At 47.2% G+C, this 47,483-nt stretch carries 42 protein-coding genes and 2 pseudogenes (1 of these 44 cut by a window edge); 38 read left to right on the top strand and 6 right to left on the bottom strand.

From position 1 onward, the window contains the following. Positions 1 to 330: 330 nt before the first annotated feature. From DWX32_RS20210 to DWX32_RS20200, 5 genes are all read left to right on the top strand, one after another. The gene (locus tag DWX32_RS20210) at positions 331 to 549 is read left to right on the top strand and encodes a hypothetical protein (RefSeq protein WP_243037599.1); all 219 of its coding nucleotides are present in this window, start codon (positions 331 to 333) and stop codon (positions 547 to 549) included. After that, positions 539 to 907 carry an IS66 family insertion sequence element accessory protein TnpB gene (gene tnpB / locus DWX32_RS13980; RefSeq protein WP_009243734.1) on the top strand — a complete coding sequence of 123 codons (369 nt, stop codon included), beginning with the start codon at positions 539 to 541 and terminating at the stop codon, positions 905 to 907. The genes DWX32_RS20210 and tnpB overlap by 11 nt, the downstream gene beginning before the upstream one ends. Before the next feature lie 279 nt (positions 908 to 1,186). After that, on the top strand, positions 1,187 to 2,830 hold the full coding sequence (gene tnpC, locus DWX32_RS13975; protein ID WP_118601343.1) for an IS66 family transposase: 1,644 nt from the start codon (positions 1,187 to 1,189) through the stop codon (positions 2,828 to 2,830). 142 nt (positions 2,831 to 2,972) lie between these two features. After that, the gene (locus DWX32_RS20205) at positions 2,973 to 3,536 is read left to right on the top strand and encodes a hypothetical protein (protein ID WP_243030617.1); all 564 of its coding nucleotides are present in this window, start codon (positions 2,973 to 2,975) and stop codon (positions 3,534 to 3,536) included. 72 nt (positions 3,537 to 3,608) lie between these two features. Further along, complete coding sequence (locus tag DWX32_RS20200; RefSeq protein ID WP_243030619.1) at positions 3,609 to 4,121, top strand: glutathione S-transferase C-terminal domain-containing protein; 513 nt, start codon at positions 3,609 to 3,611, stop codon at positions 4,119 to 4,121. A gap of 123 nt (positions 4,122 to 4,244) precedes the next feature. On the opposite strand, the gene DWX32_RS13965 is transcribed toward DWX32_RS20200, so the two are convergent. Beyond that, the gene (locus tag DWX32_RS13965; RefSeq protein WP_022461058.1) at positions 4,245 to 4,499 is read right to left on the bottom strand and encodes a heavy-metal-associated domain-containing protein; all 255 of its coding nucleotides are present in this window, start codon (positions 4,497 to 4,499) and stop codon (positions 4,245 to 4,247) included. A gap of 289 nt (positions 4,500 to 4,788) precedes the next feature. Between DWX32_RS13965 and DWX32_RS13960 the strand changes: the two genes are divergently transcribed. After that, a complete protein-coding gene (locus tag DWX32_RS13960; protein ID WP_055228413.1) occupies positions 4,789 to 5,691 on the top strand; it encodes an AraC family transcriptional regulator in 903 nt (300 codons plus the stop codon). Between the two features lie 10 nt (positions 5,692 to 5,701). Here the strand turns inward: DWX32_RS13960 and DWX32_RS13955 are convergent, their stop codons facing one another. Then, entirely contained in the window at positions 5,702 to 7,036 is a 1,335-nt protein-coding gene (locus DWX32_RS13955; RefSeq protein WP_118660331.1) for an MATE family efflux transporter, read from the bottom strand. A 314-nt stretch (positions 7,037 to 7,350) separates the two neighbouring features. Between DWX32_RS13955 and pckA the strand changes: the two genes are divergently transcribed. Next, positions 7,351 to 8,955, top strand: a complete 1,605-nt coding sequence (pckA, locus tag DWX32_RS13950) for a phosphoenolpyruvate carboxykinase (ATP) (RefSeq protein ID WP_117510336.1) — start codon at positions 7,351 to 7,353, stop codon at positions 8,953 to 8,955. 240 nt (positions 8,956 to 9,195) lie between these two features. Here the strand turns inward: pckA and DWX32_RS13940 are convergent, their stop codons facing one another. Next, positions 9,196 to 10,686, bottom strand: coding sequence for an AAA family ATPase (locus tag DWX32_RS13940; protein WP_118660327.1), 1,491 nt, complete (start codon positions 10,684 to 10,686; stop codon positions 9,196 to 9,198). A gap of 303 nt (positions 10,687 to 10,989) precedes the next feature. Beyond that, complete coding sequence (locus DWX32_RS13935; RefSeq protein ID WP_118660325.1) at positions 10,990 to 11,916, bottom strand: DMT family transporter; 927 nt, start codon at positions 11,914 to 11,916, stop codon at positions 10,990 to 10,992. Between the two features lie 315 nt (positions 11,917 to 12,231). On the opposite strand from DWX32_RS13935, the gene DWX32_RS13930 reads away from it, so the two are divergent. The 25 genes from DWX32_RS13930 (at position 12,232) to DWX32_RS20905 (ending at position 40,261) form a co-directional block, all read left to right on the top strand. After that, on the top strand, positions 12,232 to 14,160 hold the full coding sequence (locus DWX32_RS13930; RefSeq protein WP_158579594.1) for an ABC transporter substrate-binding protein: 1,929 nt from the start codon (positions 12,232 to 12,234) through the stop codon (positions 14,158 to 14,160). Positions 14,161 to 14,258: 98 nt separating this feature from the next. After that, entirely contained in the window at positions 14,259 to 15,263 is a 1,005-nt protein-coding gene (locus DWX32_RS13925) for an ABC transporter permease (RefSeq protein WP_117510332.1), read from the top strand. A 15-nt stretch (positions 15,264 to 15,278) separates the two neighbouring features. Continuing rightward, a complete protein-coding gene (locus tag DWX32_RS13920) occupies positions 15,279 to 16,532 on the top strand; it encodes an ABC transporter permease (protein WP_117805092.1) in 1,254 nt (417 codons plus the stop codon). 10 nt (positions 16,533 to 16,542) lie between these two features. Continuing rightward, positions 16,543 to 17,550 carry an ABC transporter ATP-binding protein gene (locus DWX32_RS13915; RefSeq protein ID WP_199596442.1) on the top strand — a complete coding sequence of 336 codons (1,008 nt, stop codon included), beginning with the start codon at positions 16,543 to 16,545 and terminating at the stop codon, positions 17,548 to 17,550. Continuing rightward, the gene (locus DWX32_RS13910; protein WP_117510330.1) at positions 17,543 to 18,361 is read left to right on the top strand and encodes an ABC transporter ATP-binding protein; all 819 of its coding nucleotides are present in this window, start codon (positions 17,543 to 17,545) and stop codon (positions 18,359 to 18,361) included. The genes DWX32_RS13915 and DWX32_RS13910 overlap by 8 nt, the downstream gene beginning before the upstream one ends. Positions 18,362 to 18,559: 198 nt before the next feature. Then, positions 18,560 to 20,425 carry a sensor histidine kinase gene (locus DWX32_RS13905; protein ID WP_118660321.1) on the top strand — a complete coding sequence of 622 codons (1,866 nt, stop codon included), beginning with the start codon at positions 18,560 to 18,562 and terminating at the stop codon, positions 20,423 to 20,425. Further along, positions 20,397 to 21,845 carry a response regulator gene (locus DWX32_RS13900; protein WP_055218831.1) on the top strand — a complete coding sequence of 483 codons (1,449 nt, stop codon included), beginning with the start codon at positions 20,397 to 20,399 and terminating at the stop codon, positions 21,843 to 21,845. The genes DWX32_RS13905 and DWX32_RS13900 overlap by 29 nt, the downstream gene beginning before the upstream one ends. Continuing rightward, positions 21,838 to 23,595, top strand: a complete 1,758-nt coding sequence (locus tag DWX32_RS13895) for an ABC transporter ATP-binding protein (RefSeq protein ID WP_022462704.1) — start codon at positions 21,838 to 21,840, stop codon at positions 23,593 to 23,595. The genes DWX32_RS13900 and DWX32_RS13895 overlap by 8 nt, the downstream gene beginning before the upstream one ends. A gap of 115 nt (positions 23,596 to 23,710) precedes the next feature. Continuing rightward, complete coding sequence (locus tag DWX32_RS13890; RefSeq protein WP_243037598.1) at positions 23,711 to 23,980, top strand: spore coat associated protein CotJA; 270 nt, start codon at positions 23,711 to 23,713, stop codon at positions 23,978 to 23,980. Further along, on the top strand, positions 23,977 to 24,258 hold the full coding sequence (locus DWX32_RS13885) for a spore coat protein CotJB (RefSeq protein WP_022462706.1): 282 nt from the start codon (positions 23,977 to 23,979) through the stop codon (positions 24,256 to 24,258). Before DWX32_RS13890 ends, DWX32_RS13885 begins: the two co-directional genes overlap by 4 nt. A gap of 3 nt (positions 24,259 to 24,261) precedes the next feature. Further along, the gene (locus DWX32_RS13880; protein WP_055218834.1) at positions 24,262 to 24,915 is read left to right on the top strand and encodes a manganese catalase family protein; all 654 of its coding nucleotides are present in this window, start codon (positions 24,262 to 24,264) and stop codon (positions 24,913 to 24,915) included. A 165-nt stretch (positions 24,916 to 25,080) separates the two neighbouring features. Then, the gene (locus DWX32_RS19700; protein ID WP_156327612.1) at positions 25,081 to 25,251 is read left to right on the top strand and encodes a hypothetical protein; all 171 of its coding nucleotides are present in this window, start codon (positions 25,081 to 25,083) and stop codon (positions 25,249 to 25,251) included. 187 nt (positions 25,252 to 25,438) lie between these two features. Then, on the top strand, positions 25,439 to 27,286 hold the full coding sequence (locus tag DWX32_RS13875; RefSeq protein WP_118660319.1) for a glycerophosphodiester phosphodiesterase: 1,848 nt from the start codon (positions 25,439 to 25,441) through the stop codon (positions 27,284 to 27,286). Between the two features lie 30 nt (positions 27,287 to 27,316). Then, the gene (locus tag DWX32_RS13870; RefSeq protein ID WP_022462711.1) at positions 27,317 to 28,549 is read left to right on the top strand and encodes an FtsW/RodA/SpoVE family cell cycle protein; all 1,233 of its coding nucleotides are present in this window, start codon (positions 27,317 to 27,319) and stop codon (positions 28,547 to 28,549) included. A gap of 95 nt (positions 28,550 to 28,644) precedes the next feature. Continuing rightward, on the top strand, positions 28,645 to 28,878 hold the full coding sequence (gene acpP, locus DWX32_RS13865; RefSeq protein ID WP_022462712.1) for an acyl carrier protein: 234 nt from the start codon (positions 28,645 to 28,647) through the stop codon (positions 28,876 to 28,878). 142 nt (positions 28,879 to 29,020) lie between these two features. Then, complete coding sequence (gene gltX, locus DWX32_RS13860) at positions 29,021 to 30,472, top strand: glutamate--tRNA ligase (RefSeq protein WP_117813956.1); 1,452 nt, start codon at positions 29,021 to 29,023, stop codon at positions 30,470 to 30,472. Further along, positions 30,469 to 32,289: an ATP-dependent helicase gene (locus DWX32_RS13855; RefSeq protein ID WP_118660317.1), complete on the top strand. Its 1,821-nt coding sequence runs from the start codon at positions 30,469 to 30,471 to the stop codon at positions 32,287 to 32,289. The genes gltX and DWX32_RS13855 overlap by 4 nt, the downstream gene beginning before the upstream one ends. A 150-nt stretch (positions 32,290 to 32,439) precedes the next feature. After that, positions 32,440 to 33,432 carry a 2-hydroxyacid dehydrogenase gene (locus tag DWX32_RS13850; RefSeq protein ID WP_022462715.1) on the top strand — a complete coding sequence of 331 codons (993 nt, stop codon included), beginning with the start codon at positions 32,440 to 32,442 and terminating at the stop codon, positions 33,430 to 33,432. Between the two features lie 163 nt (positions 33,433 to 33,595). Beyond that, positions 33,596 to 33,955, top strand: a complete 360-nt coding sequence (locus tag DWX32_RS13845; protein WP_022462716.1) for a zf-HC2 domain-containing protein — start codon at positions 33,596 to 33,598, stop codon at positions 33,953 to 33,955. Continuing rightward, positions 33,952 to 36,627 (top strand): DNA polymerase I, encoded by a 2,676-nt coding sequence (polA, locus tag DWX32_RS13840; protein WP_118660315.1) that lies wholly within the window; start codon positions 33,952 to 33,954, stop codon positions 36,625 to 36,627. The genes DWX32_RS13845 and polA overlap by 4 nt, the downstream gene beginning before the upstream one ends. A 34-nt stretch (positions 36,628 to 36,661) precedes the next feature. Further along, entirely contained in the window at positions 36,662 to 37,261 is a 600-nt protein-coding gene (gene coaE / locus DWX32_RS13835) for a dephospho-CoA kinase (protein ID WP_117510320.1), read from the top strand. Further along, positions 37,248 to 38,045, top strand: coding sequence for an MBL fold metallo-hydrolase (locus tag DWX32_RS13830; protein WP_055218850.1), 798 nt, complete (start codon positions 37,248 to 37,250; stop codon positions 38,043 to 38,045). Before coaE ends, DWX32_RS13830 begins: the two co-directional genes overlap by 14 nt. 99 nt (positions 38,046 to 38,144) lie before the next feature. After that, positions 38,145 to 38,417, top strand: coding sequence for an ACT domain-containing protein (locus DWX32_RS13825; RefSeq protein ID WP_118601355.1), 273 nt, complete (start codon positions 38,145 to 38,147; stop codon positions 38,415 to 38,417). 19 nt (positions 38,418 to 38,436) lie between these two features. Further along, positions 38,437 to 39,801 (top strand): PFL family protein, encoded by a 1,365-nt coding sequence (locus DWX32_RS13820; protein WP_055267333.1) that lies wholly within the window; start codon positions 38,437 to 38,439, stop codon positions 39,799 to 39,801. A 220-nt stretch (positions 39,802 to 40,021) separates the two neighbouring features. Further along, positions 40,022 to 40,261, top strand: coding sequence for a hypothetical protein (locus DWX32_RS20905; protein ID WP_438267032.1), 240 nt, complete (start codon positions 40,022 to 40,024; stop codon positions 40,259 to 40,261). On the opposite strand, the pseudogene DWX32_RS13810 reads toward DWX32_RS20905, so the two are convergent. Further along, positions 40,182 to 40,364: pseudogene (locus DWX32_RS13810) on the bottom strand (IS66 family transposase); the annotation flags it as partial. The gene DWX32_RS20905 and the pseudogene DWX32_RS13810 sit on opposite strands and share 80 nt — an antisense overlap. Before the next feature lie 480 nt (positions 40,365 to 40,844). On the opposite strand from DWX32_RS13810, the gene DWX32_RS13800 reads away from it, so the two are divergent. The 4 genes and pseudogenes from DWX32_RS13800 (at position 40,845) to DWX32_RS13785 (ending at position 44,763) form a co-directional block, all read left to right on the top strand. Beyond that, complete coding sequence (locus DWX32_RS13800; RefSeq protein ID WP_118660313.1) at positions 40,845 to 43,046, top strand: hybrid sensor histidine kinase/response regulator; 2,202 nt, start codon at positions 40,845 to 40,847, stop codon at positions 43,044 to 43,046. Continuing rightward, positions 43,043 to 43,767 (top strand): annotated as a pseudogene (locus tag DWX32_RS20900) (substrate-binding periplasmic protein). Before DWX32_RS13800 ends, DWX32_RS20900 begins: the two are co-directional and overlap by 4 nt. 257 nt (positions 43,768 to 44,024) lie before the next feature. Beyond that, complete coding sequence (locus DWX32_RS13790; RefSeq protein WP_416388356.1) at positions 44,025 to 44,330, top strand: response regulator; 306 nt, start codon at positions 44,025 to 44,027, stop codon at positions 44,328 to 44,330. Positions 44,331 to 44,451: 121 nt separating this feature from the next. Further along, on the top strand, positions 44,452 to 44,763 hold the full coding sequence (locus DWX32_RS13785; RefSeq protein ID WP_147342484.1) for a hypothetical protein: 312 nt from the start codon (positions 44,452 to 44,454) through the stop codon (positions 44,761 to 44,763). Here the strand turns inward: DWX32_RS13785 and DWX32_RS13780 are convergent. Beyond that, positions 44,706 to 45,956 carry a tRNA(Met) cytidine acetate ligase gene (locus DWX32_RS13780; RefSeq protein ID WP_117805083.1) on the bottom strand — a complete coding sequence of 417 codons (1,251 nt, stop codon included), beginning with the start codon at positions 45,954 to 45,956 and terminating at the stop codon, positions 44,706 to 44,708. The two genes, DWX32_RS13785 and DWX32_RS13780, sit on opposite strands and share 58 nt — an antisense overlap. 215 nt (positions 45,957 to 46,171) lie before the next feature. Here DWX32_RS13780 and pta point away from each other — a divergent pair, with 215 nt between their 5' ends. Beyond that, on the top strand, positions 46,172 to 47,167 hold the full coding sequence (gene pta / locus DWX32_RS13775; RefSeq protein ID WP_022462726.1) for a phosphate acetyltransferase: 996 nt from the start codon (positions 46,172 to 46,174) through the stop codon (positions 47,165 to 47,167). Positions 47,168 to 47,266: 99 nt separating this feature from the next. Next, positions 47,267 to 47,483, top strand: the start of a protein-coding gene (locus DWX32_RS13770; protein WP_022462727.1) for an acetate kinase. It continues 980 nt past the right edge of the window; only the first 217 of its 1,197 coding nucleotides appear in the window; it begins with the start codon at positions 47,267 to 47,269; its stop codon lies off the right edge, out of view.

The raw sequence follows: 47,483 nt of genomic DNA, 5'->3' as shown, positions 1-47,483 counted from the left end.
ATCCGGAAAGACTGATCAGCTCTTAGCGGAATGCGTGGTCAGATGAGCCGGAATTTGCATGCCATAATCATACTCAACAAAATAACATAGTCAAAAAAGTTTAGTACTTAACTTTTTTAACTGACTATGATTCAGAGGAGGAATATTATTGCTACGCAAACCAGCCTTGTAGCTCAGCAGGTCAGAATCCGACAATGGGCAGAACAGATCCGGAATTGTCAGAACCGTCCCAAAGGGATGGATGTTGAAACCTGGTGTACCCAAAATAATCTTACAAAAGCCAACTATTATTACCGTCTCCGGCGTGTCAGGCAGATATGCCTGGATCAGATGCAGGACACAGAAACCACTGCTTTTGTGGAACTGCCCGCACCTGCACCAGATCCAAAGAAAACAGATACTCCAAAAGAATCCGGTACATGCATTTCGGCAGGAACTCTGCCAATGATCCGTATTAAAAATACCAGGGGACTGTCAGCTGAGATATTTTCCGGTACTTCACCGGAAATGCTCTGCCATCTCATAAAGGCTTTTACCCATGCTGAATGATGCAGATGCTTCCGGATTTAAAAAGGTGTATCTGGCGATGGGATTTACGGATCTCCGTCGTGGGATCGATGGGCTGGCAACGATCGTACGCTTTCAGTTTAAGCTTGATCCTTACGACAAAAATACACTGTTTCTTTTCTGTGGAAGAAGATGTGACCGGATCAAAGCACTGCTCTGGGAAGGCGATGGTTTTCTCCTTATGTACAAGAGACTCGATAATGGTGCATTCCGGTGGCCCCGTTCGGCAGATGAGGCAATGGCGATCACAGACGACCAGTACCGTATGCTGATGCAGGGGCTGGAGATCGTTGCACGCCATCCGATCTCTGAGCTGAAAGAGACACCCCGCATTATGTAGCCTGTGCAAAATGCCGAAAATAAAAAAGTACCAAAACTGTAAAAATGATGTGTATCAACCGGATGAAAAAGGTTATCCACAAACAGTCTTTTCTCATTCCATTTGTTATCGTGTGAATAGAAAAACTGTTGTGGATAATACATCTGAAAAGCTGTAAAACAACGGCTTTCCAGATGTATTATCCACCGTCATTATGACGAAAGCCCATATCTGAAGGATTGGCGGAAATACAAAAATTCTGTTATAATCGGAATCAGTATAAAGACAGGAGTTCTGGTTATGACGATCAAGTACACAAAAGAACAACTGAATAAGTTTGATAAGGATCTGCTGATAGAGCTTTTTCTTGGGATGCAGGGACAGATGGAAGAATTGTCCAGGCAAACGCAGGCCTTAAATGACAGGATGCAGCTGATGATGGAACAGATGGTCCTTTTCCAGAAGAACCGTTTTGGCAGATCCAGCGAAAAAATGGCGGATTCTGAACAGATACGTTTCATGGAAGTAGACGGGACTATCGTATTCTTTAATGAAGCAGAGGCAGTCTGCGACCTGGATGCACCGGAACCTGAGGACCTGGAATTGAAAGCACCCAAAAAGAAAAAACAGCCAGGGAAAAAAGCGGCTGACATAGCAGGGCTGACAGTAAAACGTATTGATCACTATCTGAAAGAGGAAGAACTGACGGCTGAGTTTGGTGAAAACGGATGGAAACAGCTTCCGGATGCCATTTCCCGATGTTATCAGTTCATTCCGGCCAGTGTCGTGATAGAGGAACATCATATCGGCGTTTATTCCAGTAAACTGGATGAACACATGATAAAGGCACCCCATCCCAGAAATCTGCTTCATGGAAGCCTTGTATCCCCGTCCCTTGCTGCGGCAGTCATAAATGGTAAGTATGTAAATGCGGTACCTCTCTACCGTCTTGAAAAAGAATTCGAAAGGTACGGGCTTGCCATTACCAGACAGAACATGGCGAACTGGATGATCCGTCTTGGGGAAGAATATCTGGGAACCATGTATGATTATCTGCATAAACTTCTGTATGATTATCATGTGATACAGGCAGATGAGACTCCTGTACTTGTAAATAAGGACGGGCGTCCTGCCGGCAGCCAGAGTTACATGTGGGTGTACCGGTCCGGCTTTATGTACCGGGATCGTCAGATCATCCTTTATGAATACCAGAAAACGCGTAATGCATCCCATCCCCGGGAATTCCTGAGGGATTACACCGGGATCTGTGTTACGGATGGGTACCAGGTATATCATACATTGGAAAAGGAGCGTGAAGATCTGAAGATCGCAGGCTGCTGGGTTCACTGCAGGCGCAGGTTTAACGATGCACTGGAAGTGATACCAAAAGCACACCGAAAGGAATCGATCCTGCATCTGATCATGAAACAGATACAGGCCATTTACCGGGAAGAGGGAAAACTGTCTGATTTTTCTACGGAAGACAGGCTCATGCAGCGTCAGCTTGTGGTAAAACCACTGGTGGATGCTTTCTTTGCGTACCTGAAACAGAATGAACCTAAAATTCCAAAGAACGGTAAAATACGGGAAGCATTTACATATGCACTGAACCAGGAAAGCTACCTGAAAGTCTTTCTGGAAGATGGGGATGTTCCAATAGACAACAATGCCAGCGAACGTGCGATCCGTGGATTCTGTATAGGGAAGAAAAACTGGGAGATGATCGATACGGTCAATGGAGCCAATAGTTCAGTGATCATCTACAGTATCGCAGAAACTGCAAAGGCGAATAACCTGAAACCTTTCGATTATTTCGAATATCTGCTTACGGAGATTCCCAAACGTGTAGATGACAAAAACACAGATTTTCTTGCAGAACTTCTGCCATGGTCAGATATGTTGCCCGAAAACATTAGAAAGCCGCAAAAAGCCAGCGGAAAATAAACAGACCGCAAAAGCGGTCTGCTATTTGTCAAGGTACTCGTATTCTACCGTTTACGAAAACATAGCGAAATAATAGGAAAATAAAAGCTTTCTTATTTGAAAATTCATTCGATAGAACATGCGAAAGAGAGGCAGAAAATCAATGGCGAATTATGATTATGAGATTGTAAATGGAAGAAAAATCCGCGTAAGACCAAAAGAAACCGTATCGGAGATCGACAAAAACGGCTATTTCCGCAGACAGCCGAATCACTTCACGACTCCGTTCGGCGACGGTGAAAACGATCTGAAGGCAGAAGGTAATAAGAGATACCGTCTCGTCTGGGCAAAGCTGTGCCACTGGTCCAACCGCGCGGCGATCGTAAGAGAGCTGGAGGGCCTGGAAGATCAGATTTCCGTCAATATGGTAGAACATGCCCCGCATGAGAAAAACCTTGGCTGGGAATACGTTTACAATGAAAACAACATCGACCCGGTGCTCGGTGATCAGTTCCTCTCTGAGGCGTATTACCGTGCTGATGATGATTACCAGGGAAGAACGACCGTTCCGGCGCTGATCGACACAACGACGGGAAAGGTAGTCAACAACGATTACAACTGGCTGACCACTTATTTCGAGGTCAACTTCCGCCCATGGCACAAAAAAGGCGCGCCGGAGCTGTATCCGGTGGAGCTGCGGGAAGAGATTGACAAGATGAATCTCTGACTCTTCGATAATATCAACAACGCGGTATACCGCAGTTCCTTCTCCAGAAGCAACGAAGGCCATTTCGACGGTGTGAACACCTTCTACGCTGCGATGGACCGCCTGGAAAAACGGCTGGAAACCAATCGTTTTCTCTTCGGTGATTACGTAACCGATTCCGATATCCGCCTGTACGTGACACTTGCCCGTCTGGACATCCGCTATACCGCACAGCTCGGCGAGACGAAGCGTCCGCTCTACACTTACAAAAACCTGTGGGGCTACGCAAAAGAGCTGTGGGAGATTCCGGCATTTGCACATCACACAGATTTTGCAGCCATCATCCGCCAGGGAAGAATTGAGGGAGAGGAAGACGGCTTCCGCGCCAGCACACACTACGATCTGGCACTTCCGAAGATTGACTGGGATGCACAGTGGAAGGTTTCGACCGAGCGCGCCTACCTGTCCTCAGACCCGACCCATCCGATCTATCTTGGAAACAACCGCAGATTCGACATCGACCCGACCTGGTACGATCTGGGCGCAGAATCTCCGAAAAAAGAGGAGAAAGAAACGCCGCCGTCCTGCGGATGCTGCTGCGGCTGATCAAATCATAGATAAAAAATAGAAAACACCGTTTCAGAGGCAGATTTCCAAAAGGAAATAAACTTCTGAAAAGGTGCTTTTTTTCCGACGCACAAACTGCAAAAGGAAAGGCATGAAATCCGCTTATCGTCCGAAATGGAAAAATCCCTTTTTCTCATACGGCTCGCTCGTATACGAAACCAGCTCATATCCGATGTCCTTGATCTGCTGTTTCAGATACGGAATATCGAGCGGCGCTTCGCTGATGACAACGGTCTCGCCATTTTTTGCAGAAGAGTTTACTTTCTTTGGAGAGCAGCTCTTGCGGACTACATCATTCATATGGGATTCGCACATGCCGCACATCATACCATCAATTTTTAAGACTGTTTTAATCATACAATACCTGCTTTCTTCCGGGAATACAGCGAAACGAAAGCGTGCCGGACTGTATTCCTGGAGTTTGATGAAAAACTTGAAATCACATACCCTATCGGGGTATCTAAAATATAGCGTGGATGAAAAGAAATGTCAATAAGCTGATAAAATATGATAATTATTATCATTTAAGAAGGAAAAATACGGTCATGGAAGGGCGATTCGCCGGCAGAACATGGAAACTTGCCGGAATCGCAAAGTTCGTGTTACAATTGGGACAGCAGAGCAAAACAAGAGAGGAGACAAAAATATGCTCTCACAGATGAATTACCGAAAAGAAACACAGCCCCACGGTGATGAGCTTTTTCCGCTGAGCATTCACGTTTTCGAGACAGACCTGCAGAGTACCGTGCGGGTGTACTGCCACTGGCATGAGGAAGTGGAGCTCTTTTATGCAGTAAAGGGCGAAGCTGTTTTTCATATGGATACCGAGACCTTTCTCCTGCGGGAAGGGGAGACCGCCTTTGTCAATGCAAACCGCCTGCATGAGGTAGAGGGAATCGACGGACAGGAATTTACGTTTCTTGCCGTTGTATTCCAGCCGCGTTTTCTGTCCGGCACATCGCTTGACCGGATCCAGCAGCAGTATATCGAACCAGTGCTGTCCTCCGAGATCCGTTTTCCATCCAAGACAGAGCGGGGGACACGCCTTGCAGAAAAAACGGCACAGGCCATGCAGGAGATCCGAAATCTGCAGGAAAGAAAAGAACCGGGCTGGGAGCTGCTGTTAAAAGCGGAACTTCTGAAAATCTGGCAGGGATATTACAGTGCGGCAGAAAAGAACGGCGGAAAAACGGATGCCTCGACGAATTACCGTGTCAGCAGAATGAAAGAGATCCTCACATACATGAATGCTCATTTCTGTGAGGATCTCGAAATCGCGGAACTGGCGAGCCAGTTTCATATGAGTGAGAGCGCTTTCTGCCGCTTCTTTAAGTCGATTATGCATATTTCCGCCGTGACGTATGTCAATAACCTGCGGATTGCCGAGAGCTGCCGGCTGCTGCTTTCCACCGAGGAGGCGATCAGCAAGATTGCGAGCGACTGCGGATTCCGAAATATCAGCTATTTTAACCGAGTCTTCCAGGAACGCATGCACCAGACGCCGGGGCAGTTCCGCAGTTTATCCGCAGAAAACCGTACTGCGATATAAGATTCGGAACTTATGCAGGCTTCTGCGATCGGAATGCACGCCGCAGGAAGAAAAGTCCGGTCATATCAGCCAGTGCCCAGCCGATCGGAATGGCGATCCAGATTCCGGCAACGCCAAGCGCCGTGGCGGAGAAAAGGTATGCCAGCGCCACACGCATGCCAAGCGAAATGACGGTCAGAACAACCGACATCTCGGCGCGTTTGACAGCGCGGTAATACCCGTACAGCAGAAACAGCCATCCGATGCCGAGATAGAACGAGCCTTCCAGCCGCAGGTACTGTACGCCGATCGCGACGACCTCCATTTCTGATGCTTTCACGAAAATCTGCATCAGCGGATGCGCGAACAGATTGACAAGCAGAGAAATGACGATGGAAAAAGCAGCGCTCAGTGCAAAAGCATCTTTCGTGCCGCGCCGGATCCGCTCGTGATTTCCGGCCCCGTAATTCTGTGCGGTGAAAGTGGAGTAGGCATTTCCGAAATCCTGCACCGGCAGATAGGCAAAGGTATCAATTTTCACCGCGGCCGCAAATGCCGCCATGACCGCCGGACCGAAGCTGTTGACGAGCCCCTGTACCATCAGAATGCCGAAATTCATGACCGACTGCTGAATGCAGGTCATCGAAGAAAGATTCAGAATCTCTTTTAAAATGGAATGGCTGAAACGCCATTCTTTTTTTGACGGCAGCCACATGCGGCAGCGGAGCAGCACATAGAGCAGAATACCGACGGCGGACACATACTGCGCAAGAACCGTAGCGAGCGCCGCGCCTGCGATGCCGAACGGCAGTACAGCGACAAAGAGCAGATCCAGTGCAATGTTCAGCACAGCAGAGACAGCGAGAAAAATCAGCGGCACAGAAGAGTTTCCGAGCGCGCGCAGCATACAGGAAAAGAAATTGTATACGGATGTTGCAATAAGGCCGGCAAAGATAATCAGAAGATACGTCCGCATGCCGGGACGGACTTCATCCGGGACGCGAAGAAACGTAAGGATCGGCTCGATGCCTGCATAAACAGCGAGATTCAGCACGAGCGTAACGGCAAGGATCAGCAGAAACGCGTGGAGAATCGAAAGTTTTAAAGAAGAAAGATCTTTTCGTCCCTGATAAATCGAAAAGAGCGCACCGGCGCCCATCGACAGGCCGAGAAAAATGGAAGTCAGAAACGTCATCAGCGTATAGGAGGAGCCGACGGCGGCGAGCGCATTGCTTCCGAGAACGCGTCCGACGATCAGGGTGTCGGCAATGTTGTAAAACTGCTGCAACAGATTTCCTGCGATCATCGGCAGGGCAAACAGGATAAGAGAGCGGGAGATTTTCCCGCGGGTCAGATCGTAATACATAAAGAAACTTCTTTCCGAACATAATTATTAATATTATAACATAAAAAATCAAAAAATGTCAATTTGCAGGATGAAGTGTACAAAAATGCAATTGTCAGAAAACTTCGAAAAATCGAAGTTTATAAAATTTTTACAGATTTTGGGACACGTTCTGTAAAAAAACGGAAGATTTTCAGTTGATTTTTTTGGCCTTTTATGTATAATTAGAGTAGAAGAGGCCGGCTGGTCCGGTTTCTTCTAAAGGATACCTTCAAATTTCTGCATTTTGCAGAATGAAGCAGTATTACTATCAAAGGAAAGAGGTTAATTACAAGATGGCACAGATCGATTTAACAAAGTATGGCATCACCGGTACCACAGAAATTGTGTACAACCCTTCTTATGAGCAGTTATTTGAGGAAGAGACAAAACCAGAGCTGGAAGGCTATGAAAAAGGCCGGGAGACAGAACTTGGTGCAGTTAACGTTATGACCGGTATCTATACAGGCCGTTCACCGAAAGACAAATACATCGTTGTGGACGAGAACTCGAAAGATACTGTATGGTGGACTTCTGATGAGTACAAAAACGATAACCATCCGGCAACCCAGGAAGCATGGGCAGCAGTAAAAGAGATCGCCAAAAAAGAGCTCTCCAACAAAAGACTGTTCGTTGTAGATGCATTCTGCGGCGCAAATAAAGATACCCGTATGGCTATCCGCTTCATCGTTGAGGTAGCTTGGCAGGCACATTTCGTAACTAACATGTTCATCAAACCTACAGCAGAAGAGCTTGAGAACTTCGAGCCGGATTTCGTTGTTTACAACGCATCCAAAGCAAAAGTTGAGAACTACAAAGAGCTGGGTCTGAACTCTGAGACAGCAGTAGTATTCAACATCACAAGCCGTGAGCAGGTTATCGTCAACACATGGTACGGCGGAGAGATGAAGAAAGGTATGTTCTCCATGATGAACTACTATCTGCCGCTGAAGGGCATCGCTTCCATGCACTGCTCTGCAAACACAGACCTGAACGGTGAGAACACCGCAATCTTCTTCGGACTTTCCGGAACAGGAAAAACAACTCTTTCCACAGACCCGAAACGTCTTCTGATCGGTGATGATGAGCACGGCTGGGACGACAACGGAGTATTCAACTTCGAGGGCGGCTGCTATGCAAAAGTCATCAACCTGGACAAAGAGTCTGAGCCGGACATCTACAATGCAATCAGACGTGACGCTCTGCTTGAGAACGTTACCGTTGATGCAGCAGGCAAGATCGACTTCAATGATAAGAGCGTAACCGAGAATACTCGTGTATCTTATCCGATCAACCACATTGAGAACATCGTTCGCCCGATTTCTTCTGCACCGGCAGCTAAGAATGTTATCTTCCTGTCCGCAGATGCATTCGGCGTACTTCCGCCAGTATCTATTCTGACACCAGAGCAGACTCAGTACTACTTCCTGTCCGGATTTACTGCAAAACTTGCAGGAACCGAGCGCGGAATTACCGAGCCGACTCCTACCTTCTCTGCATGCTTCGGCCAGGCATTCCTGGAGCTGCACCCAACCAAATATGCAGAAGAGCTTGTTAAGAAAATGGAGAAGAGCGGAGCAAAAGCATACCTGGTTAACACAGGCTGGAACGGAACCGGAAAACGTATCTCCATCCGTGATACCCGTGGAATCATTGATGCAATCTTAAGCGGTGCTATCAACGAAGCTCCGACGAAGACTATTCCGTACTTCAACTTCGAAGTTCCGACTGAACTTCCGGGCGTTGATCCGGCTATCCTGGATCCTCGCGATACCTATGCTGATGCTTCCGAGTGGGAGACCAAAGCACTGGATCTGGCTGAAAGATTCATCAAGAACTTTGCAAAATACGAAGGAAACGCTGCTGGTAAAGCACTTGTTTCCGCTGGTCCGCAGAAATAAATCTTCTGAATTGACCGAAAGGAAGCCCCTGACATGAAAGTGTCAGGGGCTTTCTTTTATGAAAATATCTGGAGAAATAAAATAGTTCCCTGCCCGAAAGTACAGACTGAGGGGACAGGAAACTATTTTACAGCACACTCCAAAATAATGCAAAAAATTTCAGCACCACAGAGCGTGAATTGTTGCGTCACTGGTTTTCGCCGTACCCTGATACGCCTTCAAAATAGAAAATAAGGCAGATCAGCAGGACAAGAGCAGTTCACGTACCATTTCTGCATCAAAGGTAACAGAGGAAACATGGTTGACTTCTATCTGATATAACGCATTTGCTGCGATATGCTCAGCAGCCTGCTCAAGATCACGAATACCGCTTGTGTTTTCGTGGCAGGAGATTACGGCATCGAGTCCTTCCGGTGTCAGAATGCATTCATTTTCTTTCATACCGATGCGTTTTAATACCTTTGGAAGTGCATAGCGGGAGAAAATGATTTTCTTTTCTTCCGGTGTGTAGTCCGGAATTTCAATCACAGCGAAGCGGGACATCAGCGGAGCACTGATCTGGTTCTTGTCGTTTGCGGTTGCAATCGGGTATACACCGACGGTCGGGATCATACATTCGATATAGTTATCGGTAAAACCAAGATTATCAAGAAGGGTCAGCAGAACATCTGCCGGGTTTCCGTTTCCTTTGCCGGAGGCAGCCTTGTCGAGCTCATTGATGATAAAGACGAGGTTGGATTCACCAGCCATGGAAAAAGCATCCATGATGATTCCCGGTTTTGCGTTTGCGTAGATGCGGGAACTTCCGGTCAGCTGTTCCGGGTCATTAATCGAACTCATATCGAGTGTTGTCCACGGTAATTTTAAGATACGCGCAACGGCATAAGCAATCTGCGATTTTCCGGTTCCGGCAGGACCGATCAGTAACAGACCATAGGCCGGCAGCGTATGAGTCCGGTTAATCTGAATGATGGTTTCGATAATTCTCTGCTTCACGCGTTCCATGCCATACAGTTCTTCATCGAGGATCCGGCGTGCTTCCACTGGATCAATGGCTTCAAAATAGTTGCTTTTCCATTGAATATTCATCATCATGGAGAGGGCGCGCTGTGCGTGACGACGTTCTTCGGGAGAGACTTCGTGGGAACGGGCAACAGCGAGGTTTCGACGAGCCCAAAGGCGGATATTGTCCGGCAGCGTTCTTCCGGCACAGTTCATAAAATCAGTGATGGATTGGATACTGGTGAGCTTCATACTGTCACCGGTTTCCTCCTGATCCTCATCCTCAATTTCTTCTTCCGGTGCATTGCTGGCGAGGAGACGTTCAATCATAAACTGTAAAAATCCATCCTCAGCCGAAAGCTTTGCGCCGCCACCGAAAGCGATCTCGCGGATTTTGTAAACTGCATAACCGTCGGATGTTTGTGTACCGGAAAGGCGGACATTGATATGATTTTCGCCAAGCCATTTTAAAAGGCTGACAAAACGGGCATCGATCTGAAGGATGTCGGCAATGAAGGCATCTTCTTCGTCTTTAAATTCAAACGAGGTCCGTTTGGATGGGTTTGTGAAAATACCACAGGGATGATGCGGGAAAGCCTTCTCTTTTGTATCCAGAATTAGGATCGGCTGATCCGGAGAAGTAAACGGTGCGTTTGTGCGGAAAACAGTATACGTACATTCGGAAACTTTTGCTTTTTCCGGGGAATTGCTGAAATCAAAAACGGGCATGACAGAACCTCCTAATAAAATAAGTGCTTATTGGTACAATAAAAACAGTGTAGCACGAATTAAAAAATCCTGCAATCAATATGCAGAATTTTGTATTTTTATGCTATAAAAATGTTAGGCAGGCGGATATTCGCAATGGAAGCAGGGGACTTGCTCGATTCGGTTAAATTTTCGGATGGCGTAAAAAAAGCCCTCCGGGCAGGATCACACTGCGGCGGAGGGGAATTATGTCATTAAAGCAAGCTGCCGTAAGAAAGAAGCTCGCAAAACAGAAATCTTTCTTACACTGAAAAAGGAATAACATCAGGAAACAGCATTGGCTTTGTGAAAGTTCGGAAGCTGTACCAGCACGATCGCTGCAAACATCAGAATACAGCCGGAGAGCTCGCGAGCGGAGAGAGCCTGATGAAGGAGAATCCAACCGGCAAGAACAGAAAAAACGGATTCCAGGCTCATAAGCAGAGAAGCTGTGGCAGGATTTAATCCTTTCTGCCCGATGATCTGCAGGGTATAGCCAACACCTGAAGAGAGAATTCCGGCATAGAGAATCGGCATCCAGGCGTGCAGAAGATCGGAGAAGTTTACGGTTTCAAAGAGAACCATACAGACAGCGGACAGGATCGAACAGGTAAAAAACTGAATGCAGGACATTTTGATGCCGCTGACAAGCGGAGAAAAATGATCAATAACCAGAATATGTACGGTAAATCCGAGCGCACAGGCAAGCACAAGAAGATCGCCCTTCTGCAAAGAGAAGGAGCCGTCTGTCATACAGAGCAGATAGAGACCGACAACGGCAATGAGAACTGCGAGCCAGACCTTCGGCTGTACACGTTTTCGGAGGAACAGGCCGCAGACCGGAACAAGTACGATGTAAAGTGCAGTGATAAAACCGGCCTTTCCGACGGTTGTGTACTGGATGCCGATCTGCTGCAGGGTTGAGGCGACAAACAGTGCGATGCCGCAGAGAATACCGCCCGCCCAGAGCGTTTTTGGCTGTGTGCCATTTTCTGACGAAGCATCCGGCGGTAGGGTTCGATTTTTACGTGAGGAGAAAAAGACAATCAGCGGAAGAAGCGTAAGTCCGCCGAGCAGGTTTCGTGCCGCGTTGAACGTAAAAGGTCCGACATAATCCATGCCGGTCTGCTGTGCGACAAAGGCAGAACCCCAGATCGCAGCAGTCAGAAGCAGAAGCGCTGACTGTCGGTACTTATGAGAAACAGTATTCATAATAGAAAAAACCTCCTGAAATTGATACGATATTCATCATAGCACAAACAGATGGAAAAAGCGAACGGAAAAATGTCGGAAAAGACGGAAAAATAGCACAAATAATCATAATGACGAAAGAGTGCAGATGTTGCGAAAACGGATATGTGAAAAATGAGCAGAACAAAGGGAGTTAAAAAGAGTAAAATGAGCAATTTAACCAACATAAAACAAAAAAAGAACACCAAAAACAAAAAATAGACACTGTTTTTCTAACAGTCTTTGTGTATAATGAATTCATCAAGCAAGAACGAAAACCTTAAGGAGGTAAAAAGTATGAAAAAGCGTAACATGAAAGTCCTTGCACTGTTAATGACAGTGACAATGGCAGGAACGATGCTTGCCGGATGTGGAGACAGCGGAAGCACAAGCACTAGTTCAAGCGGAGGAGCAACAGCATCCTCCAGCGGAACAGCAGATGCATCAAGCGATACCACAGCAGCATCTTCCAGCACAGCAGATGCTTCCAGCGAAGATACCACAGGTTCAGATGATGTGGTAGGAGAGCTTCCAAGAAATGAAACTCTTTACTTCGCAGGACAGCAGTGGGGTACCGTCAACGATTACAACCCAATGTCCGCAAACTCAAACAATGCAATGGTTATAGCACAGGGCGATGCTTCACGTGTACTTGTTTATGAAACTCTTTATATGTGGAATCCATTGGATGCAAAAATGTATCCGTTGCTTGCAGACGGAGATCCAGTGTGGAACGACAATCGTACCGAGATCACAGTGAAAATCAAAGCTGACGCAAAATGGAATGACGGCACACCGGTTACTGCAAAAGATGTAGCAGCTACCTATCATGCACATGTAGATTACAATTCTTCTACCGGCGCTGAAATGAAGAGCTACATTGCAGATGTTGTTGCACAGGATGACAGTACCGTAGTCTTCAAACTGACAACCGATGACTCCGGCGAAGCAGTTAACCCGGTTCTTGCGGAAAGATATCTTCCAATGCTTTATATCATGCAGGAAAACTATCTGAAGACCGTAGCTGACAGAAACAACAACGATGCTGAAGCAATTAAAATGGATAAGATGGACGATCTGGTAACTTCCGGACCGTACAAAAAATACTTTGACAATGACCAGAACGTAGTTCTGATCCGCGATGATAATTATTGGGGACAGGCAGATTCCATGTGGGGTAAGCTTCCGGTTCCGAAATATATTTCTCACCCGATCTTTAAAGATAACGCAGCAGCTACCACCGCATTCCAGAATGGTGATATTGATGTGGCACAGATATTCATCACAGACCTTCAGAAATTGTGGTTAGAGCAGGATCTTCCGATTTCTACCTATGTTGATGAAGCACCGTATCAGCTGTGTATGACAATGCCTACCCTGTTCTTTAATACAGAAGTAGAAGGACTGGATCAGGTAGCTGTTCGTAAGGCAATCGCTATGGCAGTTGACTACGATCAGGTTATTTCTTCAGCAATGTCCGGACAGTCTCCTACCTTCGCAGATGTTCCGCGTTCTGTCATGAACCCGACCGATGCTGAGCAGGCTATGGTGGATCAGGATGCCTTAAAAGAGTATCAGTGGTCCAATGCCGATGTAGAAGGTGCTAAGAAGCTTCTGGACGATGCCGGAATCGTAGACACCGACGGAGACGGAATCCGTGAGTACAACGGAAAGAACCTTTCCTATAAGGCTGAGTGCCCGACAGGATGGTCTGACTGGAATGCAACCCTTGAAATCGTAGCAGCAGCAGGAAAGAATATTGGTATCAACATTGAGACCTACTTCCCGGAAGCAGCAAACTACAGCACGGATTACAGTACCGGAAACTTCGAAATCACCATGCAGTCCGGCCCTGGTACATCGGTTGCCAACCCGTACATGAGATGCCGTTTCTTCATGAGCTCTGATTACAACGATCTTGAGGTTAACTTCAGTGGTAACTTCGGTCATTATCAGAACGACCGTGTAGATGAAATCCTTGCAGCAATTCCTCATGAGACCGATGATGCAAAACTGAAAGATTACTATACAGAACTTTCCAAGATTATGCTGGAAGATTGCCCGTGTGTACCGCTGATGTACAGACCGCAGGTATTCCACGAAGTAAACGAGTCCGTATGGACCAACTATCCGCAGAAAGACGATGGAAGTAACGTTCCCCCGATGGACTGCACCGATGGTTATGGCGTAGCAGCACTGTACAATCTGGGACTGGTTGACGGCTGATTTGCCAAACAGAAAGAAAGTTCATACTGAATTGTAACAGAGGCGGCCGGAGCCGGGGTGCTCCGGCCGCTTTTAAAAATCAGAAGGAGGGTTCTTCTATGAAAGGAATGAAAAAGTATTATACGCAGAAGATCTTGTGGTATCTTCTGACGTTAGTCTTTGCGGTACTGCTGAACTTCATTCTTCCGCGTCTGATGCCGGGTGATCCGGTTTCAACTATTGCGTCCAAATCGGTAGAAGGTATGACCGATGCGACTGCAATTCAGAAAGTATATGAAGACTATGCAGCAAAATTTGGTATTAACAAACCAATGTATGTCCAGTTTTTTACCTGGGTAAAAAATGCACTTCGCGGTGATTTCGGCGTTTCTTTCAGCCAGTATCCGCGTACCGTATCCGATATTATTTCCAGTTCGGTTCTGTGGACCATATGTTTACAGCTTCCGGCCATTATTGTTGGATGGATTCTTGGTAACCTGCTTGGTGCAATTGCAGCTTATATGAAAGGTGTTTTCGACAAGGCAATCCTTCCGGCATTCCTGTTTATCAGTAACGTACCTGCCTTTGGTATGGCGACCGTACTTTTGTTTATTTTCTCACTGAAATTACATATTGCACCTGCAGCAGGCGGCTATGCGAGCAGTATGATTCCGCATATGAGCCTTGCTTTTATGAAATCTGTGCTTTCACATTACCAGTTGCCATTCTGGTCCATCGTAATCATCACGATCGGCGGCCAGGCGATTGGTATGCGTTCGATGTCAATTTATGAATTGAATGCTGACTATGTAAAATACAGTCGTTTCCTTGGTATCAAGGATCATACGATTGTGAAATATGTGTTCCGTAACGCAATGCTTCCGCAGATCACCGGTCTCGCAATGTCCCTTGGTACCATGATCGGCGGCAACCTGGTAGCTGAGATGGTATTCAGTTACCCGGGACTTGGAACGACAATGCTCTCAGCAGTTACCGGCCAGGATTATCCGCTGCTTTCTGCCTGTACGTTAATCATTACCATCATGGTTCTGCTGGCCAACCTGCTTGTTGAACTTCTGTATGCAGTCATTGACCCACGTGTCAAAGCATCCCAGCAGGATTAGAAAGGAGAATACGCTATGAAAAATACAATCAAACAGATTTTTCATTCAGGAAAATTCGTGACAGGATTTGTAATCTTCTTGGCAATTCTCCTGACCATTATCATCTATCCGTTTGTTGTGGCAAAAGATCCGCTGGCAATGATCGGAAACGGAAACTTTTTCAAACCGGGTACCTATCTTTCGATTCAGGACACCGTAAATTCCGGCAAAACGTATAAGATGAATGTTGATGCAACCGCATCCATCGTTGAAAGCAAACTGACAATGGACAACCGTTCTATGATGGCAGAATGGCTGGAAAAATACGGCGGTGTAGATGCCAGTGAAATCGATGTTACCGACGCAGAAGGTCTGATTGCGCTTTGGGAGGAAAAATATGACCCAAATGCAGAACAGAAAGGCCTTATCGCAGCAAAAAAGAAAAAATATCAGCGTCTCGACAACGAAATCGACGGTATTTTAGAGGATGTTCCAACCATTATTGCCGAGAAAAATGAAGAGACCGGTGAGCTGGAAGAGGTTCAGAGCATCGACAGCAAGCAGTACATCAATGAAAAAGATGTCATTAACCGTCAGACCTTTGTGCTTGGTACGGATAACTTTGGCCGTGATGTTTTGACTGAGCTGATCTCTGCAACAGGTTCATCCCTGAAAATTGGTCTGGTTGCGGGAATCATTGCAACCGTGATCGGACTGTTCCTCGGACTTCTTGCAGGTTACCTTGGAGGTTTTGTGGACAACCTGATTCTGTTCTTTACCAACTTGTTCACCGTTATCCCATCCTTCGTTCTTTTGATCCTCATCTCCTACAGCGTAGGTGAGTCTCAGAGGGGAATCATGATGGTGGCACTCCTGATCGGAATTACCGCATGGCCGTGGACAACACGTTCCGTACGTTCCCAGGTTATTTCTCTTCGAAACCGTGACCATGTAAACCTTTCCAAACTGTCCGGCCACAGCATGCTGCGGATTGTCCTTACCGACATCCTTCCGTACGTTGCATCCTACGTTGTTATGGCCTTCATTCTCCAGATTTCCTCCGGAATTCTGGCAGAGGCACAGCTTTCTATGATCGGACTTGGACCGGCAACCACAAAGACCGCAACACTTGGTCTTATGATGCAATGGGCAACCCAGTACAATGCACACTTAAACGGTGCATGGTGGGCATATTTCCCGGTCATTCTTGTAATCGCACTTATTTCATTCTCTCTTAACCTGATGAACACCGGTCTTGACCAGGTATTCAACCCGCAGTTAAGAGACTAAGGAGGCAGCTATGGGAAAAGTAATGCTGGAAGTAAACAATCTGAAAACGAAATATGTGACTCGTTTTCATGAAGATGTATACGCCGTAGACGGAGTCTCCCTGAAGATTGAGGAGGGAAAATCCCTCGGTGTAGCAGGTGAGTCCGGCTGTGGTAAATCGACGCTGGCGCTGTCCCTGATGGGCTATTATTTCGCACCGCTTCACTACATCAGCGGCGATATTATCGTAGATGGAAGAAAAATTTCCGGAATGAAACCAGACGATGTCCGGAAAAATATTCTGGGCAATGAGATCGCCTACATTCCGCAGGCAGCAATGAATGCTCTGAACCCGACACAGAAAATCATCCGATTTGTAGAAGACGTTATTCATGCGCATGATCCGAAAATGCCGAAAAAGGATATTTATGATCTGGCAAAAGAACGTTTTGAAATCCTGGGATTGCCGGAAGAGGTTCTGCAGAAACACGCCGTAGAACTTTCCGGTGGTATGAAACAGAGAACGGTAATTGCAATTTCCACCATCCTTTCTCCGAAGGTACTGATTGCCGATGAGCCTTCATCCGCACTGGATGTAACTTCCCAGAAGATGGTTATCAAGATGATGCGAGACCTGATGGAAAAAGGATTTATCAAATCCATGATCTTCATCACCCACGAGCTGCCGCTTCTTTACAACGTAACTGACGATATTATGGTTATGTATGCCGGACAGATTGTAGAAAAAGGTACCGCAAAAGAAATGGTATTCGATCCGCTGCATCCATATTCCAAAGGTCTGATGGGATCGATCATCGTTCCGGAGGAAGGTGTAAGAGAACAGAAGCTGACTGCAATTCCTGGAACTCCGCCAAACCTGAAACATCCGCCGGAGGGCTGCCGCTTTGCAGACCGCTGTCCTTATGCACAACCAACCTGCCGCGGTATGAAACCAGAGGTCATCGAGCTGCCAAACGGAAGAGAGTACCGCTGCCTGATGTCTGAGAGAAAGATTCGGGAGGTGTATGCAAATGTGTGATGGAAAAGAATTAAAACCATGCCTTTCCGGAAGAGGTGTGACGAAAGTGTTTGGTTTTGGTGATGCCAAAACGGTCGCTGTAGACCATGTGGATTTCGATTTTCATGAGGGTGAATTTGTTTCCATCGTAGGAGAATCCGGATCCGGAAAAACAACGCTTTCCAAGATGCTGCTCGGACTGATCAGTGTAACCGAAGGCGAAATTGATTTCCAGGGTAAACCAAGAGACATCTCGAACGGAAAGAAGAAAAAAGAGTACTGGAAGGGAATTCAGGCAATTTTCCAGGATCCGTTCGCTTCCTACAATATGTTCAAACGTGTAGATTCTGTTCTGCTGGATTGCATTAACATGCGCGGTGACAAAAATCTGCCGAAAGAAGAAAAAGAACGTCTGATGACAGAGGCCTGCAGCTTTGTTAACTTAAAATACGCAGAACTGACAAACAAATATCCATTTGAGCTGTCAGGAGGCCAGATGCAGCGACTGATGATTGCACGTATTTTCCTTCTGAAACCAAAGATTCTGCTTGCCGATGAGCCGACGTCCATGATTGATGCCTGCTCACGTGCAACGATCCTTGATATGCTGCTGAAGTTGCGTGATGAGATCAATATGACGATTATCTTCATTACCCACGATATTGGTCTTGCTTACTATGTATCCGATAATGTTTATATTATGGAGCATGGAAAATTTGTAGAATCGGGACCGGCAGAAGAAGTAATTCTTCACCCGACAGCAGCGTATACCAAACGTCTGATCAGCGATGTTCCAAAGATTTATGAACCGTGGGATCTGACAACAGTATAACAATGGTACGAAAGCTGTTTCCCTGGAATCATGCTTTGCGTCATATATGAGTCTTGCGAAAAGAGAGACGGTGCACGGAAAAAAAGTGTACCGTCTTCTCTTTTTGTCAATAATTTTTCCGAAAAAATTGCTTTTTAAAGAAAAAACTGGTAAAATTAGTAAGGTTACAGAACCGAAAAGAAAACTGGGGGATGAAAAATGCGAAACTGGTTTCGCGGACTGAAACTGAACGAAAAATTTACCGTAACAACGTTGATCTTTATTTTTATTCCGCTTTTTGGCATGATGTGCTTTGGGTTTAGGAGTATCAAAAAGAATGCCATAGATCATGGGGTAAATGAAGCAGTAACAGCAATAGATCTTACCTGTGCGGAGGTGAATGCAAAAGCGAATGCCTGCTCAATGGTTGTAGATACGCTGCAGGAGTATGAACCACTGGAAAAATATCTTCTTCATCTCAGGAGGGGAGAGGAGATCTCGGAGAGCTATTATCAGCAATTTCGGAACAACAGCATCAGCATAATCGATAAAATGCAGGAGGCAATGCCGGATCTGTACCAGATCCATATTTTTGCCATGGCAGATGGTTTTCTGGAGCAGCAGCCGATCCTGTACCAGAAGGAAAAGATGAAAAACTGCGCCTGGTACCGAAGCTATCAGGGCGGAGGACAGTGGTTTTTTGACATACAGGAAAAAAATATTATCTCCGGTACAAAAAAAGAAGGTTCCCATTTGATGACTTATGTACGGGAGCTGCGGGATCAAAGCGGAGGAAGGCTTGGCGTGATCGAGGTATCCATGCGTATGGCAGACATATTTCCTGAAATCTATCGATCCGGTGACAGCAGCTGGGCCTGTTTTGTTGATGAAAATTGGAATTTATATGACTGCGGGAAGACAGCGGCAGCCTGCAAATGGCAGTCCTATCGGGGGCTGATTCTGTTCCGGGCAGGAATCCGTGACAGAAAAGAGAGTCAGCAGAGCGCGGTGATTGACCGGAAAAACGTTGCAATTGTGCTTCGGAAAGTCGATAAACTCAATGGAATGTTTGTAACATTGACCAATTTGGATGATGCAACCGGAAACATGATCAAACAGCAGCAGAGAATGCTGCTTGAATTTGCCGGCTTCGGGCTGCTTCTGATTGTGGTGGTCAATCTGATTGTGCGTGGCCTGCTGAAGGAGTTTTATGACGTCCTGTGTGAGATGCGTCAGATTGACAATGGAACAACAAAGATAAAGGTTTGTTACAGCGCAGAAGAGATGCGGGAAATGAGCTATGGTATCAACGGAATGCTGGAGAGAATTCAGAAACAGAACGAGGAAAGCATCAAAAGGGAGGCAGCGCTGAAAGATACGGCAATCCGGGCAATGCAGAACCAGATTAACGCTCATTTTATTTATAATGTTCTGGAATCCATTAAGATGATGGCTGAGATTAAGGAAGAATATACGATTTCCGATGCGGTAACAGCACTTGGTGAAATGCTGCACTACAATATGCGCTGGAATAAATTTCTGGTAACCGTTCAGGATGAGATGAATTATATTCAGAACTATGTGGAACTGATGAATCTGCGGTATGATTTCACAATTACATTATCTGTTCAGATACCGGAAAATTTGTATCGGCAGGATATCCCCAAGATGTCTCTTCAGCCGATTGTGGAAAATGCAATCACACATGGAATTGAGGAGCTGGATGCAGACGCCGTCATTGAAATCAAAGGAATAGAGCATGAAAAGAGCTTTGAGATTGAAATCACAGATTCCGGAATAGGCATGTCAGAAAAGCAGCTTGCAATTCTGAGACGTAAACTAAGAATGCGCCTGAATTCAGATACACAGCCGAAACATGGAATCGGGCTTCGGAATGTACAGGACAGAATCCACATTCAATTTGGAACAGAGTATGGACTGTCAGTTTATACAAAAGAGCATTGCTATACGAAGGTGAGCATTCATCTTCCCATCACGAGGGGGAAATATTCTCCGATGGATCAAGAGGGTGACGAGAAAGAGGAAGAAAAAGAAAATGAATACACTGCTGGTTGTAGAAGATGAAAAATTGATTCGACAGGGAATCGTGGCGATGATCCGGCGAAGCAGCGTGCCGGTGGAGGAGATTCTGGAGTGTCGAAACGGAGAAGAGGCATTGGAGATTTTGAGAAAACAGAGGGTGGACGTCATGTTCACTGATATCCGTATGCCCAAAATGGACGGTCTGACACTGGTCAACAAAATGGAGGAGCTGTCACAGAAACCTGTTGTTATTGTTTTAAGCGGCTATGATGAATTTTCCTATGCGGTTGAAATGATGAAACATGGAGTTCGGGACTATATTTTAAAACCGATCAAGCGGGAGACGATAGAACAGCTTCTGGAAAATCTGGAACGAGAGCTTTCGGAGACCCGGGAAACGGAAGAAGAGGAAGAACGGTGCTTTTTAAATCAGCTCCGTTATCTGATGATGAATGCAGAAATGGCCGAAGAAAAAGAATGGATGGATATGGAAAGCAGGATCCGGCGCCACATCGGAAACGACAGCTTCCGGATCCTGCTGACCAGCAAGGCAAATGGGGAACGGTTTTCGAAATGCAGCGGAATTCTGCTGGAAGGCGTAGAAGGAGGAGTTCTGTATCTTCTGCCGGAACCGGAGGCAGAGCGGATCATGAAAGAAAAAGATGAGAGATTTTGTCTCGGAGTGGGAAAAGAACATCGTTCTGTGATGGAAATTCCAGAGGCATACCAGGAAGCACTGCTGGCCCGGGAAATGGCATTTATACAGAAAAATCCTGTGGAAGAATATCAGAAAAAATGTTTTGAGGAAAAGCCGGAGCTGGCACAGTTTCAGGAAAAATTTATTCTGCAGGTGCCAACGGACCGGGCAGATACTGTGCTGCGAAAAATGCGGAACTGGTATTTTGAGGCGGCGCATCAGAGGGTCTCCCCCTATCAGCTTCTGACAGTGACGGAAGCAATCTGCAAAGAACTGGATCTTTTTTACCGCATGCCGGAAAAACAGGAAAAATGTCCGCGTCCTCTGCAGTACCGTGATGCAGATCTGTTTCTGGATGCGTTTGAAGAATGGATACACGTTTACAGGGAAAGCCTGAAAAGTCAGACAGCCGGAAAAGAAAAAATGGAAGAGGCAATTTCATATATTCGGGAAAATTATGCAAAAGATCTGAATATGGCGATGGTATCTAACCATATTTGCATGAATTATTCGCTGTTTTCAGCAGCGTTTAAAGAACATACCGGTGTGAATTTTGTGAACTATCTGAAGGAGATCCGCATTGCGGAGGCAAAGCGTCTGTTGATTCAAACAGAAGATAAAATTACGGAAATTGCCAAACAGGTTGGATTTGAAAATGATAAGCATTTCATGAAATCATTTAAAACGGCATGCGGCGTATCACCGTCTGAGTTCCGAAAAGATTACAAAATGGTTTCCAACGGAAAGGGAGGACAGGATGAGTAAAGAAAAAGAAACCGGAAAAGAGAAGGGAAGAATCCGCCAGCTGGCGCGGTATTACATTCCATATAAGGGATTGTTTTTTACCGACATGTTTTTTGCAATGCTTGGAGCAGCCATTACACTGGTGATTCCACTGATTGTACGGTATATTACGAGTACGGTTGTGGAAAAGCCGCTGGAGCAGGCAACGGGTGAGATTATCCGCCTAGGTATTCTGATGATTGCTATGGTTCTGGTTGAAATGTACTGTAACTTTTATATTGCCTATTACGGCCATGTGATGGGGGCGCGGATTGAGCATGATATGCGGAACGAGATCTTCGGCCATTATCAGAAGCTTTCGTTTGCTTTTTTCGATAACCAGAAGGTCGGCCATCTGTTGTCACGCATCACAAGCGATCTGTTCGATATCAGTGAGCTTTTACATCATGGGCCGGAGAATATTGTCATTTCGTTTATCAAACTGATCGGCGCGATGATTATTCTGTTTGTGGTAAATCCGATGCTGGCATGTGTGCCGCTTGTGGTTATTGTGGTGATGCTGCTGTTTGCGTTAGTGATGAACAGCCGCATGAAGAGTGCATTCAAGGAAAACCGCCGCAGAATTGCGGATATCAACAGTCAGATCGAGGACAGCCTTTCGGGGATCCGTGTTGTCAAATCGTTTGGAAATGAGACAGAGGAGATGCGAAAGTTCAATGCGGGAAATGACCGTTTTGTCGATTCGAAGAAGGTCAGCTACCGCTATATGGGAATTTACAATTCGGGAATGGGAGCCTTTTCGACGCTGATTACCGTTATTTCGCTGATTGTCGGCGCATTGCTGATGACAGGTGGGAAGCTTGGGGCGGCCGATCTGGTTACCTTTCTTCTGTACATCAACAACTGCACAGATCCGGTGAAAAAGCTGGTGAACTTTACGGAGCAGTTCCAGAATGGTTATTCCGGTTACGAACGTTTCCTGGAAATTATGAGCATCGCACCGGACATCCAGGACAAGCCGGATGCACTGCCACTGAAGAATGTGCAAGGAGAAGTAACCTTTGAAAACGTTTCGTTCCATTATGAGGAGTCGAAGGAGAATGTGTTAAGCAATGTGAATCTGCATGTCCCGGCAGGAGACTATGTGGCGCTGGTGGGCAGCTCCGGCGCCGGAAAGACGACACTCTGTTCTCTGCTTCCGCGTTTTTACGATGTGACAGAAGGAAGGATTCTACTGGATGGAAAGGATATCCGCGATGTGAAATTGAAGGATCTGCGCGATGAAATCGGTATTGTGCAGCAGGATGTGTACCTGTTTGCGGGAACGATCATCGATAACATTCGCTATGGCAGACCGGATGCGACCGACGAGGAGGTCATCCGCGCAGCGAAAGCGGCCAATGCACATGAATTTATCATGGAGCTGGCGGACGGCTACGACACCGATATCGGCCAGCGCGGCGTAAAACTTTCCGGTGGCCAGAAACAACGGCTTTCCATCGCCCGCGTATTCCTCAAAAACCCGCCGATCCTGATTTTCGACGAGGCAACCTCAGCGCTCGACAACGAAAGCGAAAAAGTCGTCCAGAAATCTTTGGAACTTCTGGCGAAAGACAGGACAACCTTCGTGATTGCGCACCGGCTGTCCACAATCCGGAATGCAAAGCGGATTCTGGTGCTGACGGAGAATGGAATTGCGGAGGAAGGCACACATAAGGAACTGCTCGCGAAAGGCGGGATTTATGCGCATTTGTATGAGATGCAGTTTTGATGAAAATTTCATTAGTATGACAGAAAGGCAGCGGAAGAGAAACCGCTGCCTTTTTTGACACTTTCTTATTTTCTTCATACTCTATAAAGAACAGAAAATGAAAGAGGAACATGGTATGGATTCATCCCGTATGAATCGCGGCTGCTGCGGTGCGAACAATATGCAGAACCGCCGCGCCGCTTCAAACAATATGGAACTGAAGATGGAACCAAGGAATTTCCCGCGGAAAATGCAGCATGTAGATCATATGATACCTGCAATGGCGTACGTTCCGATGCAGCGGTTTGAACAGATCTATGATCTTTCCACTGCATTAAAAAATGGAACCTTATTTCCGGAACTCTGTAAACCATTCTGTGGAAAGGGAGGAGGACAGTGCCTATGATGCCGCAGATGCCATCCCGCGAAAAGCTGCTCGCCTGGATTGATCAGGTCAGCTTTGCTGTTGTTGAAATGAACCTTTACCTCGACACCCACCCGGAGGATGAAGATGCACTTGCCTTTTTCCGGGAAAAAGTGGAGCTTCGAAAAGAAGCACTGAAACAGTACGCCGAACAGTACGGCCCGCTCACGATCGATACCGCCAACGACCGCATGAGCCGTTCTTTCGAATGGGTTATGCAGCCATGGCCGTGGGAAGTCAACCGGAAAGGAGGGTGCTGACGGATGTGGAATTATGAAAAACGCCTCGAGTATCCTGTAAACATCACGACACCAAACCCCAAAATCGCCCAAATTATCATGAGTCAGTATGGTGGACCGGATGGAGAGATGGGCGCATCCATGCGGTATCTCTCTCAGCGTTTCACAGCACCGAACCGAATTGTAGCAGGGGTGTTGAATGATGTTGGGACAGAAGAACTCGCACACCTTGAGATGGTTTCAACGATCGTTCATCAGCTCACCTGCAATCTTTCTCTGGAAGAAATTCAGAACTCTGGTTTTGCCAATTACTATGTAGACCACACAGCCGGAATCTGGCCGCAGGCGGCTGGCGGAGTTCCGTTTAATTCTTGTGAGTTCCAGTCGAAAGGTGATCCTTTGACAGATTTGTTCGAAGACCTCGCTGCGGAGCAGAAAGCCCGGTCAACGTATGATAACATCCTTCGTTTGGTAAAAGATCCTGAAGTTGCAGATCCGATTCGTTTCCTGCGGGCGCGTGAAGTTGTGCATTTCCAGCGTTTTGGTGAAGCACTGCGTTCTGTACAGGATGAATTGAATTCGAAGAACTTTTATGCGTTTAATCCGTCGTTTGATGCAAAGACTTTCTGTGCGGCACCGCAGCCAGGGGCAGGTCAGGGGAATTGCTGCACAAGATAGTAAATTAAAAATCAAAGAACAGCACACCACTGGAAAATCCCATCTGAAAAACAGGTGGGATTTTTTGGGTTTACAGTAAGAAAATCTTATCCAGTCGTAAATCATTATCCCATCATAATATAGAAAAAAGACTTTCAAAAACAGAACAGTCAGAAAGGATGTTCCATGGAAGCAATGAATTATGTAAAGCCCGAACTCATCGTCGTTGCGTTCGTGCTGTATTTTTTCGGTGTTGCTTTGCGGCAGGCACCGGATGCGGACAGCAGGATGGAAAAATCAGTAAGCAGCCCATCCGCCATGGTAAAAAAACTGCAGAAGTGGTGCAACCAGAAATAGAAAAAAGAATACTCAAAGACCCGGTTTTGTGTTATACTGGAAGATAGTTTAAAATGAACAGAAAGAAAAGAGCTTCAAAAAAGACTCGAAGTGTCAAATGTAAAATACAAAAGAGAAAAAATAAAGGTAATTTTTGCATACAGATTCATCGGGGGGAATTGCGGCTGACAGGAGAGAACAACAGCAGATGAGAAAAAAGGCAGTAAAAAATGCAGGAATGATACGAATTTATCTGAATATGGCATGGAAACTTTTGCAGAAAAACCTGCTTAGCATCGTGATATTTGAGACGGTCTACCGCCTGTTTTCCAGCCAGCTGGTTTCAAGACTCGCCAATGCGGCGATCAACTTTTCCTTAAAACAGCTGGGAACGAGTTATATGACATCGGAAAACTTCAACAAGATCATGCTGCATCCGCTGACCCTTCTGCTGATTTTTGGAATTCTGCTTGTTTTCTTTTTCTGTATGCTGCTTGAAATCTATGCTGTCATGGCGGCTCTGGAGGCCTCCTGGAAACGAAAACGGATTTCCGTTCCTGTCATGATGCTTGCCGGCGGAAGAGGAGCTGCACAGTTTGTGCGTGCCCGCCCGTGGACCTGGTTTTTCTACATGGCAGCGAGCTTCCCGTACCTTTGGCTGCACAGCAGCTATAGCGCCATCCGCAGTATGAAACTGCTTCAGGTTTCCCTGACGAAGATTTTCAATGCCTTCCCGGCATACTGGATCCCGGTGGTGCTGACGATTCTGCTTGTCGCGTTCTCGTTTGTGTTTTCCTACACCATCCCGTTCCGGTGCATGATGACGGAAAAAGAGAAAAATACCCATCTGCGGGTGCGCCAGACACTGGAAAAACGCGTGCTGCGTGAGCTTGGCATCAACGTCTTTTTCCAGGTGATGATTTTTCTGATTACGTGGGTTTTGTATCTGATTTTCGGAACGGCTGTCGTTGCCTATGCAAAGCTGGTGAAAACGCCGTCTACCGTTGTCAGTACCGTCATCGTCTACGGTGACTGGGTCAAATCGACGATGAGCCTGATCGGCGGAGCGTTCGGCCTTGTCGGAAGCATTACGTATCTGTATCTGATTTTTATTCGTTCCTCCCGAAAGGGCTACCAGAAGAGCCGGACAACGAAAAAGCCGAGCTCGAAGCTGGTACGCACCTTCTGCGGTCCGGTAACGGCGGTGATTCTCACGATCGCCATGCTGGCGGGAGAAACGGTTTATCTTGTATATGCCATGCGCGCAACACGTGCAGAGGCAACGGCTTCCTCCCAGTATATTTCGGTGTCAGCGCACCGGGGCGGAGCCAGAAAAGCACCGGAAAATACGATGAGCGCGATCAAATATGCAGTGGACAGCATGTCGGATTACGCGGAGATCGATGTACAGGAGACGAGTGATGGTGAGATTGTCCTTATGCACGACACAAATCTGAAGCGGACAACCGGTCTGAATGCCAGCATCTGGACCCTGACCTACGATGAAATCAGCCAGCTCGATGCCGGTGTACGATTCAACAAAAAATTCCGCGGCGAGCAGATTCCGAAGCTGGAAGAAGTCATCGCGTACGCGAAAGGAAAAATCAACCTGAATATCGAAGTAAAATACAACGGCCACAACCAGAATATTGTCAAAAAAGTGGTGAAAATCATCGAGGACAATGACTTTGTGGATCAGTGTGTGCTGACTTCCATGAACTACAATTTCCTCAGGCAGGCAAAGAAAATCAATCCGGATATCAAGACCGGGTATACGATGAAAATGTCGTACGGAGGCCTGGAGGATATGGACGCGGCGGACTTCTTTTCTGTAAAATATACGTACATCACAGAAAGCTTTGTAGAGCATGCGCACAGTCTTGGTAAAGAAGTCTGTGCCTGGACGCTGAATTATCAGGGAGATATGCAGCGGATGGTCAACTGCGGCGTGGACAACATTATCACGGACGATCCGGAGCTGGTGCGTAAGGTTATCCTCGGAACGACCGACCGAAATCCGGGCTTTGTCAGCCTGCTTGGCTATGCACTGAAATAAATGGAGGAAAACAATGGAGGTGGAAACTTCATGGCAGAGAAAGTAAACATGCCATCCCAGAAGAAAGAAAAGAAGAAAAAGAGGAAGAAAAAACTTCCTTCGGATTTTTATGATTATAACCTGCTGGCCTGCACTATTTTGCTGGTCAGCTTCGGACTGATTATGCTGTACAGCGCGAGCGCCTACGAGGCGGCCAGTACATTCAAGGGAAATGATATGTATTATTTCACGCATCAGGCGGGGCTTTCTGCTATTGTTCTGGTGGGGATTGTGATATTGTCGAAGTTTGTAGATTATCATAGTGTATGGTTCCAGCGGATTGCAGCACTGGTATACTGGGGAAGTCTCCTTCTGATGGCGGCGGTAAGGTTTACGCCGCTTGGTTATGAAGCCTACGGGGCGAGAAGATGGCTCCGGATCGGCGGTGGCAGTCTTCAGCCTGCGGAGATTGGAAAGCTGGGGCTGATTCTGTATTTGCCATACATTATCCTGAAGATGGGAAAAAATATGCGTACCATCCGCGCAAAAGCAATTGTCCTCGGACTTGGCGTGCTGCAGGCGCTGGCTGCGTGGATTCTGACGGACAACCTGAGTACCGCCATTATTCTGGGACTCATCGCCTGCGTCATTTTGTTTCTGGCGGACCCGGAGGTAAAATTTTATGCGCGTGTGATTCCGGGCGCGGCGGTAATTGGCGTTTTTGCGATTATCATTTTAAAAAATAATCTGCAGATCTTTGAAAGAATAGGCGGTGACTTCCGGTCGAACCGTATCTATGAATGGCTTTCCGGAGGCAGCTATCAGATTCTGCAGGGACTTTATGCGATTGGCTCCGGTGGATTTCTCGGAAAAGGACTTGGCAACAGTACGCAGAAGATTACAACAATTCCGGAAGCACAGAACGATATGATCTTCTCGATCATCTGCGAGGAGCTTGGAATATTTGGCGCGCTTCTTGTATTGCTGCTGTTTGGCTACTTGCTGTACCGTCTGTTTGTGGTTGCACAGAATGCGCCGGACGCGTATGGAATGCTGATGGTGAGCGGCGTTTTTGCACATATTTCCATTCAGGTTATTCTGAACCTGTGCGTTGTTCTGAAACTGATGCCGGCAACGGGAATTACCCTTCCATTTATCAGTTACGGAGGAACATCGGTGCTCTTTATCCTGACGGAAATCGGCATTGCCCTGTGCGTCTCCCGCTTTATTGTGTTCCAGGATGGAAAGAGCGGAGAAGGAGAGGCGCAGGCGGAAGAACAGTAAAAGTAGAAAAATCTATTGACAAATGCCGGAATAACAGATACACTTTTTTCGAAAGAAATACTGGCTGCCGGGTAGAGGCAGGAAGGAGCAGAACAATGTTAGAAAAGATAAAAGAAATTTTAGTAGAACAGCTCAACTGTGATGCAGACAGCATCAACGAAGATACTTCTTTTAAAGATGACCTGGGTGCAGATTCCCTGGATCTCTACGAGATGGTTATGGCATTAGAAGACGAGTACGGAATTGAAATCGACACCGACGAACTGACAGACCTTTCTACCGTCGGCGACTTTATGGAATATTTGAAACAGCACGGCGTAGAGGTCTGAAAAAGAGCATTGCCGCTGGCAAAAGTGGAAGGATGGTGCAGCTCGGAAGAAACGCCGGGCTGTTTTCCATTCTAAATAAATGGTGGAAGGGAACAGACAAAAGGATTGTTCCAGAAAAACCAGAAATCAGGAGAAAAGAAAAATGAGCAATGTAAAAACAAGATTTGCACCGAGCCCGACAGGCCGGATGCATGTAGGAAATCTGCGTACTGCCCTGTATGCGTATCTGATCGCAAAACACGATGACGGAACCTTTATGCTCCGTATCGAGGATACCGACCAGGAGCGTTTCCAGGAAGGCGCACTTGATATCATCTACCGTACCTTAAAAGAGACCGGCCTGGTACACGACGAGGGACCGGACAAAGACGGCGGCTGCGGCCCGTACGTACAGAGCGAGCGTAATGCAGCAGGTCTGTACCTGAAATACGCAAAACAGCTGGTAGAGCAGGGTGACGCTTATTACTGCTTCTGTGACGCAGAGCGCCTGAGCCAGTGCAAGCGTAACGTAGGCGGAAAAGAAATCTCGATCTACGACAAACACTGCCTTGGTCTTTCCAAAGAGGAAGTAGAGGCCAATCTGGCAGCCGGCAAACCGTACGTCATCCGTTTCAATATGCCGACCGAAGGAACCACAACCTTCCACGATGAGATCTACGGAGACATCACCGTAAACAACGAGGAGCTGGAAGACCTGATTCTGATCAAATCCGACGGATATCCGACCTACAACTTCGCAAACGTCATCGACGACCATCTGATGGGTGTAACCCACGTTGTACGCGGTAATGAGTATCTGTCCTCATCCCCGAAATACAACCGTATTTACGAGGCATTCGGCTGGGAAGTTCCGGTTTACGTACACTGTCCGCTGATCACCAACGAGGAGCATCAGAAGCTGTCCAAACGCTGCGGCCATTCTTCTTATGAAGACCTGATCGATCAGGGTTTCTTAAAAGATGCCATTGTCAACTTCGTAGCCCTTCTTGGATGGAGCCCGGAAGGAAACCGCGAGATCTATTCTCTCGAGGAGCTGGTAAAAATCTTCGATTACCACCACATCAGCAAATCTCCGGCCGTTTTCGATATGACAAAACTCCGCTGGATGAACGGCGAGTACATGAAGGCAATGGACGACGAGAAGTTCTATGAGATGGCGCTTCCGTATATCCAGAAGACAGTCCACCGTCCGCTCGATTTTAAGAAAATTGCAGCCATGGTAAAAACAAGAATCGAAGTATTCCCGGATATTGCAGACCTCATCGACTTCTTCGAGGAAGTTCCGGAGTACGACGCTTCGATGTACACTCACAAAAAGATGAAGACAAACGAGGAGACCTCCCTTGCACTTCTTCAGGAAGTAAAACCGCTGCTGGCAGCGCAGGAAGATTTCAGCAATGATGCTCTCTTTGAGATGCTCAGCGCATTCGGAAAAGAAAAAGGATACAAGACCGGTTATATTATGTGGCCGATCCGTACCGCTCTTTCCGGAAAACAGATGACACCGGCCGGCGCAACGGAAATCCTTGAGGTTCTGGGAAAAGAGGAGTCTCTTGCCCGCATCGACAAAGCGATTGAGAAATTATCCAAATGATATATAATAATTCACAGAAAAAAGCGGTGATGCATACCACCGGCCCCATGATGGTCCTTGCCGGACCGGGGTCGGGGAAAACCGCAGTGATTACGGGGCGGACCTGCCAGCTTGTAACGAGCGGCATTTCCGCCTCTCGTATTCTTGTCGTAACATTTACGCGTGCGGCGGCAAAAGAGATGAAGGAGCGGTATTTGAAGGCGATGGGAAAGACGAGTACCCAGGTCACCTTTGGAACGTTCCACGGGGTATTCTACGCGATTCTGCGCCATACGTACCGCATGTCCGGCAACAATATTTTAAGCGAGGAAGAGAAAAAGCGGCTGATGCGCGAGCTGGTCAACCACTATGCCAGAGACCTGGAGGAAGAGGATCTCGAGGAAAATCTGGCGCGCGAAATCAGCACTGTGAAGAACAATCAGATCCCGCTGGAACATTACTATTCCGCCTGTATGCCGCAGGAAAAGTTCCGCGAAATCTATGAGGCGTATGAGAAATGGCGGAAGGAGAACAAAAAACTCGATTTCGACGATCTGATGGTGCAGTGCAAACGTCTCTTTCTGGAGCGGCCGGAGGTCCTTCGCGCCTGGCAGCAGAAATTTCAGTATATCCTGATTGACGAGTTTCAGGACATCAGCCCCGTGCAGTATGAGATTGTGCGGATGCTGGCGCTGCCGGAAAATAACCTCTTTATTGTCGGGGATGACGATCAGTCGATTTATCAGTTCCGCGGGGCCAAGCCGGAGATCATGCTGAATTTTCCGAAAGATTACCCGGGCGCGGCGCAGGTAGTGCTCGATAAAAATTACCGTAGTACGGAATTTATTGTGAAGCGGTCCCAATGCCTGATCCACCACAACAAAAAGCGGTATGAAAAGGCGATTTCCACCGACAACGAGAAAGGCGCTCCGGTTGCAATCCGGGGATATAAGAACCCGCGCGAGGAGATGCGTGCCGTTGCCGAGGAGCTGCGGGAGGCGGAGAAAAACGGCTGTCCATATGAAGAGATGGCGCTTTTGTTCCGCACGAATCTTGGCTGCCGGACAGCAGTAGAGGAACTGATGGAAGCACAGATCCCGTTCCAGATGCGGGATGCCCTGCCGGATCTCTATGACCACTGGATTGCGAAAGATCTGCTGACGTATCTGAATCTTGCGATGGGAAGCCGGAAGCGCGGCGAGTTTTTAAAGATTGCCAACCGCCCGAACCGTTATTTGTCGCGGGATGCCTTTGAGGAGGCGACTGTTTCGTTCGATGCACTTCTGGAATATTACGAAGAAAAAGACTGGATGTGCCAGCGGATCCGCAAACTGGAGCAGGATATCACGACACTGACGCATTTATCGCCGTTCGGCGCGGTCAATTACATCCGCTATGCGATCGGCTATGAACAGTATGTGAAGGAATATGCTGCATACCGCCATCTGAAAGAGGATGATCTGATTTCCGTTTTGGACGAGCTGCAGGAGGCGGCAAAGAGCCAGAAAAGCATCGAGGGCTGGTTTGCACATATTGAGGAATACCAGCAGAAGATGAAGGAAAAACAGAAGCAGCGCGCAGAGAGTGCGGAAGGAGTTATGGTTTCCACCCTGCACAGCGTCAAGGGACTCGAGTACGACAAGGTCTATCTTCTTGACGTCAACGAGGGCGTAATGCCGTATCAGAAAGCAGTCCTTGCGGAGGCGATCGAGGAGGAGCGGCGGATGTTCTACGTCGGAATGACGCGCGCCCGGAAAGAGCTGACGCTCTGTTATGTGGAGGAACGGTTTGAAAAGAAAGTCGAGCCGTCCCGGTTCCTGGACGAGGTGATCCAGTAAATTTGTACTGTTGTGAAAGATGTTGAAAATAAATTTACTAATTGATAAAATTTTAACAAATAATACATTGACAAAGTTTTAACAATAAAGTATAGTAATACCTGTAAGCGGGAACAATAAGATGACCGCAAAGCGAGGAGGAAAAACATTATGAAAATTTTATTTTACGATACCCAGAGCTACGACAGAGAATCTTTCGACCGAACCAAAGAGCAGTTTCCGGAAATTGAAGTGGAATATTTAAAAACCGGACTTGCTGCAAGAACCGCTTCCCTGGCAAAGGGCTACGATGCCGTGTGCGCCTTCGTAAACTCCGATGTCGGAACAAAAACCGTAGAAGCACTGCATGAGGCAGGCGTCAAGCTGATCCTGATGCGCTGCGCAGGCTTCAACAACGTAGATTTAAAGACAGCTGCAAAATACGGCATTGATGTACGCCGTGTACCGGGTTATTCCCCGGAGGCTGTAGCTGAGCATGCGATGACACTGGCCATGACGGTCAACCGCCACATGCACAAAGCATATACGAAAGTAAGAGAAAACGACTTCAGCCTGGGCGGACTGATGGGATTTAACTTCTATCAGAAGACCGCCGGAATCGTCGGAACCGGAAAAATCGGTGCGGCTATGGCAAGAATCTGCCGCGGTTTCGGCATGAAAGTCATTGCTTACGATGTATACCAGAATGAATCCTTAAAAGATTTTGTTACGTACGTAACTCTTGATGAACTGCTGGCACAGAGTGATCTGATCTCCCTGCACTGCCCGCTGATGGACAGCACATACCACATGATCAACCGCGAGAGCATCAAAAAGATGAAAGACGGCGTGATCCTGGTCAATACGTCCCGCGGAGGTCTGGTAAAGACAGACGACCTGATCGAGGGAATCCGTGCAAGAAAATTCTTCGGCGTTGGCCTTGACGTATACGAGGAGGAAACCCCGAACGTATTCGAGGACCGTTCCGATGAGATTCTGGAGCACTCCACCACAGCACGTCTCCTGTCCTTCCCGAACGTTATGATCACTTCACATCAGGGATTCTTCACCGAGGAAGCACTGCGTGCGATTGCAGAGACCACACTGCAGAATGCACTGGATTTCGAGGCAGGAAAAGAGACCCCGAACATTGTCCGTGCATAATGGAAATCCACTAGAAAACAGTTATTTTATAAGAGAACAAGAGACAACCCATTTTCGGCGGGTTGTCTCTTTTAAATTATGAGAAAATAGTGTATGATGGTAGATAGCAGAAAAAACGGCCAGAGGAAAACACTGGCCGGATACAAAAGGAGAGCAGGATTTTATGGACTGTAAAGAAGCAGAAAAATTAATACAGCCATACGTGCAGGGAAATATGCCGGAGAAAGAGATGGAACCGTTTATTTCCCATATCCGGAAATGCCATACATGCCACGAGGAACTGGAGACATATTTTATTGTGAACCGTGCGATGGCATATTTCGAGGATGACGCGCCCGATTCCTACAATCTGACAGGACTTCTGGAACGCGATCTGGAGAAAAAAGAGGAAGAAGCGAGACACCGCCGGTACAAAGATACGTTTTTCCGGGTGCTGATGCTGATTCTCGTTCTGTTTCTGGTGCTCCTGGCTCTGCACTATTTTGAAGTGATAGAATTACCCTGGCTGAAAGGATTATTATGAGTGATAAAATCGTATTACTGGACGGACACAGTATTCTGAACCGGGCTTTTTACGGCGTACCGGATCTGTCCAATGCAGAAGGACTGCACACGAACGCCGTATATGGATTCCTGAATATTCTGTTTAAAATTCTCGATGAGGAGCAGCCGCAGTATCTTGCCGTGGCGTTTGACCTCCATGCACCGACATTCCGCCACAAAATGTATGACCAGTACAAGGGAACGAGAAAGCCGATGCCGCAGGAATTGCGCGAACAGGTCCCGGTGATCCAGGAAGTGCTCGCAGCAATGGACATTGAGATTGTCACAAAAGAGGGCTATGAGGCGGATGATATCTTAGGAACGCTCGGCCGCAAATGCGAGGCGGAAGGGATGGAAGTTACGATCGTATCCGGAGACCGCGACCTGCTGCAGCTTGCAACGGACCACATTCTGATCCGGATTCCAAAGACCGTAAAGCGTGTGACGACGATTGAAAATTACCACACGGCAGAGGTGCTGGAAAAATACAGTCTTCTCCCGAAACAGATCATCGATCTGAAAGCGCTGATGGGCGATACCGCAGACAATATCCCGGGTCTGCCGGGTGTCGGCGAGAAAACCGCGACGAAAATCCTGCTGCAGTACGAGACACTGGAAAATGCGCATGCACATTTCGAGGAGATCAAACCGAACAAGGCAAAAGAAGCGATGCGTGATCATTATGATCTGGCGGAATTAAGCAAAAAACTTGCAACGATTGATACTGATGCGCCGGTGGAGCTCGACCGTGAAAAAGCGGCACTCTCGAATTTTTATACACCAAAAGCGTATGAGATGTTCAAACGTCTGGAGTTTAAGAACCTGCTGGGCCGCTTCGAGGAGACGAATGCAGAACCAGAGGATGCCGTCTTTCTACGCACCGTAACGGATTTTTCCGAGGCGGAAGAACTCTTTGAAACCATCGCGGAGGAGGAGAAGGCAGGAGCCGCTCTTCTGACAGAAGAAACCCCGAAGGACGGACCGATGGCAGATCGGAGCCGTTCACTTGTCGGTATGGCAGTTGCGTATGGAAGCGGAGAGCCGGATGTTGTTTACTTCCCAGCAGAAGGTTTCCTGACCGGAGATTATTTAAAAGAAAAATTGACTGAGCTGCAGAAGCAGATTCCGGTTTTCTGCGTCATGGACGGAAAAGAATTTCTGAAGGATATGCCGGACGCCGATGAAGCCCATCTGTTTGATGCCGGAATTGCCGCGTATTTATTAAATCCATTGAAATCACAGTATTCGTACGATGATATCGTAAAAGAGTACGTACACCGCTATGTGCCGGCAATGGAAGAGATCTTCGGCGGAAGCAAGATTCCGGCCGCAGGAAAGATGACGCCGGAACAGCAGGAGTCGTATGCAGGTTATCAGGCGTATGCTGTATTTGCCGCACAGGAAAACATGGAAAAGCTGCTGAAGGAGCAGGGCATGTGGGATCTGTACCGGAATGTGGAGATTCCGCTGGTGTTTACGCTCCGTCAGATGGAAGCGGATGGAATCGCCGCAGAAAAAGAAGCACTTTCCGTTTACGGAGCTGAGCTGGCGGAGCGGATCAGAGAGCTGGAGGCACAGATCTACGAGGAGACCGGCGAGGAGTTCAACATCAATTCCCCGAAGCAGCTCGGCGTGATTCTGTTTGAAAAGCTGCAGCTTCCGGGCGGCAAAAAGACCAAGACGGGTTATTCCACCGCCGCCGATGTGCTCGAAAAGCTCGCACCGGATCACAAACTCGTTGCCGATATTCTGGAGTACCGCCAGCTTGCCAAACTGAAATCGACGTACGCCGACGGTCTGCAGGCCGTGATCGGGAAAGATGGAAGAATCCATTCGACATTTAACCAGACAATTACCGCGACCGGCCGCATCAGCAGTACTGATCCGAATCTGCAGAACATTCCGGTGCGGATGGAGCTTGGCCGTCTGATCCGGAAAGCCTTCGTGCCAAAGCCTGGCTGTGTCTTTCTGGATGCCGACTATTCCCAGATTGAGCTTCGCGTGCTGGCCCATATGTCGGGCGATGAAAACCTGATCGAGGCGTACCGCGAGGCGGAGGATATCCACCGCATGACGGCATCGAAAGTGTTCCATGTGCCGCTTGAAGAGGTAACACCGCTGCAGAGAAGAAATGCGAAGGCGGTCAACTTCGGTATCGTATACGGCATCAGTTCGTTCGGTCTGGGCCAGGATCTCGGCATCAGCCGGAAAGAGGCAGAGGCCTATATCCAGCAGTATTTCGAGACGTATCCGGGTATCCATGAGTTTTTGAACCGCTGCGTAGAGGATGCCAAAGAGAAAGGCTATTCCGTGACGATGTTCGGACGCAGACGGCCGATGCCGGAGCTGAAATCGAGCAACTTTATGCAGCGGTCATTCGGCGAGCGCGTTGCGATGAATGCGCCGATCCAGGGAACGGCGGCGGATATTATTAAAATAGCGATGATCCGCGTGGCGAAACGGCTGAAAGAGGAGCAGTTAAAGACCAGACTTCTTCTTCAGGTACACGATGAGCTGCTGCTGGAAGTGCCGGAAGACGAGCTCGAAAAGGCAGAACAGATCCTGGAAGAGGAGATGACCGGGGCAGCACATCTGGCTGTCAAACTCGAGATCGATATGCACACAGGAAACAACTGGTACGAGGCGAAATAGTGCACTCATACCAGGAGCGAAAGGATACAAAAGAATGAAAGTTTTTGGAATTACAGGCGGCGTGGGCGCCGGAAAAAGCGAAGTGCTCACGTACCTTGGACAGAATTATGATGCAACGGTGATCCAGGCGGACGAGGCAGGTTACCTTGTGATGCTGCCGGGCGGCGAATGCTATGGAGAGATTGTGAAGCTGTTCGGCAGACAGATCACCACAGAGACCGGCGAACTTGACCGGAAACGGATTGCTGAGATCGTTTTTCAGGACGAAGAAAAGTTAAAAGCCCTGAATGCGATCGTTCATCCGGCGGTAAAACGGTATATCAAAAAAGCCATTGCAGCCGCGGAAAAAGCAGGGACGGAATACGTCTTTGTGGAGGCCGCACTCTTAATCGAAGAAAAATATGATGAAATTTGTGATGAACTGTGGTATATTTATGCGGATGAAGAAGTCCGGAAGGAGCGATTGATCGAAGGACGCGGCTATTCCGAGAAGAAAGTTCGCGAAATCATGGCAAATCAGCTTTCCGAGGATGAATTCAGCAGCCACTGCGATTTTGAAATCGACAACAGCGGCGATTTTGAGGAAACAAAAAAACAGTTAGACCATAGGATGAAAAAATATGAAACTTTGTAGTATTGCAAGTGGTTCGAGCGGAAACTGCATTTTCGCGGGAAGCGAGACCACAAGCCTTCTGATCGATGCGGGCATCAGCGGAAAGCGCGTGGAGGCGGGGCTGGCTGTTCTCGATCGCAGCGCGAAGGAGCTGGACGGCATTCTCGTGACACATGAGCATTCCGATCATATCCAGGGCCTTGGCGTGCTGGCGCGCCGGTATGGTATTCCGATTTACGCAACGGATGGAACAATTCAGGCGATGCAGCAGACGAAGAGCCTTGGAAAGTTCCCGGAGGGGATTTTCCACACGATTCACGCGGATGACACGTTTACGCTGGGTGATATCGCCGTACATCCGTTTACGATCTCCCACGATGCGGCAGAGCCGGTCGGCTACCGCATGGAATCCGGCGGGAAATCGATTGCGATTGCGACGGATCTTGGCGTTTACAGCGATTACACGGTTCAGAATCTGACCGGGCTGGATGCCGTTTTGTTAGAGGCAAATCACGACGAGAACATGCTTGCGGTCGGACCGTACCCGTATCCGTTAAAACAGCGGATCGCCGGGGCGAAAGGCCATTTATCAAACCTGGCGGCAGGCCATCTCCTCTGCGAGATTCTGCACGACAATCTGCAGGAAGTGCTGCTCGGCCATCTGAGCAAGGAAAATAATTATGAGGCACTGGCCTTTGAAACCGTGGCCTGCGAGGTCACAACGGGTGATAATCCGTATCACTCGGGTGATTTTCATCTCGCTGTCGCTAAAAGAAGCGAAGTATCACCGTTAATTGAGGTTTAAATATACATTTTTAGAGCTACATACCATGTTTTTCGCAAGGCCGCCATTACCGGTTTTTCCGGGGCTTTGACATAAAACCAGAAAAAGGAGAATGGAAACATGAAGAAGACAATTATCACTGTCGTAGGCAAGGACACCGTGGGCATTATCGCAAAGGTATGTAATTATCTGGCAGAGAACCAGGTAAACATCGAAGACATTTCTCAGACGATTGTGCAGGGATATTTCAACATGATGATGGTAACGGACGTCTCCAAGAGCGAGAAATCCAACGCAGAGCTTGCAAAAGATCTGGAGAAGCTTGGAAGTTCCATCGGCGTTGTCATCCGCTGCCAGCATGAAGATATTTTCAATATGATGCACCGTATCTAAAGCGAAGGAGAAAAACGACATGATAAATCTGTTTGAAGTAAAGGAAACGAACGAGATGATCGAAAAAGAGAATCTGGACGTTCGTACCATTACCCTTGGAATCAGTCTTATGGACTGTATCGACTCCAATCTTGACAAGCTGAACCGCAAAATCTACGACAAAATCACGACGACTGCCAGAAATCTGGTTTCCGTAGGTGAGGAGATCGAGGGCGAGTTCGGTATTCCGATTGTAAACAAGAGAATTTCCGTTACCCCGATTGCCTTAGTCGGCGCAGCAGCCTGCAGAACGCCGGAGGATTTCGTGACGATTGCACAGACTCTGGACCGTGCGGCAAAAGAAGTCGGCGTCAATTTCCTCGGCGGCTATTCCGCTCTGGTAAGCAAAGGTATGACGACAGCAGATGAGCTTCTGATCCGTTCTATCCCGCAGGCACTGGCTGTTACGGATTTTGTCTGCAGTTCCATCAACCTTGGCTCCACCAAAACCGGTATCAACATGGATGCTGTCAAACTGATGGGTGAGATCATTAAGAAGACGGCGGAGGCAAGCAAAGAGAACAACTGCCTTGGATGCGCAAAACTCGTTGTTTTCTGCAATGCACCGGACGACAACCCGTTCATGGCAGGCGCTTTCCACGGCGTAACCGAGGCGGATGCCATCATCAATGTCGGCGTTTCCGGTCCTGGTGTTGTCAAACATGCTCTGGAAAAAGTACGTGGCGAGAACTTTGAGGTACTCTGCGAGACGATCAAGAAGACCGCATTTAAGGTAACGCGTGTCGGCCAGCTCGTTGCACAGGAGGCTTCCAAGCGGCTGAACATTCCGTTTGGTATCATTGACCTTTCCCTGGCACCGACTCCGGCGATCGGAGATTCCGTTGCGGATATCCTTGAGGAGATCGGCCTCGAGCACGCAGGTGCACCGGGAACGACAGCGGCGCTGGCGCTTCTGAACGATCAGGTGAAAAAGGGCGGTGTTATGGCATCTTCCTATGTCGGCGGTCTCTCCGGCGCATTCATCCCGGTTTCTGAGGATCAGGGTATGATCAACGCAGTCAACGACGGCGCACTGACCATTGAAAAACTCGAGGCAATGACCTGTGTCTGCTCCGTAGGTCTTGATATGATCGCCATCCCGGGAGACACGAAAGCATCGACCATCTCCGGAATCATCGCAGATGAGCTTGCCATCGGTATGGTCAACCAGAAAACAACGGCAGTCCGCCTGATCCCGGTCATCGGAAAAGGCGTGGGCGAGACCGTAGAATTCGGCGGCCTCCTCGGCTATGCACCGATCATGCCGGTCAACAACTTCTCCTGCGAGGCATTCGTCAACCGCACCGGAAGAATCCCGGCACCGATTCATTCGTTTAAAAACTAAAAAGACAGCTGAAAAGCCGGCAGTGATCCTGAATGGAAAGGATCGCTGCCGGCTTTTTTACCATCTGCGCAAATAAAAATAGTAATTTTAAGGAATGTATAGTATGATATATTACATACTGATAATTTTACTTGCAACCCATAAAAAGTGTAAGAAAAAATGAATTATTACGGGGAACTTCAGCGGTAGCAGCCGTTGTTCTAGCAATACCTCTGCGGATGTGGATGTGAAGGCCGCCATAGAAAACACAAAGTATTATTTGAACAAAAACGGCAAAATGCAGACTGGCTGGCAGAAGATCGGTGGAAAATGGTATTACATGGATAAGAACGGAGCGCTGCAGGAATCTAAATGGATCAGCGGAATTTATTATGTAAAAGTCGATGGGCAGTCCGTTCGTCTGATGAAAGACCGGAAAGCTTTCCTTCCTCCCGGTAAATCGCACGGATCTGGTTCATGATGAGGTACAAAACAGACTGTTTCCTCAGATCTTTCGGTATGACCTCCAGTGCCTCATGGAACTTGCGCCTGTAATGTACCCAGCACCCTGCGATCTTCAGATCTCCAAAATATGATGTTCCTCAACTTCGACTTTTCAGGCACAAAGCGGTAACATCTGGATATGGCATCTGGAAGCTGTTTTCATTCTTTTTGCCGATCTGTTTTTTCTTTTTGGCTGCTCTTATTGGACAGCACGATCTGTTCCATCATCAGCTGCATCTTATCATTGCGGGTCTGTGTCTGTTTTGTCAGTTCCTCCATCTGATCCTGAAGACAGAGAAACAGAAGAAAATATATCTGCCGAAAGTCCATTTCCGTTTTTGATACACATCACTGGAACTTTTGGCACAGTTGCTGTTCTTTTTTTGCCTTTTAACGCTAAAAGGTAATGTTTTTCTTGTGTGCAGTAAAGTGTTAGAGTATAATAAAACCAGTTTTTTTGCATAAGTTTAAGCGGAGAATCCTGCCGTAGCAGGATCCTTTCTTACGGTGTTATTTCACAGACGTAACCATAATAGTTTTACTGCAGGGGGGGATAGAAAATGAAAACAAAAGAGATTCAGGAACTCTATCAAATAAAATTACATAGTATGGACACGATCCTGCATCAGATATCGCTTATGGATCAGGTGGAAAATGAGCAGGAGCTGTCAGAAATCATTCACTCTTTGTTGCAGGCGATTGGAAACTATACAGGGGCAGACCGGGTATATGTTTTTGACTGGGAAACCGATCAGAAGGACAGTCTGAGCAATACATTTGAATGGTGTGCCGATGGAGTGGCACCAGAGATAGATAACCTTCAGGCAATCCCGGTCAGTTCGATGCCGAACTGGGTGAAACGATTTGAAAACAAGGAAGTAATCGTGATTCATGATCTGGAAGCGACAAAAAATTCTGAACCGGAAGAATATGAATTGTTAAAAACACAGGAAATATGTTCCTTGATTGCGGTGCCGATTTATGCCAATCATCAGATGAATGGATTCATCGGGGTAGATAATCCTGATTTGAGGCAGAATGAGATTTCCATTACACTGCTGTCTGATGTTGGCGGACATCTTGGATGTGTGAGGGAAAATCTGAAAAGTACGGTACTGTTGAAAAAGGCTCTTGATGAGGCGACAAAGAGGTCAGAGATTATTGCCGCAATTGCTACGTTGTATGTAACAATCGTACAAGCCAATGTTAAAGAGCGGACATATGAGCTTTTGAAAGGCCATGACCTTGTGCAAAAAATCCTTGGACAAAAGGGGAAAATTGATGATGTTATGGAAAGACTTCCAACAGCATTTGCCGCCCAGGAAGAGAGAGAAAAATACCGGGAGTTTCTTGACTTTGATACATTGACAGAGAGACTTCGTAATACGAATTCTGTTTCGATTGAATTTATGGGAGTAAACGGAGAATGGCGGCTGGCCAGATTTATTGTAAAGAGCAGAGATGCACATGGAAACGCTGTGGATGTGCTTTATGTCGTACGAGATATTACGGAAGAAAAATCACGGGAACTCATGTATCAGAAACAGCTTAAGGAAAGCATGGAAGATGCTCATCGCGCGAATCTTTCAAAAACAGCCTTTCTCCGGCGTATGAGCCACGATATCCGTACACCGCTAAACGGAATCGTGGGGATGATCCATATCGCTGAAAAATATAACAATGATGTGGTCAAGTTAAGGGAATGCAGGAAGAAGGTACTTCAGTCCGCCGATTATCTGCAAAATCTGATCAACAATGTCCTGGATATCGGCAAACTGGAATCCGGTTCCCTTGTGTTGGAACATAAATCCTTTGATCTGGCAGAACTGTTAAGGAATAATCTGACGGTTGTTGCAATGAGTGCTTATGAGAATGGTGTAAGATTTGAAGGCGGCGTGGAAGCAAGCACAATCCGCCACAGATATTTGATTGGAAGTCCGGTACATCTGAGCAGGGTTTTAATGAATCTTTCTTCCAACGCGATTAAATACAATCATTTTCATGGAACAGTGAATGTTCATTGCGAAGAATTATCGGATGATGGGAATATAGCTGTTTTTCAGTTTGTATGTTCAGATACCGGTCTTGGTATGAGTGAAGAATTTCAAAAACATGCGTTTGATGCTTTTGCGCAGGAAGGCAAACAGTCAACTACAACATTCAGTGGCTCCGGTCTGGGACTTTCGATTGTCAAAGATATTGTTGAACGGATGGGTGGAACGATAGAACTGGAAAGCGAAGAAAATGTAGGAAGCACGTTTACGGTTACGGTTCCATTTGAAATAGATTATTTGGCTGAAAATAATGATTCACAGAAGGACAGCTACTCACAGGATATGGATCTGTCAGGAAAACGGGTGCTTCTTGTTGAAGATAATGTCATTAATATGGAGATAGCCCATGCAATCCTGGAGGAGGAGCATCTGAACATTACAGAAGCGAAAAACGGAAAAGAGGCATTTGAAATATTTCAGAATTCCAGGTTGGATGAGTATGATGTCATCATCATGGATGTGATGATGCCGGTCATGGATGGGCTGGAAGCAACAAAAGCAATTCGTATGCTGGAACGTGAAGATGCCAAAAAGATTCCAATCATTGCCATGACGGCAAATGCTTTTGAGGAAGATCGGAAAGCATGTCTGGAGGCCGGGATGAATGAACATATTGGAAAGCCGATTGATATTCCGCAATTAAAAAGAGCGATCACAAAACTGCTGACAAAAAGGGGTAGTAAACGCAAAAACATAATCATTCATTGAAATTAAGAAGAACTATAGTAATTGGAATTTTAGCAGTCACCGTGGCAGGGTGCAAAAACACAGATAACACGAAAGAAGAAACCGAAAAGCCTGTTATTACTCTCGGCTGCGACAGCTATCCACCATACAATTATCTGAATGAGGATGGTGTACCGACAGGAATTGATGTAGAACTGGCTACGGAAGCATTCAAAAGAATGGGATAACAGGTGAAGGTTGTCCAGATCAACTGGGAGGAGAAAAAAGAACTGGTGGAGAGCGGCGAGATTGATTGTATCATGGGCTGTTTTTTCTATGGAAGGACGTCTTGACGATTACCGCTGTCCAGTCCACAACCAAACCGAAAAGCATCTTTCTGAACCGGACGGATGAGAGGATCCCAAAGCTGGGAAATCTGATCATCCTGGGACACCGGGAGCTGATCTATACGTTTCTGGGAAAAGGATATGTAGATGCGGTTGCTGCACACGAGGAATCTATCGTTCAGTATAGGAAGGATTATGATGCAAGCTGCCGTATCCTGGAAGAGCCTCTGATGATCACCGGAATAGGCGTTGCTTTTGCAAAAGAGGATGACAGGGGAATCTGTGAGCAGATGGGCCAGACACAGGAAGAGATGCGTCTGGATGGCACATCCCTGAAAATCATTGAAAAATACCTGGATGATCCCCAGAAGTATCTGGAGGTGGAGAAAAACGGATCCAGCTGCTCGGCGGTCTGATAGGAATCTGTGTAGCTGTAGTCTCTCTGTTTTATTTCTTCCACGCAGAAAAAGCAGAAGCAGAGAAAAGAATGGTGGAGATTGTAAACTATGTGAAAGTGCAGTGTTCCACTACACCCATTATAATGAATCTTCGGAATCCAAAAGTCTCCTCCGTGCCATTGAAAGTGCCAGACAAATGAGTACAAATATTAAAATGGAAACAGAAAACGGCGGGCAGCTAAGAGAGGATTTCCTGAAAGAAAAAAGGTGCCGACGTGACAAAAACATGGGATGGTCAGGAAGCTGTTGAACTGTTCAGAAATAGTGAACCTGGTGAATTTGATGTCATTCTTATGGACATTATGATGCCGGTCATGAATGGTTATGAAGCTACAAAGATGATTAGGTCTCTGGACAGAGAGGATGCAAAGAAAATACCGATCATTGCAATGACAGCAAATGCGTTCACGGAGGACAGAATAAGGGAAAAAGAAGCAGGGATGAATGAACATGTTGCTAAGCCTGTTGATGTGGAATTACTGATGAAAGTAATTTATAGCGGGAGTGCTATGAAGCATTAATAGTACATGAGAAAACAAGGAGGAATTCAGTTGTTGGAGAAAGCGGTTCAGGCTGCAATATATGAAAAAGCTCTTAAAAATCATTATATAGAAATCCTGTACATTGATTTTGAAGATACTCATGCGTTATGCATCTGGCAATATAGATGATCTTAATCGGATAAAACAGCAGATGACGATGGAAGCAATCACACAGGGAACAGCAGAACACATCATGCATCATGTTATGATCAATTTTATACTGAATGGTGAGATGCGTTTCATGCAGTTTGACTTTACAAGAGAAAGTGCAGATACAAAAAATGTTTTCCTGTTTGTGGAGGACTATACAGTTCCACAGCAGCAGATGATGCTGCTGCTGGAAAAAAGCTGGTTCTATAACAGAACCAGCTTTTTTGTGTATTCATGGACGAACTGTGTCCCTGTTTTGTGAGAACGGACAGTCTCGTAAAAAAGAGAGGCCTGTATATCGCTCTCAAAGGCGGCAAGTGCATCGCCGGTAAGAAGCCGCGGGGCGTCGGCTGCCTTGGCAATGAGCGGCAGAGAAGAACGTCTTCTAATCTCTTTTAACAATGCACCGGCACTTTTTCGGAAACCGAGAACACGGTTATAGCCGGCCGGGTACAATGTTTTCTGGTTCAGAAGCAGATGCATCAGGGCACGGCTGATGCGGGTGTAGGTCATCTCTTTTGTTTTGAGCTGCAGGGCGAACTCCGAGAATGAGGAGCATGCGTGGCGCTGGCGGAGGATGCGGTTGGCAAGATCCGGCGAAAGATCAAGATAAGAGGAAAGGGATTCCTTCGTTTCTGTGAGGAGCCGCGCGGCGAGGAGCAGGCTGAAATCATCGCTGGAAAGCAGGCCGTGTGCGGTGACGGCGTCCTGGAAAGCGGGATAGACTGCTTCCGGCATGCAGGAGGCGAGCGCGGACAGTTCCGGATCCTTATGCGGATTGGAAAAAAGAAGATTCCGCATTGCTGTAGCAGAAGGGAGTGCCTGTGTGAAAAGCGCTCCTTCGTGGTAGCCGCTGCCCTCCCGGCGGATCGTTACCGGCCGAATGCGGCTTTGTGACAGCAGAAGTGCCTGGACATATTCAATGCCTAAAATATTGTTTGGTTCTTTTAAAAAGGTATCAAGTTCTTCTTTTGAAAGCGAAGAGAAGGAAGCGCTGTCAGAAAAATAAGCGGAAAGTGCCTGTGCGCGCGCCGTCGGGAAGGAAAGTCCGTTCCGAAGCAGACCGGAGAGCAGCTCGCGGTATTCCTCCGGCTCGTGGAGCAGAACATCAGCGAGTTCCAGAAACGGCGCCGTGTCTCCATATTCACTGCCAAAGCAGAGAAAATCGACGCAGCCAAGCGCAGTAAGAAGCGATACCGCCCCGCGTGCGAAATGCTGTGCACTGCCGAGTGCAAAGTGACACGGAAGCTGTAAGATAAGGTCCGCGCCGCCAAGAAGCGCCAGCTCCGCACGGTCATGTTGGTCAAGAATCGCAGGTGCGCCGCGCTGGACGAAATCGCCGCTCATAATCACGACAAGATAGTCCGCCCCGGTCAGTTCCCTGGCTTTTGCCAGCTGATAAGCATGGCCGTTATGAAAAGGATTATATTCTGCAATGACTGCGGTAATGGTCATAAAACGTACCTTCTTTCGAAAAAAATAGCACGATTCCAAACAGAGAGGAACCGCGGATCACATAGCCCTATCGTAACAAAAACAGAAAAGGAATGCAAGAATTCCTCCGTTTTGGATTTTTTGTCCAGTTGTTTTGAATTTTATACTTGCGAAAGGGCAAAAAGCGTACTACAATGAGAATATCGAGTAAATTTATCGAAAGGAGTCAAAAGATCATGGGATTTATTGACACAATTAAAGCAAGAGCAAAAGCAGACAAAAAAACAATTGTACTGCCAGAGTCAGAAGACAGAAGAACATATGAGGCTGCTGCACAGATCCTGAAAGAGGACCTTGCAAATCTGATCATCATCGGAAGCGAAGAGGCAGTAAAGAAAGGCAGCGAGGGACTGGATGTCTCCAAAGCTACTATTGTAGATCCAGAGAAAAACGAGAAAACACAGGCTTATGTAGATAAGCTGGTAGAGCTTCGTGCAAAGAAAGGCATGACTCCGGAGAAAGCAAGAGAGACCATCCTGAATGACTATACATATTATGGCGTTATGATGGTTAAAATGGGAGATGCAGACGGACTTGTTTCCGGTGCCTGCCATTCTACCGCAAATACCCTTCGTCCATGCCTGCAGATCTTAAAGACCAAACCGGGCACAAAACTCGTATCCGCATTCTTCCTGATGGTAGTTCCGGACTGCGAGTACGGCGATGACGGTGTATTCGTATTCGGTGACTGCGGTCTGAACCAGAACCCGAATCCGGAAGAGCTGGCTGCAATCGCAGAGTCTTCCGCAGAGTCCTACCGCATGCTGACCGGAAACGAGCCAAGAGTTGCTATGCTTTCCCACTCCTCCAAAGGAAGTGCAAAACATGCTGATGTAGACAAAGTTGTTGAGGCTACCAGAATTGCAAAAGAAGCAAACCCGGATCTCGCTCTCGACGGCGAGCTGCAGCTTGATGCAGCAATCGTTCCGAGCGTAGGTGCATCCAAAGCTCCGGACAGCAAAGTAGCAGGAAAAGCAAACGTTCTGATCTTCCCGGATCTGGATGCCGGAAACATCGGATACAAACTGGTACAGAGACTGGCAAAAGCAGAAGCATACGGCCCAATGACGCAGGGTATCGCAGCTCCAGTCAACGATCTGTCCCGTGGATGCTCCGCAGAGGATATCGTTGGTGTTGTAGCAATCACTGCTGTACAGTGCCAGGCACAGTAAGCACGAAATAAAACCAATTACAAGCGGTTTTCTGGCCGGCTGCGGAGAACAGGCCGGCCAGAAGTTTTAATAAGACTTTTAAAATAGGAGAATTTAGAAATGAACGTATTAGTAGTAAACTGCGGAAGTTCCTCTCTGAAATTCCAGCTGATCAATTACGATAACCGTGACGTCCTGGCAAAAGGACTCTGTGAGAGAATCGGTATCGACGGACGCCTCGTTTATGAGCCAAAGAACGGCGAAAAAGAGGTAACAGAAGCAGCAATGCCGACACACGTAGAGGCAATCCAGATGGTTCTGGACGCTCTGGTAAACG

The sequence above is a fragment of the Blautia sp. AF19-13LB genome (assembly GCF_003479105.1).
Classification (GTDB): Bacteria; Bacillota; Clostridia; order Lachnospirales; family Lachnospiraceae; genus Fusicatenibacter; species Fusicatenibacter saccharivorans.
The sequence above is the reverse complement of the archived record's forward strand: the minus strand, read 5'-3'. Positions and strand labels throughout refer to the sequence as shown.

Bases quoted from the DNA above. Each gene is read 5' to 3' on its own strand.
- polA (WP_118660315.1), top strand. From the start codon at position 33,952: ATGAGTGATAAAATCGTATTACTGGACGGACACAGTATTCTGAACCGG.
- DWX32_RS13880 (WP_055218834.1), top strand. From the start codon at position 24,262: ATGTGGAATTATGAAAAACGCCTCGAGTATCCTGTAAACATCACGACA.
- DWX32_RS13905 (WP_118660321.1), top strand. From the start codon at position 18,560: ATGCGAAACTGGTTTCGCGGACTGAAACTGAACGAAAAATTTACCGTA.
- DWX32_RS20205 (WP_243030617.1), top strand. From the start codon at position 2,973: ATGGCGAATTATGATTATGAGATTGTAAATGGAAGAAAAATCCGCGTA.
- DWX32_RS13820 (WP_055267333.1), top strand. From the start codon at position 38,437: ATGATAAATCTGTTTGAAGTAAAGGAAACGAACGAGATGATCGAAAAA.
- DWX32_RS13960 (WP_055228413.1), top strand. From the start codon at position 4,789: ATGCTCTCACAGATGAATTACCGAAAAGAAACACAGCCCCACGGTGAT.
- DWX32_RS13910 (WP_117510330.1), top strand. From the start codon at position 17,543: ATGTGTGATGGAAAAGAATTAAAACCATGCCTTTCCGGAAGAGGTGTG.
- DWX32_RS20210 (WP_243037599.1), top strand. From the start codon at position 331: ATGCAGGACACAGAAACCACTGCTTTTGTGGAACTGCCCGCACCTGCA.
- gltX (WP_117813956.1), top strand. From the start codon at position 29,021: ATGAGCAATGTAAAAACAAGATTTGCACCGAGCCCGACAGGCCGGATG.
- pckA (WP_117510336.1), top strand. From the start codon at position 7,351: ATGGCACAGATCGATTTAACAAAGTATGGCATCACCGGTACCACAGAA.
- DWX32_RS13895 (WP_022462704.1), top strand. From the start codon at position 21,838: ATGAGTAAAGAAAAAGAAACCGGAAAAGAGAAGGGAAGAATCCGCCAG.
- tnpC (WP_118601343.1), top strand. From the start codon at position 1,187: ATGACGATCAAGTACACAAAAGAACAACTGAATAAGTTTGATAAGGAT.
- DWX32_RS13780 (WP_117805083.1), bottom strand. From the start codon at position 45,956: ATGACCATTACCGCAGTCATTGCAGAATATAATCCTTTTCATAACGGC.
- DWX32_RS13800 (WP_118660313.1), top strand. From the start codon at position 40,845: ATGAAAACAAAAGAGATTCAGGAACTCTATCAAATAAAATTACATAGT.
- pta (WP_022462726.1), top strand. From the start codon at position 46,172: ATGGGATTTATTGACACAATTAAAGCAAGAGCAAAAGCAGACAAAAAA.
- DWX32_RS13885 (WP_022462706.1), top strand. From the start codon at position 23,977: ATGATGCCGCAGATGCCATCCCGCGAAAAGCTGCTCGCCTGGATTGAT.
- DWX32_RS13875 (WP_118660319.1), top strand. From the start codon at position 25,439: ATGAGAAAAAAGGCAGTAAAAAATGCAGGAATGATACGAATTTATCTG.
- DWX32_RS13900 (WP_055218831.1), top strand. From the start codon at position 20,397: ATGAATACACTGCTGGTTGTAGAAGATGAAAAATTGATTCGACAGGGA.
- DWX32_RS13940 (WP_118660327.1), bottom strand. From the start codon at position 10,686: ATGCCCGTTTTTGATTTCAGCAATTCCCCGGAAAAAGCAAAAGTTTCC.
- DWX32_RS13920 (WP_117805092.1), top strand. From the start codon at position 15,279: ATGAAAAATACAATCAAACAGATTTTTCATTCAGGAAAATTCGTGACA.
- DWX32_RS13850 (WP_022462715.1), top strand. From the start codon at position 32,440: ATGAAAATTTTATTTTACGATACCCAGAGCTACGACAGAGAATCTTTC.
- DWX32_RS13935 (WP_118660325.1), bottom strand. From the start codon at position 11,916: ATGAATACTGTTTCTCATAAGTACCGACAGTCAGCGCTTCTGCTTCTG.
- coaE (WP_117510320.1), top strand. From the start codon at position 36,662: ATGAAAGTTTTTGGAATTACAGGCGGCGTGGGCGCCGGAAAAAGCGAA.
- DWX32_RS13890 (WP_243037598.1), top strand. From the start codon at position 23,711: ATGGATTCATCCCGTATGAATCGCGGCTGCTGCGGTGCGAACAATATG.
- DWX32_RS13915 (WP_199596442.1), top strand. From the start codon at position 16,543: ATGGGAAAAGTAATGCTGGAAGTAAACAATCTGAAAACGAAATATGTG.
- DWX32_RS13825 (WP_118601355.1), top strand. From the start codon at position 38,145: ATGAAGAAGACAATTATCACTGTCGTAGGCAAGGACACCGTGGGCATT.
- tnpB (WP_009243734.1), top strand. From the start codon at position 539: ATGCTGAATGATGCAGATGCTTCCGGATTTAAAAAGGTGTATCTGGCG.
- DWX32_RS13925 (WP_117510332.1), top strand. From the start codon at position 14,259: ATGAAAGGAATGAAAAAGTATTATACGCAGAAGATCTTGTGGTATCTT.
- acpP (WP_022462712.1), top strand. From the start codon at position 28,645: ATGTTAGAAAAGATAAAAGAAATTTTAGTAGAACAGCTCAACTGTGAT.
- DWX32_RS13830 (WP_055218850.1), top strand. From the start codon at position 37,248: ATGAAACTTTGTAGTATTGCAAGTGGTTCGAGCGGAAACTGCATTTTC.
- DWX32_RS13845 (WP_022462716.1), top strand. From the start codon at position 33,596: ATGGACTGTAAAGAAGCAGAAAAATTAATACAGCCATACGTGCAGGGA.
- DWX32_RS13785 (WP_147342484.1), top strand. From the start codon at position 44,452: ATGCGTTATGCATCTGGCAATATAGATGATCTTAATCGGATAAAACAG.
- DWX32_RS13930 (WP_158579594.1), top strand. From the start codon at position 12,232: ATGAAAAAGCGTAACATGAAAGTCCTTGCACTGTTAATGACAGTGACA.
- DWX32_RS13965 (WP_022461058.1), bottom strand. From the start codon at position 4,499: ATGATTAAAACAGTCTTAAAAATTGATGGTATGATGTGCGGCATGTGC.
- DWX32_RS13855 (WP_118660317.1), top strand. From the start codon at position 30,469: ATGATATATAATAATTCACAGAAAAAAGCGGTGATGCATACCACCGGC.
- DWX32_RS19700 (WP_156327612.1), top strand. From the start codon at position 25,081: ATGGAAGCAATGAATTATGTAAAGCCCGAACTCATCGTCGTTGCGTTC.
- DWX32_RS13955 (WP_118660331.1), bottom strand. From the start codon at position 7,036: ATGTATTACGATCTGACCCGCGGGAAAATCTCCCGCTCTCTTATCCTG.
- DWX32_RS13870 (WP_022462711.1), top strand. From the start codon at position 27,317: ATGGCAGAGAAAGTAAACATGCCATCCCAGAAGAAAGAAAAGAAGAAA.